The sequence below is a fragment of the Ensifer sp. VA4 genome (assembly GCF_055710065.1).
Genome location: NZ_JBVQPO010000007.1, coordinates 56458 through 114128, shown reverse-complemented (window position 1 = coordinate 114128; position 57671 = coordinate 56458). Strand labels below are relative to the sequence as shown.

50 protein-coding genes and 4 pseudogenes (2 of these 54 only partly in view) are annotated in these 57671 nt (G+C 60.3%); 20 read left to right on the top strand and 34 right to left on the bottom strand.

The genetic code is table 11. The annotated features are described in order from the left end of the window. The 4 genes from selD to AC0C6X_RS13865 all read left to right on the top strand — a co-directional run. A protein-coding gene (gene selD, locus AC0C6X_RS13880) for a selenide, water dikinase SelD (RefSeq protein WP_472953609.1) crosses the window boundary here: on the top strand, positions 1-1023 show its 3' portion. The gene continues 36 nt to the left of window position 1, outside the view; 1023 of the gene's 1059 nt are visible here — the last part of the coding sequence; its start codon lies off the left edge, out of view; its stop codon occupies positions 1021-1023. A 624-nt stretch (positions 1024-1647) separates the two neighbouring features. After that, on the top strand, positions 1648-4701 hold the full coding sequence (locus AC0C6X_RS13875) for a GAF domain-containing protein (protein ID WP_472953607.1): 3054 nt from the start codon (positions 1648-1650) through the stop codon (positions 4699-4701). Then, complete coding sequence (locus tag AC0C6X_RS13870) at positions 4698-5087, top strand: response regulator (RefSeq protein ID WP_173519124.1); 390 nt, start codon at positions 4698-4700, stop codon at positions 5085-5087. Before AC0C6X_RS13875 ends, AC0C6X_RS13870 begins: the two co-directional genes overlap by 4 nt. Then, on the top strand, positions 5084-6343 hold the full coding sequence (locus AC0C6X_RS13865; protein ID WP_173519125.1) for an adenylate/guanylate cyclase domain-containing protein: 1260 nt from the start codon (positions 5084-5086) through the stop codon (positions 6341-6343). Before AC0C6X_RS13870 ends, AC0C6X_RS13865 begins: the two co-directional genes overlap by 4 nt. A gap of 4 nt (positions 6344-6347) precedes the next feature. Here AC0C6X_RS13865 and AC0C6X_RS13860 read toward each other — a convergent pair whose 3' ends face one another. The 10 genes from AC0C6X_RS13860 to AC0C6X_RS13815 form a co-directional block, all read right to left on the bottom strand. Continuing rightward, on the bottom strand, positions 6348-6701 hold the full coding sequence (locus AC0C6X_RS13860) for a DUF6894 family protein (protein WP_376741686.1): 354 nt from the start codon (positions 6699-6701) through the stop codon (positions 6348-6350). A gap of 341 nt (positions 6702-7042) precedes the next feature. Continuing rightward, a complete protein-coding gene (locus tag AC0C6X_RS13855; protein WP_173520150.1) occupies positions 7043-7546 on the bottom strand; it encodes an SRPBCC family protein in 504 nt (167 codons plus the stop codon). Between the two features lie 329 nt (positions 7547-7875). Beyond that, positions 7876-9633, bottom strand: coding sequence for a tetratricopeptide repeat protein (locus AC0C6X_RS13850; protein ID WP_247958829.1), 1758 nt, complete (start codon positions 9631-9633; stop codon positions 7876-7878). A gap of 397 nt (positions 9634-10030) precedes the next feature. After that, a complete protein-coding gene (locus AC0C6X_RS13845; RefSeq protein WP_173519127.1) occupies positions 10031-10168 on the bottom strand; it encodes a hypothetical protein in 138 nt (45 codons plus the stop codon). A gap of 340 nt (positions 10169-10508) precedes the next feature. Then, complete coding sequence (locus tag AC0C6X_RS13840; protein WP_472953604.1) at positions 10509-11582, bottom strand: ABC transporter ATP-binding protein; 1074 nt, start codon at positions 11580-11582, stop codon at positions 10509-10511. Continuing rightward, complete coding sequence (locus tag AC0C6X_RS13835) at positions 11579-12406, bottom strand: carbohydrate ABC transporter permease (RefSeq protein ID WP_173519129.1); 828 nt, start codon at positions 12404-12406, stop codon at positions 11579-11581. The genes AC0C6X_RS13840 and AC0C6X_RS13835 overlap by 4 nt, the downstream gene beginning before the upstream one ends. Next, a complete protein-coding gene (locus AC0C6X_RS13830) occupies positions 12403-13305 on the bottom strand; it encodes a carbohydrate ABC transporter permease (protein ID WP_173520151.1) in 903 nt (300 codons plus the stop codon). Before AC0C6X_RS13830 ends, AC0C6X_RS13835 begins: the two co-directional genes overlap by 4 nt. A 177-nt stretch (positions 13306-13482) precedes the next feature. Then, positions 13483-14715: an ABC transporter substrate-binding protein gene (locus AC0C6X_RS13825; protein ID WP_173519130.1), complete on the bottom strand. Its 1233-nt coding sequence runs from the start codon at positions 14713-14715 to the stop codon at positions 13483-13485. 59 nt (positions 14716-14774) lie between these two features. Continuing rightward, positions 14775-15641 (bottom strand): sugar phosphate isomerase/epimerase family protein, encoded by an 867-nt coding sequence (locus AC0C6X_RS13820; protein ID WP_246304648.1) that lies wholly within the window; start codon positions 15639-15641, stop codon positions 14775-14777. A 46-nt stretch (positions 15642-15687) separates the two neighbouring features. Beyond that, on the bottom strand, positions 15688-16722 hold the full coding sequence (locus AC0C6X_RS13815) for a Gfo/Idh/MocA family protein (RefSeq protein WP_173519132.1): 1035 nt from the start codon (positions 16720-16722) through the stop codon (positions 15688-15690). 137 nt (positions 16723-16859) lie between these two features. Here AC0C6X_RS13815 and AC0C6X_RS13810 point away from each other — a divergent pair, with 137 nt between their 5' ends. Further along, positions 16860-17876 carry a LacI family DNA-binding transcriptional regulator gene (locus tag AC0C6X_RS13810; RefSeq protein ID WP_173519133.1) on the top strand — a complete coding sequence of 339 codons (1017 nt, stop codon included), beginning with the start codon at positions 16860-16862 and terminating at the stop codon, positions 17874-17876. 1487 nt (positions 17877-19363) lie between these two features. Here the strand turns inward: AC0C6X_RS13810 and AC0C6X_RS13805 are convergent. Continuing rightward, positions 19364-20482, bottom strand: coding sequence for a CapA family protein (locus AC0C6X_RS13805; RefSeq protein WP_246304514.1), 1119 nt, complete (start codon positions 20480-20482; stop codon positions 19364-19366). Between the two features lie 284 nt (positions 20483-20766). After that, the gene (locus AC0C6X_RS13800; RefSeq protein WP_173519136.1) at positions 20767-20958 is read right to left on the bottom strand and encodes a DUF6494 family protein; all 192 of its coding nucleotides are present in this window, start codon (positions 20956-20958) and stop codon (positions 20767-20769) included. Positions 20959-21047: 89 nt separating this feature from the next. Between AC0C6X_RS13800 and AC0C6X_RS13795 the strand changes: the two are divergent. Both AC0C6X_RS13795 and AC0C6X_RS13790 read left to right on the top strand, forming a co-directional pair. Continuing rightward, a pseudogene (locus AC0C6X_RS13795) lies at positions 21048-21469 on the top strand (Tn3 family transposase); the annotation flags it as partial. Between the two features lie 65 nt (positions 21470-21534). Beyond that, positions 21535-21612, top strand: a pseudogene (locus tag AC0C6X_RS13790) (IS3 family transposase); the annotation flags it as partial. An 83-nt stretch (positions 21613-21695) separates the two neighbouring features. On the opposite strand, the gene AC0C6X_RS13785 reads toward AC0C6X_RS13790, so the two are convergent. The 6 genes from AC0C6X_RS13785 to AC0C6X_RS13760 form a co-directional block, all read right to left on the bottom strand. After that, positions 21696-22700, bottom strand: a complete 1005-nt coding sequence (locus tag AC0C6X_RS13785; protein WP_173519137.1) for a TRAP transporter substrate-binding protein — start codon at positions 22698-22700, stop codon at positions 21696-21698. Positions 22701-22749: 49 nt separating this feature from the next. Then, positions 22750-24027: a TRAP transporter large permease gene (locus AC0C6X_RS13780; RefSeq protein WP_173519138.1), complete on the bottom strand. Its 1278-nt coding sequence runs from the start codon at positions 24025-24027 to the stop codon at positions 22750-22752. Next, positions 24027-24560, bottom strand: a complete 534-nt coding sequence (locus AC0C6X_RS13775) for a TRAP transporter small permease (RefSeq protein WP_173519139.1) — start codon at positions 24558-24560, stop codon at positions 24027-24029. The genes AC0C6X_RS13780 and AC0C6X_RS13775 overlap by 1 nt, the downstream gene beginning before the upstream one ends. 22 nt (positions 24561-24582) lie before the next feature. Continuing rightward, positions 24583-25743 (bottom strand): fumarylacetoacetate hydrolase family protein, encoded by a 1161-nt coding sequence (locus tag AC0C6X_RS13770; RefSeq protein WP_173519140.1) that lies wholly within the window; start codon positions 25741-25743, stop codon positions 24583-24585. A gap of 216 nt (positions 25744-25959) precedes the next feature. Next, complete coding sequence (locus AC0C6X_RS13765) at positions 25960-26667, bottom strand: FadR/GntR family transcriptional regulator (protein ID WP_173519141.1); 708 nt, start codon at positions 26665-26667, stop codon at positions 25960-25962. A gap of 43 nt (positions 26668-26710) precedes the next feature. Continuing rightward, a complete protein-coding gene (locus tag AC0C6X_RS13760; protein WP_472953598.1) occupies positions 26711-28138 on the bottom strand; it encodes an FAD-binding oxidoreductase in 1428 nt (475 codons plus the stop codon). Positions 28139-28285: 147 nt separating this feature from the next. Here AC0C6X_RS13760 and denD point away from each other — a divergent pair, with 147 nt between their 5' ends. From denD to AC0C6X_RS13740, 4 genes and pseudogenes are all read left to right on the top strand, one after another. After that, on the top strand, positions 28286-29269 hold the full coding sequence (gene denD, locus AC0C6X_RS13755) for a D-erythronate dehydrogenase (RefSeq protein WP_472953596.1): 984 nt from the start codon (positions 28286-28288) through the stop codon (positions 29267-29269). Continuing rightward, positions 29269-30180, top strand: a complete 912-nt coding sequence (locus tag AC0C6X_RS13750; protein WP_472953594.1) for an NAD(P)-dependent oxidoreductase — start codon at positions 29269-29271, stop codon at positions 30178-30180. The genes denD and AC0C6X_RS13750 overlap by 1 nt, the downstream gene beginning before the upstream one ends. Next, positions 30177-31961 (top strand): IlvD/Edd family dehydratase, encoded by a 1785-nt coding sequence (locus tag AC0C6X_RS13745; RefSeq protein WP_173519144.1) that lies wholly within the window; start codon positions 30177-30179, stop codon positions 31959-31961. The genes AC0C6X_RS13750 and AC0C6X_RS13745 overlap by 4 nt, the downstream gene beginning before the upstream one ends. Before the next feature lie 122 nt (positions 31962-32083). Next, a pseudogene (locus tag AC0C6X_RS13740) lies at positions 32084-32506 on the top strand (DinB/UmuC family translesion DNA polymerase); the annotation flags it as partial. A 610-nt stretch (positions 32507-33116) separates the two neighbouring features. Here AC0C6X_RS13740 and AC0C6X_RS13735 read toward each other — a convergent pair. Continuing rightward, entirely contained in the window at positions 33117-34091 is a 975-nt protein-coding gene (locus AC0C6X_RS13735) for a 3'-5' exonuclease (protein WP_173519145.1), read from the bottom strand. 304 nt (positions 34092-34395) lie between these two features. Here AC0C6X_RS13735 and AC0C6X_RS13730 point away from each other — a divergent pair, with 304 nt between their 5' ends. Then, positions 34396-34632 (top strand): hypothetical protein, encoded by a 237-nt coding sequence (locus AC0C6X_RS13730; protein ID WP_472953593.1) that lies wholly within the window; start codon positions 34396-34398, stop codon positions 34630-34632. 291 nt (positions 34633-34923) lie between these two features. Here the strand turns inward: AC0C6X_RS13730 and AC0C6X_RS13725 are convergent, their stop codons facing one another. From AC0C6X_RS13725 to AC0C6X_RS13670, 12 genes are all read right to left on the bottom strand, one after another. After that, entirely contained in the window at positions 34924-35859 is a 936-nt protein-coding gene (locus AC0C6X_RS13725) for a homocysteine S-methyltransferase family protein (RefSeq protein ID WP_472953591.1), read from the bottom strand. Between the two features lie 23 nt (positions 35860-35882). Next, positions 35883-36326 carry an Lrp/AsnC family transcriptional regulator gene (locus AC0C6X_RS13720; RefSeq protein WP_173519147.1) on the bottom strand — a complete coding sequence of 148 codons (444 nt, stop codon included), beginning with the start codon at positions 36324-36326 and terminating at the stop codon, positions 35883-35885. Further along, complete coding sequence (locus AC0C6X_RS13715; RefSeq protein ID WP_472953590.1) at positions 36323-37117, bottom strand: phosphotransferase; 795 nt, start codon at positions 37115-37117, stop codon at positions 36323-36325. Before AC0C6X_RS13715 ends, AC0C6X_RS13720 begins: the two co-directional genes overlap by 4 nt. A gap of 13 nt (positions 37118-37130) precedes the next feature. Then, the gene (locus AC0C6X_RS13710; RefSeq protein WP_472953589.1) at positions 37131-38519 is read right to left on the bottom strand and encodes an aspartate ammonia-lyase; all 1389 of its coding nucleotides are present in this window, start codon (positions 38517-38519) and stop codon (positions 37131-37133) included. Positions 38520-38540: 21 nt separating this feature from the next. After that, a complete protein-coding gene (locus AC0C6X_RS13705; protein WP_247958886.1) occupies positions 38541-39755 on the bottom strand; it encodes a trans-sulfuration enzyme family protein in 1215 nt (404 codons plus the stop codon). A 158-nt stretch (positions 39756-39913) separates the two neighbouring features. Further along, positions 39914-40792, bottom strand: a complete 879-nt coding sequence (gene dapA / locus AC0C6X_RS13700; RefSeq protein ID WP_173519151.1) for a 4-hydroxy-tetrahydrodipicolinate synthase — start codon at positions 40790-40792, stop codon at positions 39914-39916. Positions 40793-40823: 31 nt separating this feature from the next. Further along, positions 40824-41513 (bottom strand): ABC transporter permease, encoded by a 690-nt coding sequence (locus tag AC0C6X_RS13695; protein ID WP_472953588.1) that lies wholly within the window; start codon positions 41511-41513, stop codon positions 40824-40826. An 11-nt stretch (positions 41514-41524) separates the two neighbouring features. Continuing rightward, positions 41525-42247 (bottom strand): ABC transporter permease, encoded by a 723-nt coding sequence (locus AC0C6X_RS13690; protein WP_247958838.1) that lies wholly within the window; start codon positions 42245-42247, stop codon positions 41525-41527. Positions 42248-42360: 113 nt separating this feature from the next. Continuing rightward, on the bottom strand, positions 42361-43131 hold the full coding sequence (locus tag AC0C6X_RS13685) for a transporter substrate-binding domain-containing protein (RefSeq protein WP_173519154.1): 771 nt from the start codon (positions 43129-43131) through the stop codon (positions 42361-42363). Positions 43132-43170: 39 nt separating this feature from the next. Continuing rightward, positions 43171-43950, bottom strand: coding sequence for an ABC transporter ATP-binding protein (locus AC0C6X_RS13680; protein ID WP_247958839.1), 780 nt, complete (start codon positions 43948-43950; stop codon positions 43171-43173). 128 nt (positions 43951-44078) lie between these two features. Further along, positions 44079-45488, bottom strand: a complete 1410-nt coding sequence (locus AC0C6X_RS13675; RefSeq protein WP_173519156.1) for an aldehyde dehydrogenase family protein — start codon at positions 45486-45488, stop codon at positions 44079-44081. Next, positions 45485-46549 (bottom strand): homoserine dehydrogenase, encoded by a 1065-nt coding sequence (locus tag AC0C6X_RS13670; RefSeq protein WP_472953586.1) that lies wholly within the window; start codon positions 46547-46549, stop codon positions 45485-45487. The genes AC0C6X_RS13675 and AC0C6X_RS13670 overlap by 4 nt, the downstream gene beginning before the upstream one ends. A gap of 173 nt (positions 46550-46722) precedes the next feature. On the opposite strand from AC0C6X_RS13670, the gene AC0C6X_RS13665 reads away from it, so the two are divergent. Both AC0C6X_RS13665 and AC0C6X_RS13660 read left to right on the top strand, forming a co-directional pair. Next, a complete protein-coding gene (locus AC0C6X_RS13665; RefSeq protein WP_173519158.1) occupies positions 46723-47190 on the top strand; it encodes an Lrp/AsnC family transcriptional regulator in 468 nt (155 codons plus the stop codon). Positions 47191-47428: 238 nt separating this feature from the next. After that, positions 47429-47961 (top strand): annotated as a pseudogene (locus AC0C6X_RS13660) (IS110 family RNA-guided transposase); the annotation flags it as partial. Between the two features lie 53 nt (positions 47962-48014). Here AC0C6X_RS13660 and AC0C6X_RS13655 read toward each other — a convergent pair. After that, positions 48015-48239 (bottom strand): hypothetical protein, encoded by a 225-nt coding sequence (locus AC0C6X_RS13655; RefSeq protein WP_173519159.1) that lies wholly within the window; start codon positions 48237-48239, stop codon positions 48015-48017. Between the two features lie 749 nt (positions 48240-48988). After that, the gene (locus tag AC0C6X_RS13650; protein WP_472953585.1) at positions 48989-49882 is read right to left on the bottom strand and encodes a GNAT family N-acetyltransferase; all 894 of its coding nucleotides are present in this window, start codon (positions 49880-49882) and stop codon (positions 48989-48991) included. 244 nt (positions 49883-50126) lie between these two features. Here AC0C6X_RS13650 and argE point away from each other — a divergent pair, with 244 nt between their 5' ends. The 6 genes from argE (at position 50127) to AC0C6X_RS13620 (ending at position 56721) form a co-directional block, all read left to right on the top strand. After that, positions 50127-51251, top strand: a complete 1125-nt coding sequence (gene argE, locus AC0C6X_RS13645) for an acetylornithine deacetylase (protein WP_472953583.1) — start codon at positions 50127-50129, stop codon at positions 51249-51251. A gap of 22 nt (positions 51252-51273) precedes the next feature. After that, positions 51274-52197, top strand: a complete 924-nt coding sequence (locus AC0C6X_RS13640; RefSeq protein ID WP_173519162.1) for a 2-hydroxyacid dehydrogenase — start codon at positions 51274-51276, stop codon at positions 52195-52197. A 29-nt stretch (positions 52198-52226) separates the two neighbouring features. Beyond that, entirely contained in the window at positions 52227-52583 is a 357-nt protein-coding gene (locus tag AC0C6X_RS13635) for a cupin domain-containing protein (protein WP_472953580.1), read from the top strand. Between the two features lie 147 nt (positions 52584-52730). Further along, positions 52731-54194 (top strand): aldehyde dehydrogenase family protein, encoded by a 1464-nt coding sequence (locus tag AC0C6X_RS13630; protein ID WP_173519164.1) that lies wholly within the window; start codon positions 52731-52733, stop codon positions 54192-54194. A gap of 9 nt (positions 54195-54203) precedes the next feature. After that, the gene (locus tag AC0C6X_RS13625; RefSeq protein WP_173519165.1) at positions 54204-55247 is read left to right on the top strand and encodes a tartrate dehydrogenase; all 1044 of its coding nucleotides are present in this window, start codon (positions 54204-54206) and stop codon (positions 55245-55247) included. 19 nt (positions 55248-55266) lie between these two features. After that, positions 55267-56721, top strand: coding sequence for an NAD-dependent succinate-semialdehyde dehydrogenase (locus AC0C6X_RS13620; RefSeq protein WP_247958846.1), 1455 nt, complete (start codon positions 55267-55269; stop codon positions 56719-56721). 340 nt (positions 56722-57061) lie between these two features. Here the strand turns inward: AC0C6X_RS13620 and AC0C6X_RS13615 are convergent, their stop codons facing one another. Continuing rightward, positions 57062-57671, bottom strand: partial view of an NAD(P)/FAD-dependent oxidoreductase gene (locus tag AC0C6X_RS13615; protein WP_173519167.1) — the 3' end only. 665 nt of this gene lie beyond the right edge of the window; the window shows 610 of its 1275 coding nt (coding positions 666-1275); its start codon lies beyond the right edge, outside the window; it ends in the stop codon at positions 57062-57064.

The window sequence follows — 57671 nt, the reverse complement described above, 5'->3', positions numbered from 1 at the left end:
ACCGCACTCGCCCACGGCGGCGGCTGCGGCTGCAAGCTGGCGCCCTCGGTTCTGCAGCAATTGCTCTTCCATCAACCTAGGGGCGACTTCGCCCGCCTTCTCGTTGGCACGGAGACGGGCGACGACGCCGCCGTCTGGCAGCTCGACGATGAGACCTGCATCGTCGCGACCACTGATTTCTTCATGCCGATGGTCGACGATCCCTTCGATTTCGGCCGGATCGCAGCGACCAACGCCATCTCCGACGTCTATGCCATGGGCGGCAAGCCCATCATGGCGCTCGCCATTGTCGGCATGCCGATCGCCAAGATGCCGGCCGAAATGGTGCGGGAGATCTTGAAAGGCGGCGCCGTAATTTGCGCAGAGGCAGGCATTCCGGTGGCGGGTGGCCACTCGATCGATTCCCCCGAGCCCATCTATGGCCTGGCGGTGATCGGAACATGTTCGCCGGCCAGCATTCGGCGCAACAGCAGCGCCCGAACCGGCGACACGCTGATCCTGACAAAGGCACTCGGTGTCGGGATCTATTCAGCCGCCTTCAAGAAGGGGGCGCTGCCACCGGATGCCTACGCGGAACTCATCGCTTCGACGACGCGTCTCAACAGCATTGGCACCGAACTCGCTGGGGATCCCGACGTGCACGCAGTCACCGACGTCACCGGCTTCGGTGTGTTCGGCCACGCTTTGGAGATGGCACGCGGATCACAAAAGCTGTTGTCGCTGAAGGCGGGCAACTTTGCCCTCTTTTCCCGCTGCGCCGAGCTCGCAGAGCAAGGATTCGTGACCGGCGCATCCGATCGCAACTGGGCCAGTTATGCCACGGAGGTCTCTCTGCCCGGTGCTTTCCCGATGTGGCAACGCCATATCTTGACCGATCCCCAGACCTCCGGCGGTCTTCTTGTGTCATGCAGTGCCCACCGCGCGCAGGATCTGCTTCATCACATCGTTGCGGCAGGCTATCCCGCCGCCCGGATCATTGGTGAGGTCGAGGACGGCGAGCCCGGAGTTCGCATCGTTGCCTGAGTGCCGGTCGATCTTCTGGAGTATTGGTTTGCTCCAGCAGCGGAATAAATCTGCCAGGTCGGGCGGCGCTTGACGCGCACGGGCTCGTCGCAGCCGTGTTCAGTGGACGGAATTTTGCGAAGGCGATCGTTGATTTCTAAGAGCGAAATAGACGTCGGTGCCGTGGCCATGGTCGCTGTTGGCCATGGGTGGCGGACCGTAATCGGCCTCACGTTTCAGAGGCGCCCTTGCCATTCGGGTTTGGTGCTGGCGCGTCTCTCGTGTCGCGAGGCGGACGTGTCTGTTCGGACTTCGGCTCGGCGTTGTGCGGATCGCGATTGCGGTCCGGCCGTGGTTTCGGGTCGCCCTTCCTCGGCGGCACAGGAAGTTTCTCTGACATAACGATATGCTCGCGTCTTTCACTGCAAAAACGGACTGACGGAGCTAAAGTTCCGAGCCGGTAGTCTCATCGCTGATGTGTAATCGCCGCCTGGGCCAGATGCCCTCTCAGACGAGCATGGCAGTGAAGTAACCTCGTCACACCTTATCAGTTGGAGTATTCTACCCATTCTGGCACCGGCCGTGGCGCACCCCGTGGTCGTGACCTAGCGCTCGACGCAAGCTGATTGCATGGGGGATACTGCAGTGGAGGGGCGCGAGACGGATGAATCAAGCGTCAGTCTCAGACAACAGGTCGAACTGCTGAAGCGGGAGCTTGACGAGGCCCTCGAGCAACAGACCGCGACGAGCGAAATATTGCGGGTCATTCCGACCTCAACCAGTTCCGCGCAGCCCGTCTTCGATGCGATAGCGAAAAGCGCAGCGAGGCTGTGCGCGGCAGAATTTTGTTTTGTGTTTCGGTTCGACGGCGAGCTGCTGCATCCGGCCGCGTATCACGGCATTTCACGCGAGGGCATCGAAGCCGTAGGTGCCAAGTTTCCGCAGCAACCAAACAGAGGCAATGTCACGGGCCGAGCATTTATCGGCGGTGTCGTCGAACAGATCCCCGACGTCTTTACCGACCCTGATTATAAGATGCTGCCGCTCGCGAAGATCGTGTCCTACCGCAGCGCCATTGGCGTGCCGCTCTTGTGGAAGGAACGTCCGATCGGAGCGATCGCCGTCACGCGGCGCGCGATCGGCCTCTTTCCCGAGCGGCAGGTTGAGCTGCTGCGAACCTTCGCCGATCAGGCGGTGATCGCGATCGAGAACGTCCGGCTCTTCAACGAGGCTAAGGCGCACAACCGAGAGCTCACCGAGGCGCTCGAACAGCAGACGGCAACGAGCGAAATCCTGCGCGTCATCTCGACCTCACCGACCGATACGCAGCCCGTGTTCGACACGATCGCCCAGCGCGCCGCCCAGCTGTGCGGCGCGCAATTCTGCCACGTGTTTCGCTACGATGGCGAACTGTTGCATTTCGTGGCCCATCACCAGCTGGAACCCGAGAGCGCGGTGCTTCCAGCCCCACCGGGTCGAGGCACTGCGGCCGGGCGTTCGATCCTCAGCCGATCGGTGGAACAGATACCGGACCGGCTCGCCGACCCGGAATACGTGATGCATCCCGCCATCAGGGCTCAAGCGTCGAACCACCGAAGCCTGCTGGCCGCACCGATCATGCGCGGCGGTGTTCCGATCGGCACCATTGTCGTGGCACGAACCGAACCAGGATTGTTTCCCGATCGGCAGATCGAACTCCTCAAGACCTTCGCCGACCAGGCCGGGATAGCGATCGAGAATGTTCGACTGTTTTCGGATCTGGAGGAACGGAATCTCGACCTCAAGGAGGCACTGCAGCAGCAGACTGCGACAGCCGATGTCCTCAAGGTCATCAGTCGGTCGACCTTCGATCTCCAGACGGTGCTGGATACGCTCGTCGAATCGGCGGTGCGGCTTTGCGAGGCCTATGATGCGGCCATTTTCCTAAAGGATGGAGACACTCTCTACTTGCGGGCACATCACGGGCCAATACCGATCGATTTCGTCGGCTGGCCAATATCACGGGGCTGGGTGACCGGACGGGCTGTGGTCGACAGAAAACCGGTTCATGTGCCTGACCTGACTGCCAATGCCGATGAGTTCCCAGAGGGGCAAAGCATGGCCGTGCGGATGGGGCATCGCACGATCTTGGCCGCGCCCTTGCTGCGGCAACAGGAGGCTGTCGGTGGTCTCGTCATACGACGAACTGAAGTCAAGCCATTTGCCGAAAAGCAGATCGACCTTCTCCAGACCTTTGCCGACCAGGCAGTCATAGCAATCGAGAACGTGCGACTGTTCGACGAGGTGAAGTCGCGGACCGCCGAACTGGCCGAGGCGCTGAAGCAGCAGACCGCGACGGCGGACGTACTGAAGGTCATCAGCCGCTCCGCATTCGACCTGCAATCGGTTCTGGATACCCTCGTAGCGTCCGCTGCCCATCTTTGCGAGGCGGACATGGCTACGATGACCCGGCCGATGGGTGACGCGCACTATCCTGTCGCCCGCTTCGGCTTCTCGCAGGAATTCGATCAGTATTTCCGAACGCTGCCGCTGGAGCCGGGGCGCGGCAGCGTAGTCGGGCGAACCCTGCTTGAGGTCCGGCCGGTTCAGATCGCCGACGTCCTCGACGATCCCGAGTACGCCATGCCGGAAGCGCAAAGACTTGGCGGGTTTCGTAGCGTACTTGGCGTGCCGCTCCTGCGCGAAGGTAGCCCGATCGGGGTGCTCGCGTTGGCCCGCTCGAAGACCGTGCGGCCCTTCACCGAGAAGCAGATCGAGTTGGCATCGACCTTCGCCGACCAGGCCGTGATTGCCATCGAGAACGTGCGTCTCTTCCAGGAAGTGCAGACGAGAACCGAGGAACTGTCGCGCTCCCTTGAGGAACTCAAAGCCACTCAGGACCGGTTGATCCAGACGGAGAAGCTCGCCTCGCTCGGACAACTGACCGCCGGAATTGCGCACGAAATCAAGAACCCGTTGAACTTCGTGAACAACTTCTCGGCGCTGTCGGTGGAGTTGCTCGAAGAGCTTCAGCAGGCACTCGACGGCACTGTAGCCGACGGCGCGCCGCGCGCCGAGATCGACACACTCGCCGAGACGATAAAGGGCAATCTTGAAAAGATCGTCCAGCACGGCAAGCGCGCCGATTCAATCGTCAAGAACATGCTCATGCATTCGCGTCAGGGAGCGGGCGAGCGCAGGCCGACCAATATCAACGCCATCGTCGAGGAGAGCCTGAATCTCGCCTATCATGGCGCTCGAGCCGAAAAGCAGGGGTTCACGATCACGCTGGAGAAATCACTCGATCCGGCGGCCGGGGAGGTCGACCTATACCCGCAGGAGATCACACGCGTACTTCTCAACCTCATCTCGAACGGTTTCTATGCGACGAGCAACCGCGCGGCATCTGTGCCCGGCGACGGTTATGAGCCGACGCTGGCGGCGGTGACCCGGGACCTCGGAGAAAGCGTTGAGATCACTATCCGTGATAACGGTGTCGGAATCCCACCAGGGGTGAGGGAGAAGATGTTCAATCCTTTTTTCACAACCAAGCCTGCTGGCGAGGGGACGGGCCTCGGCCTGTCGCTCAGCCACGACATCATCGTCAAGCAGCATGCAGGTTCCATCGAGGTGGACACGGAACCTGGTCGTTACACCGAGTTTCGCATTCGACTGCCGCGGAACACCCCGGCGAAGACCACGCCGGAGGGCAGAACATGAGCCTCCTCATCCTGGTGGTCGATGACGAGCCTGACGTCGAGTTGCTTTTCAGACAGCAGTTCCGCCACGATCTGCGCGCCGGCCGCTTTGTCATGGAGTTCGCGCGATCAGCGTCATCCGCCCTCGAAAGGATCGCCGATGCAGGTGACGTCACGCTCATTCTCATCCTGTCCGACGTTAACATGCCAGGCATGAGCGGGCTCGAATTGCTGCCGAAGGCGAAGAGCGTACGGCCTGACGTGCCGGTGATCATGATCACTGCCTATGGCGATCCGGACACGAAGCGAAGAGCCATGGAAAGTGGCGCAGAAGCGTTGCTGACCAAGCCAATCGACTTCAGCGCGTTGAGAGAAGAAATCGACAGTCGAGTTGGGCGCGCCGCATGAACACGAACATACTCGTTGTGGACGACGAGCCGGACCTGGAGATGCTTCTTCTCCAGAAATTCCGGAAGCAGGTCCGTGACGGATCATTGCGTTTCCTGTTCGCCCGCGACGGAGTTGACGCCTTGGCCGTGCTTGCCGCCAACCGCGACGTGGATATTGTGCTGAGCGACATCAACATGCCGCGTATGGACGGCCTGTCGCTGCTGGCGAAGCTTCAGCAGATGGACGAGGACCTATCCACGATAATCGTCTCCGCCTACAGCGATATGGCCAACATCCGCATCGCGATGAACCGCGGCGCCTATGATTTCGTAACGAAGCCGATCGATTTTCCCGATCTGGAGGCAACGATCGTCAAGACGATCCACCATGTGGAGACGTTGCGCGAGGCGCAACGCAGGCAGTCGGCGGCGGAGCAGGCACGCGCATCGCTTTCCCGTTACTTTTCGCCAAACCTTGCCGAACGCCTGGCCAGCGGCGCCGACGCTCTCGATCTTGGTGGAAAACGCCGAAATGTTGCGTCGCTCTTTACCGATCTGACCGGGTTCACCACACTGGCGGAAACGATCGAGCCGAACGTGCTCGGGCAACTCCTCAATGATTACATCGTCGGCATGACCGACATCGTGTTTTCCCACGACGGTACTGTCGCCAAGGTCATTGGCGACGCGCTGCACGTCCTTTTCGGTGCGCCGGTCGATCAGTCGGATCATGCCAGTCGCGCGATCGCCTGTTCATTCGCACTTGACGCCTTCGCACAGTCTTTTCGTGAACACTGGTGCAGAAAAGGAATAGCCCTTGGACACACCCGGATTGGTGCACATGCCGGCACGGCCGTAGTCGGCAACTTCGGCGGAGGAAAGTTCTTCGACTATAGTGCCTATGGCGACACCATCAATGTTGCCGCGCGCCTGGAAGCGGCCAACAAGTCGCTCGGCACGCGTATTTGCGTGAGTGGCAGCCTCGCGGCGAACATGCAGGGGTTTTGCGGTCGCCCTGTTGGCGACCTCCTGCTTAGAGGTAGGGTGGAGCCGATCCGCGCGTTCGAGCCGCTTGAGGCCGAAATCTATGCCAGTGGCGCAACCCGGGCGTACATGGCTGCCTTCGAAGAGCTGGAGGCCGGCGATCCTCATGCCGTGGCTTCATTCGCTGCACTGGTCGGTCGCAATCCGGAGGACCCGCTCGCTGGCTTTCACCTGAAGCGGCTCATGAACGGCGAATTCAGCGCAACCATCAACCTCAAGAATTTCCACTGATCGGCTAGTCTTTCAGGACCAGCCCATCGTCCAAACCTTCATTCCTCCCCGAACGCCCGGTTGCAATCCCGCGGGAGTTGGCTGGTATCCAGGCCGGCAGTTCCCGCCAGGCGTGTTCGAACTTCGAGCTTGCAGACTGCCAGGGAGGCATGGCCTTCGTCGCAGTGACGCGGGCCAAAACCGGGCCACCTGCCCTTTCAACAGTTACGATTACGCTCCGGTGCCTGTCGTCTTCTGCAATCCCGTCCGCAACCGATCTCCCGCGCGCCACCGCCTGGCTATCGCTGGCATGAAACGTTCCGGTGCGGTCGCGATTGAACGTCCCAAGAAGATGAATGTGAAAGAGATATCGGCGCATCTTCGTACTCGAACACCGGCATGGCTTTTTTACTTCTTAGCAGTTTCTAAAGAAATTTGCGCGTGACAGTTGCGTGACATCCCTCGCCGCCTGGTTGCTTTGCCGGGGCGCGACCGTTCGTTCCTGATGCCAGCCCAGCTCCAACGGCTCGGGCGGGCGCCCCAAACCGCAGGCCAATTTCAACGCACCCTTCACGCGATGAACGGCGCGGCGCATGGTCTGGAAGTCGCTCCCAAAGGCGGAGGCATCGTTGGCCGCTTTGCGCCTCGCTCCGGGCGGAAAGGCGGGTGGCGTCACTTCCAAGAGCAGACGTTCCCCCGAGGCGAGTTTCTCGACCCGCGCTACTCGCCTTTGCCGGAAAGCAATTCGTCGAGTTGCTCCAGCTGTTCCGGCAATGCGGCCGCCGAGCCCTGTAGTGCTTCCTCAAGCGCCTCCTTGGACGGATAGACTTCGTGGAAAGTCAGCAGCGTCTTCCCGCCATGGTCCTCGAAAATCACGGTCGTAACCGCGCCCTCTTCGCCCTCGTCGTTGGTCCAGACGATGCGCTCGTTCGGCACCACCTCGAGATACTTGCCATAGAAGGCCATGGTGTCCGAACCGCCGGCGCCGAATTCCAGCCGATATTTGCCGCCGGTACGGACGTCCATATCGCACGATACGAGCGAAACGCCGGATATCGATTTTGGCACCCACCAGCGCTGGAACAGCTCGGGCTGGCTCCACGCCCTGTAAAGCGTGCTCGGCGGCGCATTGAATGTCCGCGTTACGACGAGTTCGCGATTCCCTTTGCGCTCGACTGACGTGCGGTTCTGCGCGCCACCTGGACTGTTAGCCTGCTGATGCATCTCCCGTCCGACCTTCTGCGTGACGACGAGCCCCGCCCGCTCGTTAGAACCTGGACGTGCTTCTTCATACCGGTCAGCGTCATCTGGGAACTTATCCGCGAGACTGGTGATCGACGCGTCCCCTCGCGCAAAGGCGCGACAAGGAATTGAGGCGCTTCCACTTGATACATTATGGATCTTCTTGGCCCAGAACGCGAACATCCTCGCAACAATCCGTGCACGGGGCTCAGGAAGAATGGCCCCTTCAATCTTCCAAGACATTTGGTTGGCTTTGCACAAGCGATCAAACTCCCGGCCGAGAGCGAACCTCGCACGTGCTTCAGAACCAATCAGCGTTCGGGCAATCCTGCTTTCCGCAAGCCCTCGGCCATTTGATGTTGCCACTGGGGTATGTTTTGAAACCAGGGTAGCGCTCGATACCGGTCGATTGTAAAGCCTGGCTCGGCCGCCAACAGCTTTTGCGCGGCCCATCGGGCGGTCTCAAGGTCTCCACTCATCGCCGACCAGGCGGCGAGATGGCGGTAGGACCAGGTCACGTCAGGATAGGTGTTGATGACCTCATGGGCGATCGCGATGGCCTGTGAAAGAGAACCTTCCATGGCCAGAGAAAAGGCCATCCCCAATCTCATGTTGAATACGAACGGATCCCTCGGACTCAGAGCCATCCCACGCTGGAAATGTTCCCTCGCTTGCGTGGCTTCGTCCTTGTAAATGGCGAGCCAGCCGAGGCGCGCCCATGCCCAGGCATTGTTTGGATCAAGCGCAAGGGCCTTCTCGATGAAGGTGGTGGCGCGCTTCTGGTCGCCGCAGATGCTCGTTGCCGCGCCGGCGGCAGTCAGGGCGGTTGGATCATCGCTGATCGAGCCTACGGCTTCAACCGCCGCGCGCGCCTTTTCCAGCTCACGTTCCGGCTGTTCGGTCCACAGGTAGGAGGCGTTCGAGGCATAGCACCACGCCAGGAGTGCATGGGCGCGGCCATAGCCCGGATCGACGGCAATTGCTTGCTGAAGCAATTCGATCGCCTGGTTGTTGGTATCCTTGCGGCGGCCCCAGAGGTTCGGGAAGGCCCGCATAACGAGATCATAGGCCCTGAGACTGGTCGGCGGCTTGCGCCTGGCCAGTGCGATCTCGGCATCGCGGATGGCTGGGTGAATGGCGCCTGCCACCTGAGCCGCGATCCGATCCTGGAACTCGAAAATATCTTCGATTGGGCCTTCGTAACGATCGGCCCAGAACTGGGCCCCTGTCTCGGCATCGATCAACTGCACCGAAATGCGCAATCGGTCGCCGTCTCGGCGAACGGTACCCTCGACCACATAATTGACACCGAGCTCCCTGCCGACTTCACGCACATCGACAAAGCGTCCCTTGTAAGTGAAGGCGGACTGGCGCGCGATGACAAAGAAGTCCCGAACACGGGAGAGCGCAGCGGTAATCTCTTCCACTACGCCGTCCACGAAGTATTCGTCACCCTGACCGCTGAGGTTGTCGAAGGGCATGACGGCGATCGACGGCTGGTCCTTGTCACGGCGGACGGCAAATGATGGCGCGGACGCGATGCCGCCTTCGACAGGCGTCGCTTGCTGCCATTCGACCCGAAAGACGAAAATTGGCCGCGGGATGTTCTTCAAGCTGCGCTCGCCGAGGCTGGTCAGCGTAAACGGCACCTTGCCGTCGAGATGTTCACGCACAGATCCCGAAATGCAGATGCCTGACGGAGCGGCCATTTCCTGCAGGCGAGCCGCAATATTGACGCCGTCTCCGAGCAGATCGTCTCGCGACACAATGACATCACCGAGATTGACGCCGATGCGGAATTCCAAGCGCCGTTCGGGGTCTTCTGACACGCTAAGAAGACCGCGCTGGATTTCGACGGAGCACCGGACGGCCTGAACAGCGCTTGAGAACTCGGCAACAAAGCCGTCACCGGCGCTACCGAAGATACGGCCGCCATGCTCGCGTACCCATTCGGCGATCCGATTGCGGCACAGATCGAGTGCGCGAACCGTACCCTCCTCGTCCAGCGCGGCAAGGCGGCTGTAGCCAACAACATCGGCTGAAAGGATGGCTGCAAGCTTTCGATCCACGGCTGTGACCGCTCCTGCGGCGCCACGATATCGTGGGGCTTAATATGCGCGCAGTTTCCCACATTCGCGGATGTTTGTCGCCAGCAAGATCGGATGAAAGATCTCAGCAGCCATGCTGCATGACAGTCTCCACCCGCTCGAGACAATCGCAGCTTGTCCACGCACCCTGCGGCAAGCCGACTGCGAAATCCCTCGCCTTGAACGCCCTTGAAAGGGATCGAACCTTTGGCAACCTACAGCCGTCATGAAGCTCCCCGAATTGGCGATCGGTAGAGCTTTTGCGATCAGGGTCTGCCAAAGACCGGAACACGACTACACCCATCTCTTCGTCTGACGGCGACCGCCTCTCTCGTCTCCGAGCTTAAGGAACGAATCCGATCAGCGCGCTTGCACCGCTTCAGCGCGGGGCAACCGCGCCCGCATAGAATCCGCCGTCACCGCCGTAGTAATCCTCTCTGACACTGCTCGCACCGCCGGCGGTCTGGGCGCATCCGGCGAGCGCGGAGAGTACGAGCAACAATGTGACTATACGCATTGAGTTTGATCCCTTCTTGGTTGCCGCACACATAGTCATCGGCAAAGGCTCGGACAACCAGGCGACAGCTCGATTTTCAACCAAACCCTGTATTCGAACGAGTACGTTACTGAAACGAAGACGCACGGCCGGGACGATCGCGCCACCCTCATCATCTGGCTTCTCGCGGGATGGGTCGTGATCATCCGCACAGCCGAATCCGATTAGCCTCTCGGTCAATGTGACCCGTCGCGCGATCGATACCTTATGTGATCTTTCGCCATCTCAAGGGCGTCAGCGGACGTCGGCAAACCCGTAGGCGGGATGCATGCGAGCGCTGCCGGCCGATAGCCATTTGCCCTCAGCCCGGCACGCGCCGTTCGGTTGCGGCGTCGAAAAGATGAATGCTGCCGGAGGCGAAGTTCAGCCCGACCCTGTCGCCGGCTCTTGCCCCCGAGCGGCCATTGAAGACCACCGAAAGCTCGGGCGTCGTTGCCATCGTCAAAAAGCAGGTCGCCCCGGTCGATTCGACCAGCGCCACTGGCGCCGAGAGAGCGCCCTGATCCGGCGCAGCAAGCTCGATATGCTCTGGACGCAAGCCGATACTCAGGGCCTGCCCGGGCCGCACCGCCCGGTTGATGGCGATTGTTTGTTTGACGCCGAGATCCAAGATGATCGATTGCCCATCCTGGCCGCCGATCGCAGGCAAAAAATTCATGGCCGGAGATCCGATGAACCCGGCCACGAACTTGTTCGCCGGCCGATCATAAAGCTCAAGCGGGCTGCCCTGCTGCTCGATAACTCCATCGCGCAAGATGACGACATGGTCCGCCATCGTCATCGCTTCCACCTGGTCGTGAGTGACATAAACCGACGTGGCGCCCAGCCGGTCGTGCAGCGCGCGGATTTCCTTGCGCATGTGAACGCGAAGTGCGGCATCGAGATTGGAGAGCGGCTCGTCGAAGAGGAATGCCTTGGGATGACGAATAATCGCCCGGCTCATCGCCACGCGCTGACGCTGCCCGCCGGAAAGTTCACGCGGATAGCGCCCGAGCAGGTGCGTAAGCCCTGTCACGGCGGCGACTTCATTTGCTGCCTTCTTGCGTTCGGCCTTGGCTACGCCCTTGATGCGCAGGCTGTAGGTCAGGTTTTCCTCGACCGTCATATGCGGATAAAGCGCGTATGACTGGAAAACCATCGCCACATCTCGCTTGCGCGGTGGCACGGCATTCATAACCTCGCCGGCGATTTTCAGGGTACCGGACGATATGCTCTCCAATCCGGCCAGCGACCGCAGAAGTGTCGACTTGCCGCACCCGGACGGACCGACTAGCGCGGTGAAACTGCCTTTGCGGATCGAAAGCTCGATATCCTTCAGCGCGTGATAGGCGCCATAGTACTTGTTGACGTTGGTCAGTTCGATCTGGGCGGTCATTTGAGCGCTCCCGAGGTAAGGCCAGAGACGATGCGGCGTTGCAGGAGGACGAAGATGGCGAGGATCGGCGTCACGTAGATCGCCGCATAGGCCATGATGTTGTTCCATTCGTTGGTGTTCGGCCCCATGAAGGAGTTCAAACCGACGCTGGCCGGTTGAAGCTCGACAGCTTGGATCATCGATTTCGAATAGACGAACTCTCCGAAGGCCTGCATGAAGATCAGGATGACGCTGACGAGGATGCCGTTTCGTGCCAGCGGCAGGACGATGTTGAAGAAGGCGCCGACCCTGGAGTTGCCGTCCACGAGTGCTGCTTCCTCCAATTCCTGAGGAACACTCATGAAGGTCGCGCGGACCAGAACGACGAAGAAGGGCATGCTTTTCGCCGCAATCGCAAGGATGACCGCAAGCCGCGGATAATTGAGCAGTCCAACTTGCGAAAAGCCCACGAAGATCGGCGTCACCATCAGCGATGCCGGGAGCACCTGCAACATGAGGATCAGGAAAAGCCCGATATCGACCCAGATGTTGCGGTAGCGCGCCAGCACGTAGGCGCAGCCGACACCGAGCACCGCGATGACACTGACCGCCCCGCAGGCAATCACTAGCGAATTCCAGATATACCGGCCCATATTCCGGCCTTGCCAGACGTTGCCGAAGATCTGCCACTGGGGATCGGTCGGCCAGAAGGTCGGCGGCGTGGCAAACATCTCCGACCCCGATTTGATCGTGGTGATGTACATCCAGTAGAGCGGGAACAGATAGATGCCGGCGAGAATGATGGCGGCTGCGAAAAGCAGACGATCACGGGTTACGTTACTCATCCGCGCACCTCATGCCGTGTTGAGCGTACATAGACGACCGAGGCAATCATCACGAAGACGATCATGATCACCGAGATCGTCGCGCCCTTGGCAAAATCGTACTGCCGAAACGACAAATCCCAGGCCCAGTATTGCGTGACGTTCGACGCATTGTTCGGCCCTCCCGAGGTGATGGCTGCGAACAGATCGAATTGCTGTAGCGTGAAGATAAGCCCGAGCGCGATGATGGCACCTATCGATGCGCGCATCATTGGCAGCGTGATCGTCCAGAAGCGTTGCCAAACATTGGCGCCGTCCAACTCGGATGCCTCATAGAGATCGCGGGGGATGGCTGACAGTCCCACGGACAGCAGGATCATGTTGAAGGATGTGCCAAGCCAAATGTTGGCAATGATGACCGCCCAGAGCGAAAAATCGGGGTCGGAGCGCCAGAAGATGTTGCCTCCGATGAGACCTGTTTCGCGCAGGATAAAGTTGAGGACGCCGAAGTCCCCTGAAAGAATCCAGTTCCAGATCGCGCCGACCACAAGGCCGGGCATCACCCAAGACACCAGGAACAAGCCCCGTAGCCACGAAGCACCTGGAAAATTTGTCCAGAAGAACAACGCCAGGCCGAAACCAACGAGGAACTGACCGGCAATCGAAGCAATGACGAAGGTCGCGGTATTGGCGAGGATCGGCCACGTTTCCGGCTGAGCGAACAGATCGCGGTAATTCTTGAGGCCGACGAAGGGGCGCCAGAAGCTGCCGAGGCTGAACATGTCGACCTCCTGGAAGCTCATGACGATATTGTAGAGCAGCGGCAGACCGGACAGCGTAAGCAGGAACGCGAGCGGCAGGCTGACAAGGCCGATATCGAAGCCGCGGCCGTCGATCATGCTGGATAGAAAGCGTTTCATGATGTCCCCCGCTGCCGAGCCAGCAGCCGACTTGGGTCGCAAATTGCGCGACCTGTCACGACCAGGTGGTGCCGGCACGGCCAGCACCGATTGCGGTTTTTCGCTCCAGCGCCTGGGCGCGACCGAGCGTCCTTGCGCTTTCGGGAATACCCGGAAGCGCAAGCCGTCTTTCCGACTTTAGCCAAGCACCGCCTTTATCTTTTCAGCCGCCTGGTCGAGTGCTTCCTTCGAGGTCATCTGTCCGGTCAGGGCCGCCTGGATTGCATCCTGGATTGCCTTCGAGATCTTCGGCCATTCCGGATGGGGACCGCGCGGCTTTGCAAACTTGAGCTGCTCGATGAAGACCTTGAGAGCCGCGTCCTTCAGCGGCACCCCGGTCTCGGGGATAGCGATGTCGGAACGGGCGGGAAGCTGCCCGAAGTCCTTGAACATGCGGTCGTCCTGGGAGGCGAAATACTCAAGTACCTTGAACGCTTCGGCGGGATGCTGCGTGTTCGAGAAAATCGCCCAGTTGAAATCGCCCATGGCCGACGAACGCTCCGCACCGACCTCGGGCACCGGCAGCAGCGCGACGCCCCAGTCGAACTTCGCTTCGTTCACCATCCGGTCGAGCTCCCATGGACCGGAGATAGCCATGGCGGCGTTGCCGGAATTAAAGGTGCCGGTCGAGTCCCACTGGCCGCGGGTCAACGTATCCGGCGAGGCCAGTTTTTCGGTTATGATCGTCTTCCAGATGTCGAGCGCCTTGACGGCGCCATCCGAATTGATGTGCTCGTAACCACCGCCGGCCATCTGCGCCCATGGCAGGAACTGGAATGTCCCCTCCTCGTTCGCCTTGGCCGAGAACGCGAGCCCGTAGACGTTGGCGGCGGGGTCCGTCAGCTTGCGGGCCGCATCGACCAGCTCATCCCAGGTCTGCGGAGGCTTGTCGGGATCGAGGCCCTTCGCCTTGAACATGTCCTTGTTGTAGTAAAGCGCGATCGTATTGGTGGCCTTAGGCAGGCCGTAGTTCTTGCCGTCCCACATGGTGGAGGCGAGAGGTCCAGGAAAATAGTTCGCCGTTTTCACCACGGTCGACTTGGCGATCATGTCGGTGAGATCGAGGAATGCGCCGCGTGACGAAAACAGCGCATGTTCCGGGTTGTCGATGGCGATGATGTCGGGGGCCTGACCCGTCGAATAGGCGCGCATCGCCTCGCTGACGACATCGTCGAACTGGATCTGGCGATACTCGACCTTGATGCCGGTACTCAGCTTGTTGAAGTCCGCTATCAGGTTCGGTGCGGGCTGGATATCGCGATCGAGCGACCAGACGCTGATCGTGACATCGTCCGCCTTGGCAGAGAGACCGAACAAAGAGACACCTGCAAGGGCGAGAGCGCCCAGGATTGCGGATCCGCGGATAGCCATTTTCTCCTCCTTTGGTTATCCCAATGCCGGCATCCTCCATGCCGGCCGGCATGCACGTCTCAGACCGGGTCGACGACGAACTCGCCGCCCCGGCACGTCTTGAGGTAATTCAGTCCATGGACCTGGCCGGTCATCTCCAGATCGTCGCGATAAACCGGATCATGCCAGCCTTCGATATCGATCGAGCCGGACCAGCCGGCCAGTCGAAGCTCGGAAATCACGTCGGTCCAGTTGGTGTCGCCAAAGCCGGGCGTACGCATGAAGACGAACTTTTCCTTGCCGAAAATTCCGTGTTCGCGGATGACGTCCCAGCGGATGGTCGCGTCCTTGCCGTGCACGTGGAAGATCTTCTTCGCCCATTTGCGGATCTGCGGCAGCGGATCGATCAGGTAGACCATCTGATGGCACGGCTCCCATTCGAGGCCGATGTGATCGTCCGGCGTCTCGTTGAAGATGAGTTCCCAGGCGTCCGGATTGTGCGCGATGTTCCAGTCGCCGGTATGCCAGTTGCCGTCCATGGCGCAATTTTCGAAGGCGATCCTCACGCCTCTGTCGGCTGCGCGCCTTGACAGCTCGGACCAGATCTCGCGGTAGCGCGGCAGACTGTCGGTCAAAGGCTTGCCGCGAAGGCGGCCGGTGAAACCGGCAACGCATGTGGCACCGAAGTGGTGGGCATTGTCGATGCAATCCCGCCAGCCCTTCAGGGTCTCCTCGTCGATCTCCGTCGTCTCCAGCGGATTGCCGAACATGCCGAGCGTGGAGATGGTGATGTCGCGATCGCCGATCGCCTCGATGCACCGCTTACCAAGTTCGGCGAGATCCTGCCCATTGGTCGTCTGCCAGAAGAAGGGTTCGAAACTCTCGAAGCCCATGTCGGCGATCTGGCTGATGCGCTTGTCTGCGCCGCCCTTGGTGGCCGAAATCATCGTGCCGATGCGAATGGAGTTTCTGGTTTTTTTCAAAATTGGCTCCCTAGACTGCAATGGTGACGCGTTTGCCATCCCGCGCGCTGTCGATCGCGCCGAAGACCATGGCAAGGCTTTTGATGTTGTCGCTGCCATCCGTTTCCGGCACGGTTCCGGCGTCGACGGCTTGGACGAAACGCTCGATGACGCTCGCGTGCCCGTGCGTATCGGCACGGTCTTCGGCCTCGGGCACTGCGATCGGCTCGACGGCACGCAGGAAACCCTCGCTGCCTGTGACCACATTGGCCTCGAAGCGCTCGCCGCCATCCCAGAGCAAAGTTCCCTTGGAGCCGACAATTCGCCACGCGCTTTCCCAACTGGTGTTGGCGCCCTCGGCGCACCAGGAACCGCGATAGCTGAAGGCGACATTATCGGAAAATTCGAAGATCGCATTGGCGGCCGCGCCGTGGCGATACCAGGAGCCCTCAGGATTGTATTCGTGGCAATAGACAGCGAGAGGCTCCTTGCCGGACATGAAGCGGGCCGCATCGAAGGTGTGGATCGCCATGTCGAGCAAAAGGACATTGTCCATCTGTTCGCGAAAGCCCCCGAAATGCGGACCGAGGAAGAAATCGCAATGCAGCGCCGTCAGCTCGCCGAGGCTGCCGGACTGGATGAGGCGGCGTATGCGGCGGACGCCGTCGATGAAACGTCGGTTTTGCACGATCGCATGGATACGCGAGGCTTCGCTCGCAAGTCGGCGCAACTCGCGCGCCTCTTCGAGCGTGGCGGCCATCGGCTTCTCGCTCAGCACATGGCAACCATGGGCGAGACCGACGGCCACCACCGCGCGCCGTGCCGCCGGAACGACGATGTCGAAGAGTAAATCAGCCCGGCTTTCGCGGAGAACCTCCGGTAGGTCCGTACCGATCAGGATGTCGCCAAGGTGGAACTCGGCAGCGAGCGCTTCAGCTGTCGCCCGATTGAGATCGACAAGGCCGACAATCTCCACCTTCTCTCGAAGAGAGTTGCTCTCCGTCAGCGCCCTCAGCCAACCTTTGGCCATAGCTCCGCACCCGCACAAAACGGCCCTGTGTCTCACGTGATTTCCTCCAAGAAACGGAAGCGGCAACTCCTCAATTGGCTTCCGTAAACGTTTACGATACTATGCGGCAACGGGTTTTTATGTCAAGAGGTGAGAAAATGGCCGATCGTGAGGCTCAGGAGGAACGCGGAAAAATGAAGGGGATTCGCGAGCTTGCCGAACACCTCGATATTTCGATCGGCACGGTGTCCCGTGCGCTGAACGGCAAGCCCGACGTCAACGAAGAAACCAGAAAAAGGGTGCTGGAAGCAGCGGAATCCCTTGGCTACGTCGCCAACCAATCGGGTCGCGCCCTCCGGAAGGGAGCAACTGGCGTCATCGGCTTCATGATGCAGACCGGCACTGAAATCACCGGCCAGGGCGATACCTTCTTCATGAGCGTCTTCGACGGCGTTCAGACCGTTTTTGCGCGTCACAAGCTCGATCTGGTCGCCCTGCTCTGCTCCTCTGAGGAGGATCCGAACGACTATTTGAAGCGCGTCGTTGCCCGCGGTTTTGCTGATGGCATCATCCTCTCGGCGACCCGGCGGCACGATGCCCGTTTCGAACTGCTGGCCAAGCGCAAGATCCCGTTCATCACCCTCGGACGAAGCCTGACCGATGTCGGTCAGCCGTGGCTCGACCTGGATTTCGAGGGCATGGCGGAGGCTTCCATCGACCGGCTCGTCGCCCGGGGTCACACGAACATTGCCATCACACGACCGCATGACGACATGAACCTCGGCTATGTGTTCGAGGATCAGTGCCGGGCAACCCTTGCCCGCCACGGGCTTCGCCTCGACGAGCGTCACGTCTTTCGTTCGACTCCGAACGAGGCCGGAGGCTACCAGATCGCCCGTGAACTGAGCGCGCTTCAGAACCGTCCGACGGCGATTGTGCTGATCAACGAAGCAATTGCCGTCGGCCTTTATCGCGGGCTGGTGGAAGCAGGAGTAAAGCCTGGACGAGATCTTGCGATCATCGGCCGCCAAAGTCCGCAATCAGAGTTCCTGTCGCCCCGCCTAACATCATTCAGCCTGTCGCTACGTGACCTCGGCATTGCACTTGCCGAAACCCTGCTTGGCACGATGCCGGCTTTCGCGCATGTCTACCCGGCGAAACCCGCGCAACTGCTCTGGCCCATGGCGCTCGTCCCGGGCGAAAGCGATTAAGCAACAGATATGTCCCATCAGCAGAAACGGACTCTATGCAGCTGTGCATCCTCGCCTTGAACGAGTACGAACCGCGTCCCACCACCTTCACCGGATGGGGTATCCGGAGGTCGGCGTGTCAACGCACACTCGTCATCCCCTGAAATGGGTATAGCTCCTCACAGGACCAAAAGGTGGAAACTCAGTTTCCCTGGGAACGGCCGGTTCTAACTGGTCTGCCTAACATTGGTGTCATTCAAATTGGTCATGGATACGTCAGATGTCTAACTCAATCTGCGATACATTTCCCGGGATATGCGAAAAAAGCCGCCTCAGAGGTCCACGACCGACTCGGCTCTTGCGCGCCGCAAACGACAACCTTCTTCGTGGCAATTGGTCCTCGTTCGATACGTCCATTCCCACGCTCTCTCCTGGTGGCGACGGCAGCCCTGCCATCCGATTTGGATCCGCGATCTCCATCCTGGGGTTGGTTGTTGTCACCGCGCATGCCGAGATTGGAGCCGCGGCAGAAGTCCTCTTCGGGGCGCTTGGTGAACTCTTGACGAGAGTGCCAACGATTCTCTGGTGACTTCGGCCCATGCCGGCAAGGCCGACACGGGCCGGCAGAGGCAGTCACGGCCTGCAAAAGCACGCCCGCGGAGCTTCGGCGAGCCGATCTCACACCCTAAGGCTTACGCCCGATACGTTCAGCCAAAAGGTCGTAGTTGCGTTGCAGAATCCGATTTGCCCTGACGGTTGAAACATCGACCAGTTCAGCAGGCAAATGGCCCGCCAGATGGAGAACTTTCCGTAAGGGCGGCCGAAGACATGGGATGCGGACCGATCTCCTTCCGTGTGGTGAGCGCGCAGTTCTCCACGCCGTCGGCGTGGTTTAGAATCCGCTTGGCGGCACGAACAGGCAGACGGTGCGCCCGCTCTTGGAGCCGTTCACTGAACACCAATGGTACTCGCCATCGGGCAAATGCCGGATTCCTGTGTCCTTGTAGGGAATCGTCTCGCCGGTCGCTTTTACGATGAAGCCTTCCGGTTCGAAGGCTGCGAGACGGAACCACGTTCGACGTAAAATGATCCATCGTTTCTGAGTGCCCCCCATCAAGCTCCATCGCGAGCTCACCCGAGTGATGCGCTTCAAAAAAGGTCTTTACGGCAACCCGACCACTACTGGCTTGGCAATGCCGCAGAAGTGCTCATAGCTTGCCTATAGAGCGGGGCTATGGGTATTTAGCAGGGATGGCTTCGGACATTATCGAGGCGTGACGCAACGCTGGGAAAGTCGTCACGCGCAATCCGCAGCCAGCGTGCTGGTAAAACTGATGGGCAAGCTCGCAGGATGCCCGGCGACCTCCACACCCCCGGCTTCAAGTAGCTTTCCGAAAAGTGTATACCCACGAGCAGGTTGCGGACCGTTTCGCGACGATCCGGCCTCGTCCGTGCAGGCGAGCGAGCCCCCCTGCCCCGATCGTCAGAACCTCGATCGAGGAAAATCTTCATCGCACCGATTTGTTCGCGCTCGACCACGACAAGGCAAGCCGCCCACCTAGCTCGGGTCGCACGCCAGTCCCAAGCCGCCGGCTGTCCCGGTCGAGGGTTTCGCCGAGCCACTCGACGTCCATTTTGGAGGGATAAACGAGAGTGAACCGATGTGCCTGTAGCGGGGCGATTTCAAGTGCCGAAAGCTCGCCATTCGCCGGGTTGACGCCGGCGAAATACATCAGACGCAGATCGCTCCGAAACTCCTCGTGCCCGGCAATCCCTTCATAGTCATTGAGGAAGTCCCCGCAGCCATAAAGGATGAGGCGGTTGCGGTAAACTTCGATCGCTTTGGCGTGGTGCGATGAGTGTCCGTGCACGATCGATACGCCGGCATCGTCTATAAGCGCATGCGCAAATTGCCGCTGAGCGGCGGGTATGTCATCCCCCCAATTGGGGCCCCAATGAATCGATAGGACGACCACATCCCGTGGCCGCTTCATCCTGACGATATGATCGGCAACGCGACGGGCACTGGTCGGAGTAAGATCCGGCAGAAAACCCACGCCTGCCCTGTTGCTTGCTGCGGCCCAGCTTCGTGGTGTCCCGGCCGTCGGAGTCGCAAGCGCAAACACGAGCACGCGTCCTTTGTTACCCCTCTCAAGGACGGCCGGCGCGCTCGCTTCGGCCAGGTCATGCCCGGCACCGGCGGTCTTGATTTGCAGGTGGACCAAGGCCGCCAAAGTGTCGAGTAAGCCAACGGGTCCCCAATCGAGAACGTGGTTATTGGCAAGGACACAGCAGTCCACGCCGGCAGCGACAAGACAGGATGCGTTTTCGGGGCTCATCCGATAGTTGATGCCCTTCGGGACGTAATCGTTGCTGCGGGTTACGGCCGTTTCGAGATTGATGATGCGGACATCAGGGCGCACACGCTCGAGCTCATCCAATGCCACGCCCCAGATATAGGTTGGTCCCGCCGACCGCGGAATCGGTCCGTGCGCTTGCTCCGCCAGACGGACGTAGTCTCGGGCTGATCGAAGATGCTCCTCATGCAGAACCGGATTGGATGGAACGGGCAGCACTTGATCGAGGCCCCGCCCGGTCATGACGTCACCGCAAAGGAAGAGCTGCATATACGGGTCGTGCTGGTGTGACCGTCCCATCAGATGCCCCGAGCTTTTGCCGCTACTATTCTCGCCTGCGGAGAATAGGCGGCTAACCTATTGGGGTACAATTTAGGCAAGGCTATCGGTCGCGATCGCGGCTGGGAGGTCCGATCCCGGCGAGGGCCTTCAAAACGCCAACTCCTCCTTCTTCGGCTCAATTGGCTCATTCTGCTGGACCCTGGACCTCTACCAACGCCTACATCGAGTGATATCAGGGGCGCTCCTGGCTGGGGCCGACGCCCTCCTTAAGCTTACGGAAGCTCTATCTCGCCGTCGATCACGTGGTTGAGTCCGGTGCCTTCCGCTGTCAGTGTCATGCGGACTTTCAGCTTCTTGCCGCCGATCTGCCCTTCGCGCACCGTCTCCTCGATCTTGCGCTGTGAGGTGACGCCGACTTCCTTCAGGAACTTGCGGATCGACATGTTGAAGGTGTCTTCGCTCATGGCGGAACTCCTCCGTCTTCCGAACGGCATTGTAAGGGAAGGCGAGTGCCCAAGGAAGCGAGACGATGACGCGCGCTGCCATACAAATACGTCAAAACGGACTGGCGCTCGCGCTTCGTGATATCGGACGAACAGGTCCATCTTCCTGCCGCAATGGTGGCAGAACCCCGAAAATCCGCCGCAACGCTACCGCCAGCCTCAACAAGAGCGAAGCCCGCGCGCTGTTCTTCAATCGTCTTGGAGAGCTCCGGGACAGCACCTTCGAGAGTCAGTTCTACCGTCCGGGCCGAACCTCCTCATCAATCCCATCGTCTACTGGAATACGCTCCATCTCGAACCGGCTTTCGCCGAGATCAATCGTGAAGGCATCGCCACGCCTGCGGAAGTGATCAAACATATCACCCCACTCGCCTGGCAGCATATCAGCCTGACCGAAGATTACATCTGGACTCCGACGGACAGCCCCGATCTCAGGCCGCTGCGGCGAGAAACATCTATCCTCGCTGCATGATCACCATATGTTCTCAAATGTCGGACAGATTCACCACTTTCGCGTCGTGACGACTATTACAAAATTACAATCATCAGCGCACCAAGCTGAAACTGAAAGGACTGAGCCCTGTGCAATACAGAACTCAGTTCCTATTATCCTAGCCCAGCAATCGTCCAACCTTTTGGGGTCAGTTCAGCACTGCGGTCTTTTTTGGCGCGGTCCCGACGGACCGCCACCAGGGAGATTATTTGCGGATCTCGGCGAGCTTGGCGAGAATGCCGTCGACGACTTCGGCACCGATCTCGGCCTTGTGCTTTTCGTAGACGACCATGGACTTCTCGCGGATGCGAGCCTGCTCTTCCGGAGACAGGACGTTCACTTCCAGGCCTGCGGCCTTGATCTTCTCGAGCGACTTCTTGTTCAGGTCGCTAATGACCTGACGCTCGACATCACGACCGACGGAAGCGCACTCCCGCAGAGCCGCCTGTTCATCGGGCGTGTAGGTGTCGAAGATCGCCTTGGAGAAGAGGAAGAGGAACGGCGTGTAGGCGTGGTTCGTCTCGGTGATGTACTTCTGCACTTCGAAGAACTTCGAGGTGTCGATCGTCACATAGGGGTTTTCCTGGGCGTCGATCGTCTTGGTTTCCAGAGCCGAGAAGACTTCGCCGAAGGCCATCGGGGTGGCGTTGGCGCCGAGGTTCTGGAAGGTGTCGAGGAATACGTTGTTCTGCATGACGCGAACCTTCATGCCCTCGAAGTCCTCCCACTTGGTGACGGGACGCACCGAGTTCGAAAGGTTGCGGAAGCCGTTTTCCCAGTAGCTGAGGTTCACGAGGCCAACCGCTTCGAGCTTCTTGCTCATCTTGTCGCCGAAGTCGCCGTCGAGAATCTTGTAGGCTTCCTGGGCATTGGAGAAGAGGAACGGCAGGTCGAAGACGCCGAGAGCCGGCTCGATGCCGACGAGCGGAGACGACGAGGTGACGACGGCTTCCTGAACGCCCGAGCGCAGGGCTTGGGTTGCCTGCAGGTCTCCGCCGAGCGCGCCGCCCCAGAAGGCCGTCAGCTTGAGCTTGCCGCCGGACTTTTCGTCCAGGCACTTCTGCATGGCCTCGATACCATTGCCGACCGGATGATCGGCGTTGATGCCGTTCGACACGCGGATGTTGCGGTCGTTGAATTCAGCGAATGCCGGAGCAGACATGGTGCATGCCAATGCGATGGCGGTGGTGGTCAGAAGCAGTTTTCTCATATTATCCTCCCAATGGATTGTTGAGTGAGAAGGTTGGGCGCGCCGGTTGTCAGTGGAGCCAACGCGCCGGTACGATGACCAAGTCCGGGAACAGGACCAGGAGAAAGAGCACGATCGCCTGCGCAGCGAGGAACGGCCACACACCCGCCGTGACCTTTCCGAGCGGGATACGGCCGACGCCGCTGACGACGTTGAGAACGACGCCGACCGGTGGGGTCAGAAGACCGATGCAGTTGTTCATGATGAACAGGACGCCGAAGTAGACCGGGTCGATGCCCGCCTGCTTGATGATCGGCATCAGAACCGGCGTCAGGATCAGAATTGTCGGCGTGAGGTCCAAAGCGGTACCGACGATCAGCACCAGGATCATGATGGCGAACATCAGCAGGATCGGACGGTCGATCAGCGGTTCGATGTAGCCGGTAATCTCGGCCGGAATGTTCGCTGCGGTGATCAACCAGGCGGAAACGAGCGCGGCGCAGACCAGGAACATGATCACGGACGTCATCTTCGCCGCCTGCAGGATCACGCGCGGAAGTTCTTTCCACGTCAGCTCACGGTAAATGAACATGCCGACGAAGAGGGCGTAGGCCGCGGCGACCACGGCCGCTTCGGTAGGGGTGACCATGCCTGCCTTGATGCCGCCGAGAATGATGACCGGCATGCCGAGCGCCCAGAGTGCCCGACCAGTCACCTGGAGGCGTTCATTCATCGACGCGCGCGGAAGCGCCTCGATCTTGTCCTTGCGCACCACGACCAGCCAGGTGACGATCAACGAAATGCCCATCAGCAGACCGGGAAAGACACCTGCCATGAAGAGCTGCGTGATCGAAACGTTGGCGGCGACGCCGAAGACGATGAAGGCCATGGACGGCGGAATGACCGGGGCGATGATGCCGCCGGCGGCGAGGAGGCCGGCCGAACGCGGGACATTGTAGCCGGCCTTCGCCATCATCGGGATAAGGATGGCGGCGAGCGCGGCGGTGTCCGCGGCTGCGGATCCGGAAATGCTGGCCATGATCAGCGCGGCAACGATCGCCACGATTCCGAGACCGCCACGAATGTGGCCCACGCAGGCGATGGCGAAATCGATGATACGGCGCGAAAGGCCGCCGGCGTTCATCAGCTCGCCCGCCAGAATGAAGAACGGAATGGCCAGCAAGGTGAAGGTGTCAGCCCCCGCGATCATGTTCTGGGCGATGATCTGGGTGTTGAAGATACCCATGTACCACATGAGCACGACGCCGCAGAACATCAGCGAAAATGCAACCGGCACCCCGATCGCCATGGCTCCCAGCAAGGAAGCAACAAACACGAGAAGGGTCATCAGCTACGTTCCGCCATCTGCTCAAGAGTGAGGTTTTCGCCAGCGAAAGCCTCGATTTCTTCCTGGGTCACGCGACCGGTGAGGAGACGGACAAGCCGTTCAAGCGCGATGATCACGCAGCCGCCGCCGGTAAAGAAGCCGATACCGTAGACGAAGCCCATCGACAGGCCGGTTACGGGCGCCTTCATGCTCCAGTTGATCGGAAGCTGCATCCAGGTGCCCCAGAAGAAGATCGCACAACAGCCGATGATCACCAGGTTGCTCAGGATCATGCAGACGATGCGCCCCTTGCGGCCGAGAAACGCGACCAGCGTTTCGACGCCCAGGTGCCCGTGTTCGCGGAACGTCACGACGGCGCCGATGAAGGTTACCCAGACGAAAAAGTAACGCGCCAATTCATCCGACACGGTCAGGCCAGAATTCATCGCATAGCGCATGACGACGTTGACGAAAACCATGACTGCCATCCCCGAAAGAAGGACGATCAGCAGGAATTCGAGAGCTTTGTAGAATAGATCGATTGCCTTTTGCACTTGGTCCTCCCCCGTTCGAAAATTACAAGAGATCGCGCTTGGCGAGGTTCCGCATGAGGGCGCCGACCCCGAAGGTCCATTCCGGGCAGGCATTGCAGCGATCAACCCAGTTCACCAGGCGCCCGAGCTTCGGCGTCGATATTTCCACCCTGTCGCCCACTTCGTGCGTGAAGCCCTGTCCGACGCCACGGCGATCCTTCACTGGCGCGAACATAGTGCCGAGGAACAGCACCGCGCCGTCCGGATACTGATGATTGCGGTTGCGCAGTTGCGACACCAGGTTTTCCGGGCTGCGGCTGATCGCCTCCATCGGGCTTTCGCCGGCCATCTCGAAACCATCCTCACCTTTGACCAGCAGCGAGACGCGAACCTTGCGCAAGTCGTCGATGGTGAAGCTCTCGTCGAACAGGCGGATGAACGGGCCGATCGAGCAGGACGCATTGTTGTCCTTCGCCTTGCCGAGCAGCAAGGCGGAACGGCCTTCGACATCACGAAGGTTCACGTCGTTGCCGAGAGTGGCGCCTAGGATCGTGCCGTCAGAACGAATTGCGAGCACGACTTCGGGCTCGGGATTGTTCCACTGCGAGATCGGATGGATGCCGACCGTGTCGCCACAGCCGACGGAGGACATCGGCTGCGACTTGGTGAAGATCTCGGCGTCGGGGCCGATGCCGACTTCGAGGTACTGCGACCAGAGGTTCATGTCCTGCAGCAGCGCCTTTACCTTCGCCGCCTGCTGCGAACCGGCTACGAGACCACGCAAGCTGTCGCCGAGCACCGGCGCCAACCGTTCGCGGATTTCGAGAGCCCGGGAGGAATCTCCCCTGGTCTGCTCCTCGATCACGCGCTCGAGCATGCTGTCGGCGAAGGTGACGCCAGCCGCCTTGATCGACTGAAGGTCGATCGGCGCCAGGAGGTCACCCAACTTGCCGGAGAGGAAATCGTCGAGAGAGCCGAGATCGGCAAGACCAGCCGCGGATATTAGCCTGCCGACCAGCCCATCCTGCTCGAACAGGAAGGAAACGGTGGCGGCGATGCTTGTCAGGTCAAGCAAGCGTCCGTCGCGCAGCAGTACCGGGCAAGGGCCATCGACGGCCTTCGACCACACACGCCCGACCAGAACGGCCTGCGCCGCGTCTTCCGGCAAAATTGCGGCCGCGGATAGTGAATACTTGGAAACCAAGTCGCTCCTCCCATTTCGAATGTCTCCCAGGCAGCAACCTCCCGCTGCCTTGCCGTATTGTCTGGATGTCTGACAACAACCTGTAACGTTTTAGTCGGGCTCCGCGGCACTGTCCAGCTTCAAATCATGACTTGCTCAAAAGCCGCCATGCTTGGGGCTCTCATGACCATTTCCACAGACCCTCGAGATTGGCCTCGAGTTTAATCAAATGCGCCCTCAATAGGACTCGAGCGTCAGATCGAGCCGCCGCGCCGCCCCCAACAGGTGCATCTTCATCGCCTCCCTCGCCCGCCTCGGATCCCGGCTGGCAATGGCATCGCGTAAAACGACATGCTCCTTGATCGTCACCTCGACAATCTCCTCAAGAACCGCGGCCGCTCGCGCCGCATTGATCGCCAGGCTGATGCGCTCCGCGATGAACCCGATGAAGACCGCGAAGTACTCGTTTCCGGTGGCGGCGGCGACTGCGCGATGAAACGCAAGGTCGGCGACGATACCTTCCGCCGTCCACTTTTCCGCGCCGCTCATGCTGGCGAGCGCCTCGTCGATACGCTGAAGATCATCGGGTGTATGGTGCAGGGCAGCGAGGCCTGCGGCCTCGATTTCCAGCGGCACACGCAGCTGAAAGAGATCACGGAAGCTTTGGCGGTTGGCCAGGTCATCCTGCTCGATACGGATCGGTCGTGCGTGGGGCTCGGTGACGAAGGCGCCGACACCCTGGCGCGTCTCGACAAGCCCTTCGTTGCGCAGCTGCGCAATCGCCTCGCGCACCACGGAGCGGCTCACGCCGAGCGCCTTGGCCAGAAAGTGTTCGGTCGGCAGCTTTTCGCCGGGACGTATTCGGCCTTCGGTGATGTCGCGCGCAATCTGAGCGGCAATGCGTGCCGGCAGCTGTTCGCTTCGCCTGATTTGTCCGAATTCCATCGTATTTACGCCCGCCTCCTCCGCGTCACGTGAGGGTTGTCTCTCAATCCCGCGCGAAACTCAATTGGGAACCGGGATTCATCCGAAGATCCGGATCGATCGCCGTCTTTGCCGCGGTCAGCAGCTTGCGCCGAACCGCGGACAGACGCGTGTCGAAGTCGGACTTCTTCAAGCGACCGATGCCGTGCTCCGCACTGATCGAGCCGTGATAGCCGTCGAGCACTTCGTTGATGATCTTCTTCGCCTTGTAGATGCGCGCGTCGATCTCACTCCGCGGCAGGTCACCCGGCGGCAGCACATTCAGGTGCACGTTGCCGTCGCCGACATGGCCGTAGGAGACGCAGACGCATTCTGGAAGTGCGTCGTAGACGGCCTGCTGCGCATCGCGCACGAAATCGGCCAGCCGCGATAGCGACACAGAAACGTCGGTGCGCAAGTGCGGACCGCGCTTGGCCTGCCCCTCGTTCATACCCTCGCGGAAAAGCCAGAGATTGCGCGCCTGCGCCTTGGACGTGGCGACCACTCCGTCGATCACGAGACCGTCGCCCATGACACCTTCGAGGAAACGTTCCATCAGATCCGATACGTCGACCAGCCCCGAACCCGAGATTTCGATTAGCGCATACGCCGGGTGATCGCCCGACATTGGCATGGCGAGGTCCGGCATCGCCTCGCGCGCGAGTGTGAAGGCGAGCGGCGGCATGAACTCGAAGGCCGACAGAAGGTCGCAGCAGTCGCGACGGGCGCGGCGGTAGAGCGCGATCACGTCGTCGAGCGCATTCAATCCCAGCAGGGCGGTGGCCACCTGATCCGGCATCGGCATAAGTTTCACCGCGACCGCCGTGATGATCCCGAGCGTACCTTCGGCTCCGATGAACAACTGCTTCAGATCAATGCCGCGATTGTCCTTGCGCAGCGTCGATAACCCTTCGAAAACCGAACCGTCGGGCAGAACGACTTCCAGTCCCAGCACCAGTTCGCGCGTCATGCCGTAGCGCAGGACATTGATGCCGCCGGCATTGGTGGAGACATTGCCGCCGATTTGACAGGACCCCTGCGCACCGAGCGCGAGCGGGAAGAACATTCCGGCTGCCTCGACCTTGTCCTTGAATTCGGACAGGATAGCGCCCGCCTCAACGACAGCCGAATAATCGTCGACGTCAAGCTGGCGGATGGCATTCATCCGCTCAAGGCTCAGCACGACCTGGCTTTCCGGCGCATCTGGCGTAGCACCCAGCACGAGGCCAGTGTTGCCGCCCTGCGGCACGATCGCAACGCCGAGTTCGGCGCAGATGCGTACCGCCTTCGAGACATCATCGGTAGAGCGCGGACGAAGGACCGCGATTGCTCCGGTGGTCACATCTCCGTGCCAGTCACGACAATAGCGTTCAACCTCCTCCCCGAGGAGAACCAGGTCCGCCCCGAGGGCATCCACGAATTTCTGCTGATGTGACTGGATGCGCGCGCTCACATGTCCCTCCCGGCGTGCGGGACGCCAATTACCTGTTTTCAAACGCATCATATAAGGTTATCAGACAACCTTACAATGTCTTTTTTCGGTTGAGTGGTTCGCACCTTCGTCGGAAGGTTCGGAACGAAAGCATGGAGGAGTAGTAAGGTGCACATTCTGATCATCGGCGCCGCCGGCATGGTGGGTCGCAAGCTCACGGCACGTCTCGCAAGGGACGGATACCTGAACGGCCGCGCCATCGAGGCGATGACGCTGGTCGATGTCATCACCCCGGAAGCGCCGATGGGTTTTACCGGCAAGACTGTCCTTGAAACCGTTGACCTTTCGGCGGCTGGCGAAGCCGAGCGCCTCATCACCGGACGGCCGGACCTGATCTTCCACCTCGCCGCCATCGTGTCGGGCGAAGCCGAACTCGACTTCGACAAGGGCTACCGCATCAACCTCGACGGCACCCGTTACCTGTTCGACGCGATCCGCATCGCCCACGGCCAGGACGGCTACAAGCCGCGTGTCGTGTTCACCTCGTCGATCGCTGCCTTCGGCGCTCCCCTGCCCTATCCGATCCCGGACGAGTTCCACACTACGCCGCTGACCAGCTATGGCACACAGAAGGCCATCTGCGAACTTTTGATGACCGACTATTCGCGTCGCGGCTTCTTCGACGGCATCGGCATCCGCCTTCCGACCATCTGCATCCGTCCGGGTAAGCCGAACAAGGCTGCCTCCGGCTTCTTCTCCAACATCCTGCGCGAGCCGCTGGTCGGCCAGGAAGCCGTACTACCGGTCTCCGACGACGTCCGTCACTGGCACGCCTCGCCCCGCTCGGCCGTCGGCTTCCTGATCCACGGCGCGACCATCGACGTCGAAAAGGTTGGCCCGCGCCGCAACCTTTCCATGCCGGGCCTCAGCGCCACGGTCGGTGAACAGATCGAGGCTCTGCGCCGCGTCGGCGGCGAGAAGGCCGTGTCGCTCATCCGTCGCGAGCCCGACGAGATGATCATGCGCATGTGCGCCGGCTGGGCGCCCGGTTTCGAAGCCAAGCGCGCCATCGAACTCGGTTTCACCGCTGAGAAATCCTTCGACGAGATCATCAGGGTCCACATCGAGGACGAACTGGGAGGCAAGCTCTGATGACCGCAGAGAAAGCGGCTGCGTCCCGGCGCATTGCCTTTCTTGGCACCGGGCTCATGGGCGCGCCGATGGCGCGCCGCCTGCTGAAGGCAGGATTTCCCGTCACCGTCTGGAACCGTGACCCCTCCAAAGCCGAAGCCCTGGTGGCGGATGGCGCAAACCTTGCAGCCACGGCCGCCGACGCTGCACGTGATGCGGACATCGTCTTCACCATGCTGAGCGACGGAAACGCGGTCGGCAAGGTGCTGTTCGGAGCCGGCGTCACCACAGTCCTGAAGGCCGGCGCGATCGTCGTCGATTCCTCGTCGATCGCCCCGCCGATCGCCCGCGATCACGCCGCGCGCCTCGCTGCGCGCAACGTCGCCCACGTCGATGCCCCGGTCTCCGGCGGCGTCGTCGGCGCCGAAGCCGGGACCCTCGCCATAATGGCCGGCGGTGAAGCGGAGCTTATCACTGGCCTTGCGGACGTCTTTGCCGCGCTTGGCCGCGTCACGCATGTCGGCCCGGCCGGCGCCGGCCAGGTCTGCAAGCTGGCCAACCAGCAGATCGTCGCCATCACGATCGGTGCGGTTGCCGAGGCGATGATCCTCGTGGAAGCCGGCGGCGCGGATCGCGGCAGGTTCCGAGACGCCATTCGTGGCGGCTTCGCCGAGAGCCGGATTCTTGACCTGCACGGCGCCCGCATGGTCAACCGCACCTTCGCCCCCGGCGGCCCCTCTCGGCTGCAACTGAAGGACCTGGATGCGGTTGCCGCCATGGCCGATCTCCTGGATCTGGAATTGCCGTTGACGGCCATGGTGCGCAGTGAATTCCGTGACTTCGTCGCCGATGGCGGCGGAGAACAGGATCACAGCGCGCTTCTATTGCATCTGGAGAAGGTCAACGGAAGCGAACGGAAGGAAGATCAATGACCGACGACAAGAAGGCCGCCCGAAGGCTGCGCTCGCAGGACTGGTTCGATAATCCCGAGCACCTGGACCTGACCGCGCTCTACCTGGAGCGCTTCATGAACTACGGCACCACACCGGAAGAGCTCAGGTCCGGCAAACCGATCATCGGCATCGCCCAGTCGGGCAGCGACCTCAACCCCTGCAACCGCCACCATCTGGAGCTGGCGAAGCGCCTGCGCGACGGCATCCGCGATGCGGGCGGCATTCCGATCGAGTTCCCGACCCATCCGCTGTTCGAGAACTGCAAGAGGCCGACGGCGGCGCTCGACCGCAACCTCGCCTATCTCGGACTGGTCGAAATCCTTTACGGCTATCCGCTCGATGGCGTGATCCTAACCACCGGCTGCGACAAGACCACCCCGTCGGCACTGATGGCCGCCTCGACTGTCGATATTCCGTCGATCGTCTTCTCCGGCGGACCGATGCTCGACGGCTGGAACGACGGCGATCTCGTCGGCTCCGGCACCGTGATATGGCGTTCGCGCCGCAAGTATGCCGCCGGCGAAGTAACCCGCGAGCAGTTCCTCGAAGCGGCCCTTGATTCCGCGCCCTCCGTCGGCCATTGCAACACCATGGGCACGGCGTCCACGATGAACGCCATGGCCGAAGCGCTCGGCATGTCGCTGACCGGCTGCGCGGCGATCCCGGCGGCCTACCGCGAACGCGGACAGATGGCCTATCGCACCGGCCGCCGCGCCGTTGAGCTCGTACTGGAAGACATCAAGCCGTCGGATATCCTGACGCGCGAGGCATTCCTGAACGCGATCAAGGTCAACTCCGCCATCGGCGGCTCGACCAATGCCCAGCCGCACCTGATGGCAATGGCCAAGCACGCGGGCGTGACGCTCAACCCGGACGATTGGCAGGTCCATGGCTACGACATACCCCTGCTCGCCAATGTCCAGCCGGCGGGTGCCTATCTCGGCGAACGTTTTCACCGTGCCGGTGGTGTGCCTGCCATCATGTGGGAGCTGCTCAAGGCCGGAAAGATCGACGGCAGCTGTCCGACGGTCACCGGCAAAACCGTGACCGAAAACCTCGAAGGCCGCGAATCCGATGACCGCGAAGTGATCAGGCCTTTTGCCGAGCCGCTGCGCGAACGCGCGGGCTTCCTCGTCCTCAAGGGCAATCTCTTCGACTTCGCCATCATGAAGATGAGCGTCGTTTCCGACAGCTTTCGCAAGCGCTACCTGCAGGAGCCGGGACGCGAGGGCGTGTTCGAGGGTCGCGCCATCGTCTTCGACGGGTCTGAGGACTACCACAAGCGGATCAACGACCCCTCGCTCGATATCGACGAGAACTGCATCCTGGTGATCCGCGGCGCCGGTCCCAAGGGCTGGCCGGGCTCGGCCGAAGTGGTCAACATGCAGCCGCCGGATCACCTGCTGAAGCGCGGCATCATGAGCCTTCCGACGATCGGCGACGGCCGCCAGTCCGGCACCGCCGACAGCCCGTCGATCCTGAACGCCTCGCCCGAAAGCGCGGCCGGCGGCGGTCTTGCCTGGTTACGTACCGGCGACACGATTCGCATCGACTTCAACGAAGGCCTCTGCGACATGTTGGTGGACAATGCCGAGATCGAGCACCGCAAGGCCGGTGGTATTCCTAAGGTACCGGGTGACGCCACTCCCTGGCAGATGATCTACCGCCAGACCGTGACCCAACTCGCCGACGGCGCGACGATCAGGGAGGCCGACAAGTTCCGCCAGATCTCCGGGACGCCGCCGCGCCACAACCACTGACTATCTCGCGATCGCACGGAGCAACCACTTCCGTGCGATCGCCAATCGAGAGCCTTCCCCTGTTTGATTTGCCCGGTAGTAGGTCGCATGGTGCGATATGACGAGACTTACGATGCGTTCAAGGTCGGGGCCGCAGTTGCTTTTACTGGATCGCCCGCGGCATCGACGAACGGCAGGTCAAACCCGACCGGGTGCGCAAGTCGATCGGTGCGGAAGATACTTTCTCCGCTGACAGTCACGATTTCGACACGGCACGCTCAGGACTTCAGCCGCTGATCGAGAAGGTCTGGCGCTATTGCGAGCTAAACCGAATTCACGCCAAGACGATAACACTGAAAGTGAAATGGGCTGACTTCACACAGATCACCCGGAGAAGGGCTGTCTGGGCCCCAATCGCGAACGCTGGGGAACTCGCCGACGTCTCGACGCTCCTGCTCTCGCCGCTTTTCCCGGTCGCGAAAGGTATTCGGCTTTTGGGCGTGTCGCTGTCATCGCTCGACAGCGCAACCATCGAAGACAAACCTCAACTCGCGCTCGCGCTTTAAGCTTGTCCGGCCGAGACCGTGCGGCTCGGCCTAATGTCGCTCTGTTGACATGTTGTGCGACATAACCTCAATGAGGATTTTGCCAGATTGCTGCAGGCACGAACTGTGACACGTCAGAAACCTCCCACATCGAAATCTTCGCGAGAAAACACCGGCCCGGTTCCGGCACGCGATAGAGAGGTATCAAAGGCTGAGGAGATCAATGCTCTCCTCACACGGCCGATTGCGATCCTGCCGATAAAAGTTGGCGACCCGATCCGGCCGTTTGCCTTGGGCCTATGGAATGAGATCCGATGTCAGCGTGTCAACGCTACGCAAAGCGACCGGGGCCTACATCCATTCGAGAAGCTATCAGATCGCGGTCGCACGCCGGGATTCGCACCGCCATGACATTAACGGCGTGCCGATCGATTTCGTACCCGACGCCGATCGATTGGATGCTCAGCAAGTCTCAGGATGCGCGACGGGAAGCGCAAGCCAAACGCATGCCTCCCTCTTGCTCCCGCTACGCCGCCTTCAAAGACGGAAATGATCCGTGCAGCTTTTCTTGAAAGACGCCGGTCTCCCAATACGGCCGGATAGCCAGTACCGGTCTGATTGAGAGACGGCTTCACGACGCCTTGAAGCGGTCGAAGGCCGTCAGGTACTTGATAGGTGGATCGGCCTCATCCCAGCGATAGATATCTTCGCGCAGGTATCGAAGCTCGCCCTCGAGAGCATCCTCGCCGATTTCAATCCACCATGACTTCGGGCGCCCGTCGCTGCCGTCCGACCAGCGATAGCCGCGCGCCTTCAGGTGGTCCTTCATGTCGAATGGGCTGTTCTGCGCGAACACACGAACGCGGGATCGCTGACTTGCCTCATAGAGTTCGGTAAACGGCGTACGGCTCGCGCCATCCTCGCCCTTTGCCAAGACCTCCAGGAGTGCGAAGCAGTCATCGACGGCTCGATGTCCGTCGTGGAAATAACCCGCCTGCCCAATCAGGTAACCGAGCTTGGTGCCTTCGAAGCCGCGGGATGCCCAATCGATTTCAGAGACGGAGCAAGCCCAGGCCTTGTCCGCAAAGATAGGAGAAAAAGCTTCGCAGAAAGGCCGATCGAAACCGGCGTTATGCGCAACGATGAGATCGGCCGGTTCGACCATCGCGCGCAATGCCTGAATATCGATCATCTGGTCAATGACCATTGCATCCGTAATTCCGGTCAGGCGTGTGACCTCAGGTGGAATCGGAACGCTTGGTTGCTGAAGCCCTCCATAGACGCCGGTCACATCGCCAATGTTGCCGACCTCGTCGAATGTCAAGGCGATGGCACCAATCTCTATGATCTCGTCCTTGCGATGGTTGAGACCTGTCGTTTCCGTATCGAGGATGACGCCTTTCAAGGGAAACTCGGGGCGTAACGCCGTCGCGATGGGGCGAGGCTCAAGCTTTGTCAGAATCCGAAACCGGCCCGTTGCCCGCAGGTGCCGGACCATCTCCTCATCGCTGAGAACGGTTGAAGCCTGTCGCTTCATACTTAATGGATGGACAGCTTTTGAGGGGGCCGGCTCATCGGAAACAAATAGGTCGAACTGTTGTGTCATTCGCTTTCTCGAAATCGTTCCCGAATCTGTTCCCCGAATCCAAGGCCCGGAAGCTCAGATCTAAGCCATACGCTTGAACGAACTCCGGGGAAATTGCGGAAACGATAGAAAGCAGCGATCGCAGCGACTTTGCAAATGGGAAACGAGCGTCGTTCCCTGGATCTCGTTCACGGAGCGGCAGGGACAAGGCAGGGCTTGGGCAAGTGCGGGGTCGATCGTTCCTCACGATCGTTCCCCTGGGAACGGCCAGTTCTAACGGTCTGCCTAAGATTGGTATCGTTCAAATTGGTCATGGATACGTCAGATGTCTAACTCAATCTGCAAGACATTTCCCGGATATGCGAAAAAAGCCGCCTTACAGGTCCTCGACCGAGTCGGCGCTTGCGCGCCGCAAACGACAATCTTCTTAATGGAAACTGGCCATCGTTCGGCCTCGGTCGAGCACGCCAATGAGATGGGCACATCGGAATTACCGCACTGGACCAGCATCATGTTGGCAGCCATCGCGCTGACCACGGACCGAAGCATGAACCCGGGGTGATTTCAAATGAAGGACGGAGCAAGCCAGGCATCGGCGAAAGGGAATCTGTAGGGATTATTTACCGCACTGGCAGCATGACGGCGCCGCTGCGGTCGTCACTTTTTGCTTGACTGGAACGGCCTCGTTACCGAAGCCTTGTGCCTAGTCTCCCGGGACGGCCGTGAACTGCCGCCACTCCAGCCACTTCCCAAGCAACTTGAGGACGTAAGTCGGTCGGGGGCTTAGCTCAATTAAGAAAGCCGAGCGCAATTGTTCGGGGATAAGGCCGTTGTGCTCGCAGGAGCGCGCCACCTATTCAGCTAAACGCGAGTACGAATCGTTTTCGCGCCGATTAAGCCGAGAAGCGACGCACCGTATATGCGACGCACCCACACCACAGCAGCCACCGATGATCGAGGCTCCGCTCTTCACCCAACCGCAAGCGAAGCGAGAATATCGGTCAGCTGAGAGATCATCTCTAACGGAATGTAACGTTTCATTTGCCGCTCCCTCCTCATCGGAAGCGAATGCATTCGCATAAACACCTATATTTAGGGAAACGCCCAAGGTGTCTAAGACCTCAGACGCCTCCTCGACCGCTGCCTGCATAACTTCTGGACGGCTGCAATTGAACAGGAGTGCCTGAGCTCCCGACCCGGCAACCCAGCATGCAGCATCGTCCAGGAGTTCCCCGGAACGCAGGGCTGCCGGGTTTGGCTCTGTGCCTGGCCCGTCGTCAAGCGTGAAAGAGATCCAGAACGGTTTGCCGGTGCTCGCTACTGCCTGCCGCACTGCCTCGGCTTCGGCCACGAGGCTCAGAGTCTCACCTAGCCACAGATCAACGTAGGGCGTGAGCTCTTCGACCAATACGCCAAGATAGTCCTGCGCCCGCTCCGGTCTGAAGAGTTGCGGTTCGTATGAACCGAATATCGGCGGCAGAGATCCGGCGACGAGTACTTTGCGCTCTTTAGCACTATCGGCTGCTGCGCGCGCAAGTCTTCCAGCAAGAGCAATCAGCCTGCGGCCCTCGGCACGAAATCTCTCCTCACCGATATGAAACGGCACCAATGCGTAACTGTTGGTGGTGATGACATCGGCGCCCGCGACGATGAACTCCTCATGCACGCGCCGGACAACTTCCGGAGCCTCCATTAGCGCGAGCGCTGACCATTCAGGCTGCCTGAGGTTCGCTCCAAGTCGGACAAGTTCGCGGCTCATTCCGCCGTCGAGAATTTTAATCGGTTTCATGGCTTATCCCTTTTTGGCCCGGCTCATCGCTTGATCACCGAAGACAGTGCGAACGCTGTGAGCGTGTCTCGAACGCCCGGAAGTGCCGATATTTCCTGCCAGATTTCGCGGATGCGGTCGGTGGCGCCCGCTTCAACTCGAACGACCAGATCAAACTCGCCGCTCATGACGTCGCAGGACACCACCTCCGGCAGTCGTTTGAGCGCGTGGATGACGTCACCACCGCGCATGCGGTCGTGTCGATACACGAACATCATCGCAGTGACGGCTGTGGCGGGCGGCCTACCCTCGCCAGCGATGATCGTGTAGCCCTGAATAAGACCGTCCCGCTCCAACCGCTCAATCCGCTGGCGCACGGCGTTGCGCGACAGATTGACCACCTCCGCCAACTCGGCGTGCGGGATTCGGGCATTTCGAGCCAACTCGATCAGGATGCGCTCATCCGCTCGGTCGAGAATTCGCTTCATGGCTGCAGCTCCTCGGTACATGCCTTGGCGGAGTGGAAGGCCTTGAACGTGCCCGCTTCAAGATCCGTGAGCCTGCAATCTTTTCCAAGCTCGGCAGCAGCAGCGGCCATCACGAAGGCCGGCAAGGCGCGCCATTCTGGTGCAGTCAAACGACGGACCTCTTCGTACCCGGCGAGCAAGGGGCGGACGAGCCTGTTCTCCAGCATACCGTCCGCTCGCGCGGTCCAGCGCATTAAGACTTGCCCGAGTTCCGCGACCAAAATGTCGTCGTGGCGCAATCGGAAATTAATGACGCCACTCACGGCCTCGCCGAGGAAGAAGACATTGTCCCGATTGAGGGCTCCGTGCACCGGACCTTTCGGGAGGCCTGAGCGCCCTTCGTCAAAGGAACGCCTCAAGGTCTGGTGGATGCGCGCGACGCACCCCCCCAGCGCCCGGCTCTTCTCAGGGGTGATCTCGTTCGGTCGTGACCCCGGCATGAAGCCGACAACCGCAACGAGCTTGCCAGACACGGTGACCGTCGCTGCGCCGGCATCGGTTCGGAACGTCGTCGGACAGGGTACGCCTGCGGCAGAAAGGGTTTCCATAGTGCGAAAAGCACGCTCGAGATCGAAGGGATCGGCGCCGCTTTCGAACAAGGTGACAATGAACTCACCGCGTTCTGAGCGGAAGAGAAAGGTGGTCTCGGCATCGCCGTCGGCAATGCCGATGACCGAGGTCAGACGTCCCAGGCGGTAGGCCGTGGCGATTTGGCGACACTCGACCTCGGTCAGATCTGTGAACACAGCCATTCTTATGCTTCCTTCAGTGTCGCCTCGGTTCTCCAAAAATCGTGTCGATCTCTGCCGCAGACAGCCCACTGTCGCGCCCGACCACCTCGCGCAGCGACTTCCGTTCCGCCAGTGCTGTTCGGGCAAGGCATGCGGCCTGGGCATATCCTATGAGAGGATTGAGGGCTGCTGCAAGAACGAGGGAATCGTCGTGAAGCGCCCGGCAACGCTCTGCATCGGCCTCGATTCCTTCAATGCATCGAGTTCGCAGCGCGTCCATGCCTCGCGTCAGAAGCCGCATGGATTGGAGAATGTTGAGCACGATGACAGGCTCCATCGCATTCAGCTGGAGTTGCCCGGCACTGGCTGCAAGTGTGACCACCATATCATTGCCGATCACCTGGAAGCCGATCTGGTTCAGCATTTCTGGGATCACCGGATTGACCTTGCCCGGCATGATCGAAGAGCCCGCCTGCATGGCTGGAAGCCGGATTTCGCCGAAGCCCGCGCGCGGGCCGCTCGACAGGAGCCGTAGGTCGTTGCAGATCTTCGAAAGCTTCACTGCCGTGCGTTTGAGAGCGCCCGAGATCGAAACGAAGGCGCCGGTGTCAGACGTCGCCTCGACGAGGTTGCGCGCGGGTCGGAGAGTGATGCCAGAGATGCGGGACAGATGCGCACAGGCCGCAACAGAGAACTCCGCGGGCGCGTTGACTCCTGTACCGATCGCGGTGCCACCCAAATTGACTTCGCGCATCAGCTCGGCGGCGCTGAGAAATTGTGCGACGTCTTCTTCCAATGTCTCCGCGAAGGCTTCGAACTCCTGCCCAAGTGACATCGGGACGGCATCCTGGAGCTGCGTCCTGCCAACCTTCAGGATGTCAGAGAAGGTTTCTCCCTTGCATCGAAACGAGGCTACCAATGCCGAAAGAGCCAAGCTTAGTTTCTCACCTTCCCGCAGCACCGTCAGACGAATTGCGGTCGGATAAACGTCGTTTGTCGACTGGGAGAGGTTTACATGATCGTTTGGGTTGACCGCATCATAGCTGCCAAGCTGCCGCCCCAGGCCCTGCAATGCAAGATTGGCAATTACCTCGTTGACGTTCATGTTGGTCGAAGTCCCCGCCCCGCCCTGCATCATGTCCACCGGAAAATGCGGCTCGAGAATTTCCCCGGCGATCAGTCTGTCGGCGGCGCGCTCGATTGCCCGTGCGAGACGAGGTTCAAGAAGTCCAAGTTCGAGATTGGTCGCGGCGGCGGCCTGCTTGACCATTCCTAAAGATTGCACGAACTCGGGAAAATCTTGGAGCCTGATCCCTGATACGTCGAAGTTCTCCGTTGCTCGTAGCGTGTGGATCCCAATCAGGGCGTTTGCCGGAATTGTCCGGGGCCCGAGCAGGTCAGTTTCGATGCGAGTCTTTGTCATAATCTTTCTCTGCGCTCAGGTTCACGCATTGATCGCTTGGTCGAGGTCGGCAATGAGATCGTCGGTCGCCTCCAGCCCGACCGACAGCCGGAACACTCCATCCCCCGCAAAGCGGCGGTAATCAGCGAGCTGCTCACCTGTGAGCCCGTAGGTCGATTTCATCATTTCCTGCGTATCGAGCAGCACCACGATTGAGCGCTGATGACCGAGCGAGAAGGCATAATGGGCAACCTTGAGATGCGCGGCGAGCTTCCGGGCCATCGTCGCGGGGTCTTTCACCTGAAAGGTCAGCACGCCTCCGAACAGATCCATCTGGCATTTCGCCAAGTTATGCTGCGGGTGGGAGGGTAGTCCCGGGTAGGCTACAGCCGCCACCGCCGGATGACCTTGCAGGAACGTCGCGATCTTTGTCGCGGAGTCAGAGATCGCCCGCATGCGGGGAAACAGCGTGTCGATGCCACGCAGGATGAGCCAAGCGTTCATGGCCGGCATGGACGCACCGAGATATACGCCGGCGCGTGAGCGGATTTTTTCCACCAGCTCCTTGCGTCCGCAAACGACGCCGCCCAACGTATCGCCATGCCCGTTGATAAACTTCGTCAGGGAGTGGATGACGAGATCCGCTCCGAGTGTCAGCGGCTGCGTGGCCACAGGAGTGGCTAATGTTGAATCGACCGACATCAGAGCACCGTGCCTTCGTGCAACGCCGGCGATGGCGGCAAGATCGGTCAGGCGCAGGATCGGATTGCACGGACTTTCGCAATGGACAAGCCTGGTGTTGGGCTGGAACGCGGCAGCAACCTCCTCGGTGCGCGACATGTTCACCGGCGTCACCTCAATGCCGTAGTCCGGCAATATGCGCCGGGCGAGTTCGTTGGCACCGGCATAGCAAACGTCGCTCACAATCAGGTGGTCGCCCTTCTTCAAGAAGGTAAGGAACGTTGCGCCGATTGCCGCAACGCCCGTTGCCGTGGCAACCGCGTCATCGGCGGCTTCGAGTGCGGCAAGGCGCTGCTCCAGCTGCCGCACCGTAGGATTGGTCCAGCGCGCATAGAGGAACGGCAGCGCGGTCAGATCGTCGACGCCATCCGCGGAAAAAGCTCCGTCACCGGGTGTCAACACATTGTTGACGGACATGGAAACGTTGGGGGCGATGGCCTTCGTTGAGGGATCGATGACGAGCCCGCCGTTCAGAGCGAGGGTTTCGCGACTGAGACCCATTGTAGCGCCGGGCATGCTCTTGTTCTGGGCTGGCTCGCGCTCGAACAGAGCTGGGAGTGTCGTTGTCATCTGGGTATCCTCCTGGGCATTCAGTCCCTGACTAGGGATGGTGGCATCGTTTGCGCTGACTTTGCCGTTGCTGCCTAAGGCGATCTGGCCGAGAGACCGGCAGATCAGACCGAAAGACCGGCGTGTCGCATGGCTTGATCGATTTCGGCTTCCACCGCAGGCGCGACCGTTACGAGCGGCAGACGCACGTCCCGGCGCATGCGCCCCTGGCGCCAGAGGGCGTATTTCGGACCCGCCGGGTTGGTTTCCAGGAAAAGCGCGCGGTGCAGTGGCATCAGGCGGTCGTGAACTTCGAGCGCGCGACGGAAATCACCCGCAAGACACGCGGACTGGAACTCCGCACAAAGTCGCGGCGCGACATTTGCGGTCACGGATATGCAGCCGTGTCCACCATGCGCCATGTAACCAATGGCTGTGCCGTCCTCGCCCGATAGCAGATTGAAATCTCGACCGCAGGCCATTCGTTCCAAGGAAGGACGCAGGAGATTGGCGGTGGCGTCCTTCACGCCGATTACGTTTCGGCAATCCCGTGCCAGACGTGCAAGCGTGTCCACGGAGACGTCGACGACGCTGCGTGGTGGTATATTGTAGACAATGATCGGAATAGAGACCGCCGCGTCAATGGCGCGGAAATGCTGGTAGAGTCCCTCTTGCGTCGGTTTGTTATAATAGGGCGCGACGACAAGCAGCGCATCGGCGCCCGCCTCCTGCGCGTGCCTTGAAAAGTCGATCGCCTCATCAGTGCTGTTGGATCCGGCGCCAGCGATCACAGGAATTCGTCCCCTCGCTACGTCCACAGTCAGTTCAACCAGCCGCTTGTGCTCGGCGTGTGAAAGTGTCGGGCTCTCTCCGGTCGTGCCGCAGGGGACAAGACCGTTGGTGCCCTCCGCAATCTGCCATTCGACGAGCGACCGAAAGGCCTCTTCATCAACCTTCTCGTCTTGAAACGGTGTGACAAGAGCCGTGATCGATCCTTTAAACATCGTAATCTCCGTTTGACTTGCACCGGCGATGTCAGCGCCGTATCGGGACCTGCATCTCGACGATGCGGAAGGCGCGCGTGATCATGAGGGTGAGGCAGATATAGAAGACGGTCACGACGGCCAGAGGCTCGTAGACGAGTAGCGTGTCCTGCCTGATCTTGTAGGCGACGGCATAGAGATCCATCACGGTGACGGTGAAGGCGAGCGGTGTCGCCTTCAGTTGTAGCACCACCTCGCCGGTGATCGTCGGCAGGGCGATGCGGATCGCCCGTGGCAGCCAAATTCGCCGCAAAAGGGTCCACCGTGTCATGCCGAAGGCGCGTCCGGCTTCCAGTTCTCCCTTTGGAACGGCGAGCAACGCACCGCGCAGCACCTCCGCCTCGTAGGCGGCGTAATTCAGCGTGAAGCTGACCGCCGCGAAGAAGAAGCCCTCGCGCACGATCGGCCAAAGGAAGCTTGAGCGCAGGCCGGGGATCATAGGCAGCAAAGACCCGACGCCATAATAAAGCAGCCACAATTGGATGAGCAGTGGCGTACCACGCAAGCACGTGCAGTAGGCTTTTGCGCACCATCGCAGCCAATGGGGAACGCTCACCTGCGCGAGCGCAAGGCCGATCGCCAAAACGAAGCCGAGAGTGACCGAAATGAAGAGCAGAAGTATCGTCTGTAACGCGCCTGCGGCGATGAGCGGCCAATAGTTGAAGACCCACGAGAAATCCATTGTGCGTCTCCTCAGGCTGCTCTCGGCTGTCCGCGTCGGAAATAGGTCTCCAGGCTAGCGAACACGACATTGGAGGCGACCGTGATCGCCAGATAGATTGCGGCAGCGGCGAAGAAGAACAGGAAATAATGTTTGGTATTTCCGGCGGCGAGACGTGTCGCAAGCGCCAGTTCCTGGTAGCCGACGACGGCGATCAACGCACTGTCCTTGGTTACCGACATCCAGAGATTGGCCATGCCGGGGATCGCATTCGGTATAAGAGCGGGCAGAACGATCCGGCGGAAGCGCAGCCACGGTCGCATGCCGAAGGCGCTCGCGGCTTCGATCTGGCCAACGGGAATGGCAAGGATTGCACCGCGCAGCACCTCGGTCATGTAGGCGCCCTGCACGACCCCGAGCACAAGGACGGCGGCGAGGAAGCCGTTGATCTCGATTGGCGGGAAGCCGAGTGCGGAAAGCAGTCTATTGATGCCGTCCGTCCCGGCATAATAGAGACCAATGATCAGGATCAGTTCCGGGATAGCGCGCACCGCCGTCGTATAAAGATCAAGCAAGGTGGCGACGGCACGGCTGCCCTTGAGTTTGCCGGCCGCGGCCGCAAGCCCGATCGATATGCCGACCAGGTACGCTCCGAGCGAAATCATAATGGTCGAGACCGCGCCCGAAAGCAGTACCCCGCCCCATCCCGGTGGATTGGGAGAAAGCAGTTCGAGAATGGATAAGCTTGTCTGCATGAACAACAGCTCCGCGGCGTCCGAGCAGATTCGTTACGGCTCGAACGCTTTGTCGGTGAGAGGGTGCAATCGGCGGAGATACAGCGGGTCGCCTTAACTCCCGCTAGGTCCGACTATTCGCCGTAGGGGTCGAAGTTGAAATACTTCTTGGAGATCTCTGCGTATTTTCCGTTAGCTCGAATGGCAGTGATGGCGGCGTTCAACCTGGCGAGCAGCTCGGAATCTTCTTTGCGCAATCCGCCGCCGATCCCCTGTCCCAGAACATCCGGGTCATCCTGGACATTGCCCTTGTCCTCGCAGCAATCCTTGCCAAAATCCGATCCAAGGAATGTCATCAGCGGGATGGAGTCGCCGAACACGTAGTCCACGCGGCCGACTGCGAGGTCCTGGAAAGCCTCATCCAGTGTGGCATAGGTCTTCTCGTCGGCCACGCTCGCAAAGTGCTTTTTGTAATATTCGGTCTGGACCGTGGAGACCTGGATGGCAATCGTTTTGCCGGCGACGTCATCGGCGGTAGTACCGCTTTTGCCGTCTTGTGCACCAATCAGTTTGCTTGGTGTGTTGTAGTACTTGTTCGTGAAGGCGATTGTCTTCTTACGTTCATCCGTGATGGACATGGAAGACCAGATGACGTCGAATTTCTTTGACTGAAGACCCGGGATGAGCCCATCCCAAGACATGTCAACGACCGAGCAGCTTTCCTTCATTTCCGAGCAGATCGCATCCATCAGATCGATTTCCCAGCCGATCCATTTGCCCGACGCGTCCTTGGTAAAGAACGGCGGGTAGGCTTCGTTCATGATGCCAAAGCGCACTTCCGCACCCGCGCCAGCGCCCGAGGCGAAAAGAGCTGCTCCGGCGATAAGGTAAATTGCGGTCTTCATGTCAGTTCCCTTTCGTTTTTGCTTGGTGCACTGCCGCGCTCAATGGCGTGACGAGCTCGTGAATTCGCGACACCGCGCGCTGATGGGAGCGCCAAAGATTTGCTCCGGTTTGCCCTCTTCCTCGACGCGGCCTTGATGCAGGAACATCACGTGGCTTGAGACGTCGCGGGCGAACTTCATCTCATGCGTTACGAGCAGCATCGTGCGGCCCTCTTCCGCGAGATCTCGGATGACCTTGAGCACTTCCCCAACGAGTTCCGGATCAAGAGCCGAGGTCGGTTCATCAAACAGCATCACGGATGGATCCACGCACAGCGCCCGCGCTATTGACGCGCGCTGTTGCTGTCCACCTGACATGAAGGCGGGGTAGACGTGGCGTTTTTCGTAGAGCCCAACTTTATGCAGCAGCGCTTCAGCTTTCTCGGTCGCCTGCCTGCGGCTCATCCCGAGCACGTGGACTGGCGCCTCGATGACATTCTCAAGGACAGTCATGTGTGCCCAAAGATTGAAGCTCTGGAAAACCATGCCGAGACCGATCCGGATGCGCTCTACTTGTCGCCAGTTGGCAGGACGTACGCGACCGGCCGATCCAGCCTTCATTAGTACTTCCTCACCGTTGATGATGAAACGGCCGCGGTCCGGGACCTCGAGAAAGTTGATGCAGCGAAGGAAGGTACTCTTGCCGGATCCTGAGGACCCAATCAGCGAGATGACCTCCCCCTTTCCCGCAGCAAGTGATACGCCTTTCAACACTTCGTGGGTGCCGTAACTCTTGTGTACGTCGTCGACGCGCAGTGCGCATGAAATGCTGGTTGTCATTCGTTCCCCACTTTTTCGTGGCTTGTTAGGGCGCAATTTAGCAATCGCTTGCGCGGCGTTGCCGCACAATCGTATGTTGTTGAGGATTTTTTCCGCGACGTGTTGCTAGACATCGCGGCTTTTCCGCGTCACTGCCCGTTGATGCAGATCACCTTGGGTTGGGTCATGTCCTCGTAGGCAAAGCGCACGCCTTCGCGGCCCATGCTGCCGTGTTTGAAACCTCCGAACGGCATGGCGTCAAATCGATAGTCAGAGGAATCGTTGATCATAACGCCACCGGCCTCAATGCCGGCTGCGGCCTCCAGTGCAACGGCGAGATTGTTGGTGAAGACGCCGGCATGCAGGCTGTAGTCCGGTTCGTTCGCTAGCCGGATTGCGTCCGCAAGCGTCTCAAAGCGCTCGAGTATCGCAACTGGTGCGAAAACCTCCTCCTTCCAGAGACGATTGTCACGCGGGACGCCTTCGAGCACGGTTGGGTGGTAGACGGCGCCTTCGCGGCGATGGCCGCATAGCAGCCGCGCGCCAGCAGATAGGGCTCTTTCTACGGCTTCTTCGGTGCGTTCGGCCGCAGCGGCGGAAATCATGGGTCCGACGTCCGTAGCCTCAAGGCGCGGGTCTCCGGCACGAAGGCTGCGGGTGCCCGCGACAAATGCCTGGCGGAACTTTTCGTAGAAGGCGGTTTGGACGAGAACGCGTTGCGTGCCGATGCAGTTCTGGCCGGCCGCCCAATAGGCGCCCGAGATGCAGCCTTCCACCGCCTTTTCAAGGTCGCTGTCTGCCATGACGATAACCGGAGCATTGCCGCCAAGGTCCATGGCGAGCTTCTTCAGACCGGCCGTCCGCGTGATTGCCTCGCCGGTCGCAAAGCCACCGGTAAATGACACCATGCGGATATCGCGAGCTGAGACAATGGCGCGCCCCAGATCTGCGCCGCCAATCGCGACGGTGACGATTTCCTCTGGCAGGCCCGCTTCGATCAACGTCCCAACCAGCTTGAGAGCGGAAAGCGGCGCGAACTCTGACGGCTTCAAAAAGACCGAATTGCCACCCGCGATTGCAGGGCCAAGCTTGTGCGCTACGAGATTCAGCGGATCATTATAGGGGGTGATGGCAGCAATGATTCCAAGCGGTTCGCGTGTGAACCAGCCTTGGCGCGTCTCGGAGCCCGCGTAGGCGTCGAACGGAATAATCTCGCCGGCGTTGCGCTTGGCTTCCTCCGCAGAGAGCTTCAACGTGTTCACGCAACGCGATGCCTCCTTGCGGGCCTGCGTGATCGTTTTGCCCGCCTCGCAGACAATCGTGCGTGCGAAATCCTCGAGATGGTCCCCGACGAGCCGTGCTGCTTGTTCCAGAATGGCGGCCCGGCGATGCCTAGGGAGCGCTCGCGACACCGCCGCCCCCCGCTTGGCACGCTCAAGAAGGGTGCCAACGTCGTCGGACGTGCTGGCTCTTACGCTTTCGACAACCTTGCCGTCATAAGGATTGAAAACGTCGATCAATTCCGTAGTCGGGGCAACTTGAAGCTTGACGTTTGTCATTCCGCGGCCTCCGTGATCGAACCGGCCGACGCTGAGCGGTGGATAGCAATAATATCGGAGAGAAGAGCATAAGCGGTCTCGACCCGGCCAGCTCCCGGACCCGTTATCGTCACTGAACCGAGCATCTCAGTGGTGAAGGATACGGCGTTTATGGCGCCGCTCACTCCCGCGAGTGGGTGGTCGAGCGGCAGACGGCGCGGCGCGACAGATGCCTCGACGCTACCGTTCTCTAGACGCGCCGCCGAACCGATCAGCTTCCAGCGGTATCCCTCTTTGGCGGCTGTCTCTATGTCCATGGTGGTGAGCGCCGAAATTCCTTCACAAGACACGTCCGTCGGTTTGAGCGCTGCGCCCAGCAGTTCATTTGCCAGAATGACCACCTTGAGACGAACGTCGTAGCCTTCAACATCAGCGGTCGGATCAGCCTCGGCGTAGCCGAACCCCTGGGCCTCTTTGACCGCCGCAGAAAAACCGAGCCCGGCCTCCATGCGACCGAGTACAAAATTGGAGGTGCCGTTGAGAATGCCTTCGAATCCGCTGAGGCCAGCGCCGGCAAGTACGTTCTTCGCCAAACGTATCACGGGTGTTCCGCTCATGACGGCCCCTTCATACTCGAAATGAACATGGTTGCGACGAGCCACTGCCTTGAGATCGGCAGCAGCAAGGGCCACCGGGCCCTTATTGGTCGTGACAACATGCTTATGGTTCTCGAGCGCCCAACGGCAATGGGAAACGGCCGGTTCTCCGTCGCGAGGGTTTGTGAAGGTGGCCTCGACAACTATGTCAGCAGGCGCCTGCCGGATGACTTTTTCGTTGTCCGCTTCCGCAGATCCACCGGAAAGCCTGGCGAAGCCGCCCTTCTCGAAATTGGTCTCAACGAGCATTCGTGCATCAATGCCATTTCGCGAGACGACGGAGCCGAGATTAAGATCGGTCACCGCGACAATGTTGAGCCGGAAGCCGAGTTCCGATTGCCAGAGCTCGTTTCGCTCGGCCACGAGCTGCGCGAGAGCGCGGTTGACTCCACCGAATCCGATAAGAGCTATGTTGTACTGTACCATGTCGGTTCCTCATCCTGGGCGATGAGAAGAGCATGACTGCCGGCAAACGCAGCAGGAAGCTTCCGAAACGGCCAAAAATCTGGCCGCTTTGACAAGCGTGCGCGACAACTGCGCAAATGTGGCAGAAAGCGTGGTAGTGCAGAGGCGGCCAAGGAAATGCCTGGGATGAGAAAATGGAACCGATTGACGACTTCGACCGCAGGATTTTGAGCATCATACAGGTTGACTGCCAGATGAAGGCGGAGGCCATCGGCGACTTAGTGGGTTTGTCCGCATCAGCCGTGCAGCGTCGCCTGAAAAGGATGCGGGACTCAAACATCATTACCGCCGAGATTGCTATCATCGACCGCAAAGTCGCCGGCAACCCCATGACGTTTATCGCCGGAATGGAGATCGAACGCGAGAACTACGACGCCCTGTCGAAGTTTCGCGTCTGGCTTGCCAAACAGGAACATATCCAACAGGTCTACTATGTGACCGGTGCAGTGGACTTAATCGCGATTATCACGGCTCGGGACGTTGGCCAATATGACGAGATCACTGCCAACTTGATGTCAGAAAACCCGCAGATCAAGCGCATTCACACCAATGTCGTGCTAAAAGATATTAAGCTCGGGATGTTCGTACCGGTCGCAAGCTAGTCCAAGCGCTCCCGCGCTACAAGGACGCAAGCTGACCGCAGATTCGCGGCGCCTTCCGGTGGATACATTATGCGATCTTCTGTAACGGGCGTTGCGTCAATCCCTTGTGCGCTCAATCCCTCGCCGAGTGCTTGCTTCTGTTGGGGTGGACGGCCCCCAACGGCATCGAATGTGCCAGAGGGAGTCGTTGTGAACTCAAGCAAAGGGAGCCGTCCGTGGACAAATTATTCGTATTGGCATGGATACGTCAAAACATGTCTTTCAATTGCATGGCGTCAACGCTGCTGAGCAACCGATCCTGCGCAAGAAGTTGCGCCGTAAGGAAATGATGGGCTTTTTCACGGAATGCCCGCCGACTGTGATTGCGATCGAAGCCTGCGGTGCTTCGCATCACTGGGCCCGGTCGCTGACCGCGCTCGGGCATGAGGTCAGACTGATCCCCCGCAGCTCGTGAAGCCTTACGTCAAACGTGGCAAAAATGACGCAGCTGATGCGGAAGCACTATGCGAGGCGATGAGCCGCCTAACAATGCGGTTCGTTCCGATGAAATCGGCGGATCAGCAAGCCGTACTGATGCTAGTTGGCATGCGCGAGCGCGTTGTTTCCGCACAAACGCAGCTTTCCAATACGATTCGCGGCCATGCGGCTGAGTTTGGGCTGACCGCCGGTAAAGGCATGTCCCATATCCCGCTACTGCTTGAACGGATCCTGATTGACGAAACCATTCCAGCCCTGGCACGCGATCTATTTGCATCTCTCGCTGACGAATTTCACTCCCGAAGAAGGACATACGGTCTTACGGTGAAAAGCCCGGCCTGATAAGCCTAGTTTGCTTCGTCGATACAGACCGAGCGGATGTCGCCATTGCTTAGCGTCGTCTTGCACCGCTGGTTCGACTTGCAGTTAGGGTCACCGTTAGCCGTCACGACACCGCCAACGCGCTCACATTCCTGAGCAGTCAGTTCAGCAGAGCCGACCGTGGTCAGTGGGCCGGTTGCTCTATCCTTAACCGATGGCGCTTTCACCAGCGGCTTCTTGGTCTCTGCCACCAGAACCAAATCCGATGGATTTGCAGCGGTGGGGCTGGTCCAGGACGGACTGCCTGTCATGTTGATAGGCGCTGCGTGGATCGTCGTTGCAAAGCCTATTGAGAATGCGGCAACGGAAAGGAAGCGAGCCCGAGACATTCTTTGCCCTCTACAACCGGTGGTGAAGCTGGGGTTATGATATTAGCAGCAAACAGGGCGGCGCGGAATGCACGTGTCGTTTGGCAGATCCGCCTTTACCCCACCCGCCTCGCCGCTTCGTTTATGCTACTCAAGCGACGAGGCGGAGCCTTTCGAAGCGACGCTCGGGCGAGTCGGCAACGCATATAATGGCAACCTCCGAAGACGACCAGTTTGTCGTTTGCGCAACAACCACTTTCACTATCCGGTGAGCTGACGGATCGCCTTCGGCCCCAATTGAGACGCTCGGATCAAGAATCCGTTCTTCTCGCTTCCCGGGCGTTCAGATCAAAGGCAACAACGCGATCTCTCCATCCGCTTGAGACGACTGGAAGCCGGCAACATGCCGCTCAGTCCGGATGTCTCCTATCCCTCGCCTTGAAGGGATTCGAACCAGCTTCGATTATGGTTAATTAAGCGAATTCGTTAATTAACAAAAATGCCGTTTCGTTTATTAATGCCCGTCCTACTACTGCAATACAGAACACGTGAACATTACGGCTCGATACCGCCCCGTTATCGTCAACAAGAGGGAACCGCCTTCCGCTCTGCCTGGAGAAGCTGCGCTGCAGTCAGCCGAGCGCGTGGCTTGCCAACCCGTAGAGGTTCGGTCCCGGTACCACGACTGCGCCGCCTTTGCCCGGACGAGACATTGCGAGCACTGTGTCGAAGACGGCCAAGCCGGATTGCGAGAGGAATGTTGCGAAAGCGCCGGCCTCGACCGGTGTGTCGAGCCGCAGAAATTGACCTTCGTGGGTAGCGACATGATGCCGTATCACGGCGATGGCATCCGCATCATTTTCTGCCACGACCGGGCCAATGACATGCCCCCTGCCGAAACGACGGCAAAGTGCGAAAGCGCACAGCCGACCGCCGCGAACCAAGCCGTAGCCTAGGGACTGTGTAAAGAGCTTGCCGATCAGCGTCGCCCTCGAGGCACCGAATCCGCCCGCATCCAGCTCGACGACCGCAGCGAGGTCCTCCCCTGCCAGTCGCCGAACCAACGGCTGATCCGTTGGAGTAACAAAGTCGGTCGACCGGCGGGCCATGCCCTGGCATTGGTATATGGTCCGTATGGGCTCAAAACCGAGCGAATGATAAAGACGGCGGGATGCCCTTGTCGCATTGAGCCTCAGATCTCGTCCTCGGCTATCCGAAAGCACGTGGTCCATTAGCCATCGCCCGACGCCGTTTGTCTGCAGCCGCGGCGAAGTAATCACCATGCCTATGGTCGCGAAATCATCGCCGTGCGGAAACCACATGGCCGAACCTGTCAGCCTGCCGATTTCGTCAAGCGCTATATAGCCTCGGCCGACCTCGCGCAGGAACTGCAAGTCTTCGGAGCGAAGCGGCCACCCGACGGAAACCGACAGAGCATGCAGTTGCTCGAGATCGGCGCTCTCAATCCCAGCTATGCGCATTTCGAAACTGTCAATGACTTTGGATTCGGATGTCGGTGTGTCCACCTCTTGCCTCCCGTCCTGCCGTCGCCCTGTCTCGTCCCGCACTCCAACCGGCACGCGGCCAAAACCTTTGTACGTTAGACTAGAACAGTACGCTCGATACAATTCACTTGAGAGGCCGCCTGACGCAACACAATCCTCCAAATCCGACGCGCTTTCAGCATGTAAAGCCTGGCCAGGCTTTTACAGTACCAGGCATCGTCGACGACGCTGACCCCAGCGGAGATATGGATGCTGTGAGGACAAGATGCAGGCAGTGGAAATACTCGAAAAACTCGTCGGCTTCCCCACCGTCGTCGGCACACCCAATGCTGACATCGTTGCCTGGATTGGCGGCTATCTGCAAAGCCACGGCATTGCCGTCACGCTCCTTCCCGGCCCGGAGGGCGATCGGTCTAACCTGTTCGCCACGATCGGTCCGAAAGAGGTGCCGGGTTATATTCTGTCGGGTCACATGGACGTCGTTCCGGCGACCGAAAGCGGCTGGACGGGCGATCCCTTTCATCTGCGTCAGGAGTCGGACCGACTTTATGGACGGGGCGCCACCGACATGAAGGGTTTCTTGGCCGCCGCCCTCGCCGCCGCGCCAAAGCTCGCCGAGATGCACCTGCGCCGGCCCATCCACTTTGCCTTCTCCTATGACGAGGAGGCCGGCTGCCGTGGAGTACCGCATATGATCGAACGCCTGCCGAAACTCTGCGAAAAACCCCTCGGCGCGCTCATCGGCGAGCCGAGCGGCATGCAGGCGATCCGGGCGCACAAGGGCAAGTCGGCAGCGAGGCTTTCGGTGAAGGGCCGTTCCGGGCACTCCTCGCGTCCGGACCAGGGGCTGAATGCCATCCATGCCATGGCGAAAGTGCTTACCTCTGCTGCCGGAGAAGCTGACCGGCTGACCCGCGGCCCGTTTGAAGACGTATTTGAGCCGCCTTACTCTTCCCTCCAGATTGGCACTGTCCAAGGCGGCCAAGCAGTCAATATCATTCCGGAGACCTGCGAGGCGGAATTCGAGGCGCGTGCGATTTCCGGCGTCGATCCGGCGGACCTGCTAAGCCCTGTGCGAGGGACTGCAGAGAAACTCAGGGAACTTGGTTTCACAGTCGAATGGCAAGAGCTCAGCGCTTATCCAGCGCTCTTTCTCCCCGCCGATGCGCCGCTCGCAACGCTTCTGGAGGAACTGACCGACCTCGTGTCTCTCCCGGCTGTCAGTTACGGCACCGAAGCCGGGCTTTTCCAGCAGGCCGGCATCGACGCGATCATCTGCGGCCCCGGCGAGATTGACCGCGCCCACAAGCCGAACGAATACATCCTCACCGACGAACTCGCTGCCTGCCAGGCGATGATCGAGCGGCTCGGTGAGCGTTGTCGCGCCTGAGGCATCAAGGCGGAGACGCGCAATGACCTTCCTCTTCAATTCCGACGCAAAACGCGGTGCGATCTTCGCCAAAGCTTTTTCGCGTGAGCTTCCGGACGTTCCTTTCGCCACGGATGCGGCGGCGGTCGATCCAGATGCGGTGCGCTACCTGATCACCTGGACGGTTCCGGAAGATCTTTCGCGCTATCGCAACCTTGAAATCCTCTTTTCGATCGGCGCCGGCGTCGACCAGTTCCGCATCGAGGCCGTTCCGCCGCGTGTGAAGGTCGTGCGCATGGTTGAGGACGGCATCATCCGGATGATGCAGGAATATGTGACACTTGCCGTACTCGCGCTCCATCGCAATTTGCCGGCCTATTTGGACCAGCAGCGCAGCCAACATTGGCAGGCCATTTCCCAGATTCAGGCGTCGGAACGCCGCATCGGCGTGCTCGGCCTCGGCATGCTCGGCACCGCGGTTCTCGAACGATTGAAGCCCTTCGGCTTTTCCCTATCCGGCTGGAGCCGCAGCGCGCACGAACTCGAGGGTGTCAGATGCCTGCACGGTGCTGACGGTCTCGACAATCTGTTGGCCGACACCGACATCCTCATCTGTCTCATTCCTCTAACCGACGAGACGCGCGGTTTCCTCGATGCCGAGCTCTTCGCCAAGCTCCCGGCCGGTGCGGCGCTCGTTCATGTCGGCCGCGGTCCGCAGCTCGATCATCAGGCACTTCTCGACGCACTCGACAGCGGCCATCTCTCCGGCGCCCTCATCGACGTCACCGACCCCGAGCCGCTTCCGGCGGACCATGCCATCTGGCGCCATTCGAAGATTCTGCTGACGCCGCACATAGCGAGCGTGACTCAACCGGAAACCGCCGCCAAGGCCGTGATCGAGAACATCAGACGCCACCGCTCGGGTCTCGATCCGGTCGGGCTCGTTGATCGCGGCCGCGGCTATTGAATTCCACCCCAGGAAAGGAAAGGAAAGCCATGTCACTCCTGAAGACCATCGATACCAACGCCTCCTTCGCGCCGCGGGAATCCCGTCCCCTTCCGGAGCGCCTCATCTCCGGCGACCCCTCTTTCAAGACATGGGCTCAGGATGTCGCCCGTGGCGAAATGATCCACACCGGAATCTGGGAGGCGACGCCCGGCGAGACGCGCTCGATCAAGGGCGAGACCTTCGAGTTCTGCCATATCCTTTCCGGCGTCATTGAACTCACGCCCGAAGGCGGCGAGCCGGTCACCTACACGGCCGGCGACAGCTTCGTCATGAAGCCGGGCTTCGTCGGTATCTGGAAGACGATCGAGACGGTGCGCAAGGTCTACGTGACCGTGATGGCTTGAGCGATCGGGCGGGGTTATCCGACCCCGCCAAACAATACACTGCGCGGCGGCTGCAAAACGGTGTTTTCCGCCGCGCCACCTCCACCAACAAACCAAGCGACTACCTCAGTTTTGCTAGCTTCGACTGCAGTTATCCGAGGTATCCGCATGGCACTGAGTTTCGACCCTGACACCGTCCACCTCCCTATCGGTCACTTCATCGGCGACCGGATGATCCCTGCCGACGGGGTCATCGACATGCATCGTCCATCCGATGGCAAAGCCTATGCCAGCTGTCCGCTCGCGGATGTGGCACTCGTCGACCGCGCTGTCGAAACCGCCAAGAATGCGCTGAAGGCTAGCAACTGGGGCGGCGTGCGTCCACGCGAGCGGACAGTCGTGCTGCAGCGCTGGGCCGACCTGATCGAAAGGGAGGCGGAAACCCTCGCCAAGCTCGAGGCGCTTTCCTCGACGCGTCCCGTTGGTCACCTCGTCGCCGGCGATGTCGCTGTCAGCGCCGAGCAGATCCGGTTCTTTGCGGAGTTCGCCGATAAGGAAGGAAGCGACCTCGTGCCGACCGACGACGGTAGTCTCGGCATGGTCATGACGGAGCCCTATGGCGTCGTTGCCGCCATCACCCCGTGGAATTTTCCCATTTCGATGGCCGCCTGGAAGCTCGGCCCCGCGCTTGCGGCCGGCAATGCCGTGGTACTGAAGCCGTCGGAATTGACGCCGTTTTCGACCGTCTATCTCGCCGAACTCGCGATCCGCTCCGGCCTGCCGGCTGGTCTCGTTAATATCGTGCTGGGCGACGGTCCGGTGACCGGCACTGCCCTCACCGGCCATCCAGACATCGCCAAGGTCAGCTTCACCGGCTCGACCGGCGCCGGTTCAGCCATCATGGCTAACATCGCCCGCACCGGGGTCAAACCCATGACGCTTGAACTTGGCGGAAAGAGTCCTCAACTCGTGTTCGCCGACGCGGACCTCGACAAGGCGGCCGCCGCGATCGCACAGAGCATCCTCTCCAATGCCGGCCAGGCCTGCGTCGCCGGCTCTCGCCTAATCGTCGAGGAGGGTGCTGCTGCGCCGCTCGCCGAGGCGATCGTCAGACGCATGAGAGCGGCGAAGGCGGGGCCGACCTGGCACGAGGCAACCGAATACTCGCCGATCATCTCGAAGCGCCAGTTGAACCGCATCCACGGCATCGTCGAGGCTGCCGTTGCAGCGGGCGGCGAATGCCTGTTCGGGGGCGCGCCAATGGATGCGCCCGGCTACTTCTATCAGCCGACGTTGATGGCCGTGCGCGACAGTTCCTCGCCAGCGATAACTGAAGAAATCTTCGGTCCGGTCCTGACCATGCAGACCTTTGCCGACGAAGAGGAGGCCGTGGCGCTCGCCGATCACCCGACCTACGGCCTGGCCGCCGGCCTTTTCACCCGTGACCTGTCGCGCGCCCTCCGGCTTACGCGGCGACTCCAGGCAGGCACCGTTTGGGTCAACCGGTACAGCCGCTCACGCGACCACATTCTGCCGACCGGCGGCTACAAGCGCTCCGGCATCGGCAAGGACCTCGGACGCGTAGCCTATCAAGCCAATCGCAAGAGCAAGAGCGTTCTCATCAACCTCTAGGAGCCTTCCATGAAATCCTATTCGATCGCACTCATCCCCGGCGACGGTATTGGCCAGGATGTAACGGATGCGGCCTGGCGGGTTCTTTCGACCGTTGCCAGGCATTCCAACTTCTCGCTCACCGGCACGCCCTTCCCCTGGTCCTGCGCCTATTACAAGGAAACGGGCGCGATGATGCCAGCAGATGGCATAGAACTCTTGCGTCGCTTCGATGCGATCCTGCTCGGGGCCGTCGGCTGGCCCGCCGAGGTGCCGGATTCCGTCTCACTCCACGGCTTGCTTCTGCCGATCCGCAAGGCCTTTGTGCAATATGCCAATATCCGCCCGCACCGGCTGCTGCCGGGTGTGCAGGGGCCGCTGAAAGCGGAAAATTTCGACATTCTCTGCATCCGCGAGAATACCGAAGGCGAATATTCCGGAGCCGGCGGCCGCGTGCATCAGGCAACGGTCGACGAAGTCGCGGTCGAAACCTCGATCTTCACGCGCACGGGCGTCGAGCGGATCTTGCGCTTCGGCTTCGAACAGGCTCGCCAACGCCGCGGCAAACTCGCTTCGGTGACCAAATCCAACGCCCAGAAATACTCCATGGTGTTCTGGGACGAGATTACGCGAGAGCTCGCTGCCGACTATGCCGATGTCGAGGTGACGAACTATCATATCGACGCCATGGCCGCGCGCATGGTGATGGCGCCAGAGAGCCTCGATGTCGTGGTCGCCTCGAACCTTTTCGGCGACATCCTGACCGATCTCGGTGCCGCCATTCAGGGCGGTCTCGGCTTTGCGGCTTCGGCCAACATCAATCCTGATCGCAGCGCCCCTTCAATGTTCGAGCCGGTGCATGGATCAGCGCCCGACATCGCCCATCTAGGCATCGCCAACCCAATAGCCGCCATCTGGTCCGGTGCGATGATGCTGGAGCATCTCGGAGAAAGCGACGCCGCGCGCATTGTTCTGGCCGCGCTCGAAAAAACGACCGCCCGCGGGATCGGCACCGTGCCGGGCAAAGACAAAACCGAAACCATCACGGCGGCTGTGCTTGCCGCGCTCAACTGATATTGAGAGGAGAGAAATAATGAAGTTGGACGATAGGGAACTTTTCCGGCAAGAGGGCTTCATCGACGGAGCCTGGCTGGCAGCAGCCTCGGGTAAGACCGTCGACGTTTTCGATCCTGCCAGCCAGACGCGTCTCGGTATTATTCCGGACATGGGTGAAGAGGAAACGCGCGCCGCCATCGCAGCCGCCAATGCCGCCTTCGGGCCGTGGAAGAAGAAGACGCATGCCGAACGGGCCGCGATGCTCGAGCGCTGGTACACGCTGATGATTGAAAACCTTGAGGATCTGGCGCTGCTCTTGACGATGGAACAGGGCAAGCCCCTGGACGAAGCGCGCGTGGAAATCCGTTACGGCGCGTCCTTCGTCAAATGGTTCGCCGAAGAAGCCCGCCGCATCGGCGGCCACACCATTCCCTCTCCGACGGCCGATCGCCGCATCCTCGTTCTGAAGGAGGCAGTCGGCGTCTGCGCCATCGTGACGCCGTGGAACTTCCCGAACGCAATGATTACCCGCAAGGTGGCACCCGCCCTGGCCGCGGGCTGCACGGTGGTAATCAAGCCCTCGGAATTCACGCCATTTTCGGCGCTCGCCCTTGGAGTTCTGGCAGAGCGCGCCGGCATTCCCGCCGGCGTGATCAACATCGTCACCGGAATGCCGACCGCAATCGGCAACGAATTCATGGCGAACGAAACAGTGCGCAAGATCTCCTTTACGGGCTCGACGCGCGTCGGTTCTCTGTTGATGAAAGGCGCGGCCGACAGCGTCAAACGGCTCTCGCTTGAACTCGGCGGCAATGCCCCCTTCATCGTCTTCGACGACGCTGACCTTGATCTCGCCGTCGAAGGCGCGATCGTCTCCAAGTTCCGCAATGGCGGCCAGACCTGCGTCTGCGCCAACCGCATCCTGGTGCAGGCCGGCGTCTACGACGCCTTCGCCGAGAAGCTCGGCGCACGCGTTAACGCAATGAAGGTCGGCCCCGGCACGGAAACCGGAATCGCGATCGGACCGATGATCAATGATGCGGCAATTGACAAGATCAACCGCCATGTCGAGGACGCGCTTGCCAAAGGCGCGAAGGTTTCGGCGCGCGGCATCTCGGTGCCGGAGGGGAGACAATATACGGCCCCGATCGTGCTGACCGGCGCCACCACCGAGATGCTGCTTGCCAGCGAAGAGACCTTCGGTCCCGTTGCCCCACTCTTCCGCTTCGAGACGGAGGAGGAGGCAATCGCCATCGCCAATGGCACGCCCTTCGGTCTGGCTGCCTATTTCTACACCGAAAGCCTGAAACGGTCCTGGCGCGTGGCGGAAGCGCTCGAATTCGGCATGGTCGGCCTCAACACCGGCGCCATCTCCACCGAAGTCGCCCCCTTCGGCGGCGTCAAGTATTCCGGCCTCGGCCGCGAGGGTGCCCAGGTCGGTATCGAGGAATATCTCGAGATGAAGAGCTTCCACATCGGCGGCCTGGATTAATGCAAGTGGCGCAAAAATGTGGGCTTTTGGGGCAACGACATGCTCAAACAAGTACCTACGGCGCGTCGCGTGAATTCGATTGAACGCGACGAGCTGTGGGTAGTCACGACGATCTTGGGTCGGATCGAACCAAAGCCGCAAACGTGATTGTTCCAGGAGTGGAGTGAATGCCTGCGAAAAGGCGCCGTGTTTCTTCATCCCGCTCTAAAGCGCGCGCGAGGCGCTTCAACTCTTTCGCAAAATCCGCTGCACACTTCAGGCAGCACACCAGGCGAGATCCTCCAAACAAAGAAGGGCGCGGGCCTGTCCGGTCCGCGCCCTTCTTCCTTACCTGAGCTGTCTATTGGACCTTGTCCAGCATTTTGTAATACATGCCGACGAGCGGCAGGAACCAGGGCTTGCCGAAATGTCCTGGCACGGCCGGCCATTCGAGACCCTTCAGCGGGTTGCGGTCCGGCCGGTCGAGAATTGCATCCGCTATGATCATGCCGAGATGCGTCGAAACCTGCGCGCCGTGGCCGGAATAGCCCATGGCGTACCAAACCCCGTCTTGATAACCGGCGCGGGGGAAGCGGTCCTTGGTCATGTCGACGAGACCACCCCAGCAATAGTCGATCTCGACGTTGACAAGCTGCGGAAAGATCTCAGCGAGGCTCGCCTTGAGGATGGCACCGCTTTTCGCGTCCGACCGTTGGTCGGATTTCGCCGAGAAGCGGGCTCGGCCGCCGAAGATTAGACGGTTGTCGTGCGAAAGCCTGAAATAATTGCCGATGTTCATCGACGTGACGCAGGTGCGATTACCCGGCATGCTTGCCGCGATCTCCGCCGCTGTCAGCGGTCGGGTGGCGATGATGAAGCTGCCGACGGCGATGATGCGGCGACGAAAGTAGCCGAAGGTCGAAGGCGTGTAGGCGCCGGTGGCGACAAGAACCGCATCCGCTGTGACGCTG

Excerpts from the sequence above, each read along its gene's own strand:
- AC0C6X_RS13720 (WP_173519147.1), bottom strand. The coding sequence starts at position 36,326 with ATGAAGCGAATTCTCGACCGAGCGGATGAGCGCATCCTGATCGAGTTG.
- AC0C6X_RS13800 (WP_173519136.1), bottom strand. The coding sequence starts at position 20,958 with ATGAGCGAAGACACCTTCAACATGTCGATCCGCAAGTTCCTGAAGGAA.
- AC0C6X_RS13625 (WP_173519165.1), top strand. The coding sequence starts at position 54,204 with ATGAAATCCTATTCGATCGCACTCATCCCCGGCGACGGTATTGGCCAG.
- AC0C6X_RS13830 (WP_173520151.1), bottom strand. The coding sequence starts at position 13,305 with ATGAAACGCTTTCTATCCAGCATGATCGACGGCCGCGGCTTCGATATC.
- AC0C6X_RS13745 (WP_173519144.1), top strand. The coding sequence starts at position 30,177 with ATGACCGACGACAAGAAGGCCGCCCGAAGGCTGCGCTCGCAGGACTGG.
- dapA (WP_173519151.1), bottom strand. The coding sequence starts at position 40,792 with ATGTTTAAAGGATCGATCACGGCTCTTGTCACACCGTTTCAAGACGAG.
- argE (WP_472953583.1), top strand. The coding sequence starts at position 50,127 with ATGCAGGCAGTGGAAATACTCGAAAAACTCGTCGGCTTCCCCACCGTC.
- AC0C6X_RS13855 (WP_173520150.1), bottom strand. The coding sequence starts at position 7,546 with ATGCATCAGCAGGCTAACAGTCCAGGTGGCGCGCAGAACCGCACGTCA.
- AC0C6X_RS13865 (WP_173519125.1), top strand. The coding sequence starts at position 5,084 with ATGAACACGAACATACTCGTTGTGGACGACGAGCCGGACCTGGAGATG.
- AC0C6X_RS13685 (WP_173519154.1), bottom strand. The coding sequence starts at position 43,131 with ATGAAGACCGCAATTTACCTTATCGCCGGAGCAGCTCTTTTCGCCTCG.
- AC0C6X_RS13620 (WP_247958846.1), top strand. The coding sequence starts at position 55,267 with ATGAAGTTGGACGATAGGGAACTTTTCCGGCAAGAGGGCTTCATCGAC.
- AC0C6X_RS13665 (WP_173519158.1), top strand. The coding sequence starts at position 46,723 with ATGGAACCGATTGACGACTTCGACCGCAGGATTTTGAGCATCATACAG.
- AC0C6X_RS13835 (WP_173519129.1), bottom strand. The coding sequence starts at position 12,406 with ATGAGTAACGTAACCCGTGATCGTCTGCTTTTCGCAGCCGCCATCATT.
- AC0C6X_RS13640 (WP_173519162.1), top strand. The coding sequence starts at position 51,274 with ATGACCTTCCTCTTCAATTCCGACGCAAAACGCGGTGCGATCTTCGCC.
- AC0C6X_RS13680 (WP_247958839.1), bottom strand. The coding sequence starts at position 43,950 with ATGACAACCAGCATTTCATGCGCACTGCGCGTCGACGACGTACACAAG.
- AC0C6X_RS13820 (WP_246304648.1), bottom strand. The coding sequence starts at position 15,641 with ATGATTTCGGCCACCAAGGGCGGCGCAGACAAGCGCATCAGCCAGATC.
- AC0C6X_RS13785 (WP_173519137.1), bottom strand. The coding sequence starts at position 22,700 with ATGAGAAAACTGCTTCTGACCACCACCGCCATCGCATTGGCATGCACC.
- AC0C6X_RS13870 (WP_173519124.1), top strand. The coding sequence starts at position 4,698 with ATGAGCCTCCTCATCCTGGTGGTCGATGACGAGCCTGACGTCGAGTTG.
- AC0C6X_RS13735 (WP_173519145.1), bottom strand. The coding sequence starts at position 34,091 with ATGACACAACAGTTCGACCTATTTGTTTCCGATGAGCCGGCCCCCTCA.
- AC0C6X_RS13690 (WP_247958838.1), bottom strand. The coding sequence starts at position 42,247 with ATGCAGACAAGCTTATCCATTCTCGAACTGCTTTCTCCCAATCCACCG.
- AC0C6X_RS13845 (WP_173519127.1), bottom strand. The coding sequence starts at position 10,168 with ATGCGTATAGTCACATTGTTGCTCGTACTCTCCGCGCTCGCCGGATGC.
- AC0C6X_RS13805 (WP_246304514.1), bottom strand. The coding sequence starts at position 20,482 with ATGCAGCTCTTCCTTTGCGGTGACGTCATGACCGGGCGGGGCCTCGAT.
- AC0C6X_RS13705 (WP_247958886.1), bottom strand. The coding sequence starts at position 39,755 with ATGCCCGGCGCTACAATGGGTCTCAGTCGCGAAACCCTCGCTCTGAAC.
- AC0C6X_RS13750 (WP_472953594.1), top strand. The coding sequence starts at position 29,269 with ATGACCGCAGAGAAAGCGGCTGCGTCCCGGCGCATTGCCTTTCTTGGC.
- AC0C6X_RS13780 (WP_173519138.1), bottom strand. The coding sequence starts at position 24,027 with ATGACCCTTCTCGTGTTTGTTGCTTCCTTGCTGGGAGCCATGGCGATC.
- AC0C6X_RS13765 (WP_173519141.1), bottom strand. The coding sequence starts at position 26,667 with ATGGAATTCGGACAAATCAGGCGAAGCGAACAGCTGCCGGCACGCATT.
- AC0C6X_RS13860 (WP_376741686.1), bottom strand. The coding sequence starts at position 6,701 with ATGCGCCGATATCTCTTTCACATTCATCTTCTTGGGACGTTCAATCGC.
- AC0C6X_RS13730 (WP_472953593.1), top strand. The coding sequence starts at position 34,396 with ATGTCTAACTCAATCTGCAAGACATTTCCCGGATATGCGAAAAAAGCC.
- AC0C6X_RS13725 (WP_472953591.1), bottom strand. The coding sequence starts at position 35,859 with ATGAAACCGATTAAAATTCTCGACGGCGGAATGAGCCGCGAACTTGTC.
- AC0C6X_RS13810 (WP_173519133.1), top strand. The coding sequence starts at position 16,860 with ATGAAGGGGATTCGCGAGCTTGCCGAACACCTCGATATTTCGATCGGC.
- AC0C6X_RS13825 (WP_173519130.1), bottom strand. The coding sequence starts at position 14,715 with ATGGCTATCCGCGGATCCGCAATCCTGGGCGCTCTCGCCCTTGCAGGT.
- AC0C6X_RS13635 (WP_472953580.1), top strand. The coding sequence starts at position 52,227 with ATGTCACTCCTGAAGACCATCGATACCAACGCCTCCTTCGCGCCGCGG.
- AC0C6X_RS13675 (WP_173519156.1), bottom strand. The coding sequence starts at position 45,488 with ATGACAAACGTCAAGCTTCAAGTTGCCCCGACTACGGAATTGATCGAC.
- AC0C6X_RS13670 (WP_472953586.1), bottom strand. The coding sequence starts at position 46,549 with ATGGTACAGTACAACATAGCTCTTATCGGATTCGGTGGAGTCAACCGC.
- AC0C6X_RS13630 (WP_173519164.1), top strand. The coding sequence starts at position 52,731 with ATGGCACTGAGTTTCGACCCTGACACCGTCCACCTCCCTATCGGTCAC.
- AC0C6X_RS13695 (WP_472953588.1), bottom strand. The coding sequence starts at position 41,513 with ATGGATTTCTCGTGGGTCTTCAACTATTGGCCGCTCATCGCCGCAGGC.
- AC0C6X_RS13710 (WP_472953589.1), bottom strand. The coding sequence starts at position 38,519 with ATGACAAAGACTCGCATCGAAACTGACCTGCTCGGGCCCCGGACAATT.
- AC0C6X_RS13840 (WP_472953604.1), bottom strand. The coding sequence starts at position 11,582 with ATGACCGCCCAGATCGAACTGACCAACGTCAACAAGTACTATGGCGCC.
- AC0C6X_RS13715 (WP_472953590.1), bottom strand. The coding sequence starts at position 37,117 with ATGGCTGTGTTCACAGATCTGACCGAGGTCGAGTGTCGCCAAATCGCC.